The following is a 55,124-nucleotide window of genomic DNA, read 5'->3' on the forward strand; positions in this document are numbered from 1 at the left end:
GCACAACCGCCGTCGGGAAGGTCCAACCAGTGGTGCTCGGTCACACCCAGCACACCGAGCGCCGCCTCCAGCTCGCCCGTCCGCCGGGCGGCCAGGTCGGCCCGTTCGTCCGCGCCGGCACCGGGGTCGGCGGCCTCACCACGGGTCGCCGTCACGCAGACGGCTCGCTGGCCCGAGTCGGTCACCGATGCGAGCAGCGCACCGGCCAGGTATGCCTCGTCGTCGGGGTGCGCCCACACGGACAGCACGGTGCCGAGCCGAGCGACGTCCTCGCTCGACACCGGCGGCGGTGTGATCTCGGCGTGCCTCATGACGGGAGCGTGCGGGCGCCGGCTGTCACGCACCTGTCACCGGTACCTCCTCAACCCGTCGCCTGATGACAGGCAAGTGCCAGACAGCCCCCTGAGGCTGGCGTCACGACGGCGCCCGACCGGGTGCCGACCGACGAAAGGAATCACCCATGGCCACCACCCTGACCGAGTCCACGGACCAGCTGTCCGGCGAGCCCGACCTCGCGATCCTGGAGGGCTTCGCGACCCGGGTCGCACTCGACCGGGCGGCCGCCTACAACGGCGTGCTCGTCTACCTGGGCGACCGGCTCGGGATCTGGCGTGAGCTCGCCTCCGGCGGCCGGTTCACCTCGTCCCAGCTGGCTGAGCGCTGCGGTCTCGCCGAGCGCTACGTCCGCGAGTGGCTGTCCACGCAGGCGGCCGGCGGGTACGTGGAGTACGACGCCGCGGACCGCACCTTCTCGTTGCCCCTCGAGCACGGGCTCGTCCTCGCCGACGAGGACAACCCGGCGTCGGGCATTGCCGGCTTCGAGGTCATCTCAGCCGTCTGGGCGGCTGCCGACCAGCTCGCACACGCGTACGTGACGGGCGAGGGCGTCGGGTGGCACGAGCACGACTCGCGGCTCTACTCGGGTGTCGACCGGTTCTTCGCGACCCAGTACCGCTCGTCACTGGTCCAGGAGTGGATCCCTGCCGTCGAAGGGCTCGACGAGCAGCTCGAGTCGGGCATCCGGGTCCTCGACGTGGGCTGTGGGCTGGGCTCGGCCGGCATCCTGATGGCCGAGGCCTACCCCCGGTCGACGTTCAAGGGCGTGGACTACCACGACGAGTCGATCCGTCGAGCCATCGCTGCCGCCGAAGAGGCTGGAGTGGGCGACCGGGTCGAATTCGAGCGCGACGACGCGAAGTCCTATGACGGGACCTTCGACCTGATCTGCTTCTTCGACGCGGTGCACGACCTGGGAGACCCGGTGGGTGCACTCACCCACGCCCGCGAGCACCTCGCGCCGGGCGGTCGCGTGTTCGCCGTCGAACCGTACGCCGAGGACGCCTTGGAGGCGGGCGTCGGGAGCCCCGTGGCGCTGATGTACTACGCCGCCAGCTCGTGCCTGTGCGTGCCGAACAGCATCTCCCAGGGCGGAGAGGCACTGGGCGCGCAGGCCGGCCCCGCGAAGCTGCTCGCTGCGTTCAGGGACGCTGGCTTCTCCCACGCCGAGGTGGCGGCGCAGACGCCGTACAACCTGCTCATCGAGGCACGGGCCTGACCCGAGCGCGCCTCCCACTGCGCGGCAGCGCGGCGGGAGGCGTGCTGCGTTTCTACAGGTACTGACCGGTGTTGGAGACGGTGTCGATCGAGCGGCCCGGCTCGGTGCCCTGCTTGCCGGTGATGAGCGTGCGGATGAAGACGATCCGCTCGCCCTTCTTGCCGGAGATCCGCGCCCAGTCGTCCGGGTTGGTCGTGTTGGGCAGGTCCTCGTTCTCCTTGAACTCGTCGACGCACGCCTGGAGCAGGTGCGAGATCCGCAGCCCCTTCTGGTCGTGGTCGAGGAAGTCCTTGATCGCCATCTTCTTGGCGCGGTCGACGATGTTCTGGATCATCGCGCCCGAGTTGAAGTCCTTGAAGTAAAGGACCTCCTTGTCGCCGTTGGCGTAGGTCACCTCGAGGAAGCGGTTCTCCTCGGTCTCGGAGTACATCCGCTCGACCGCGGCCCGGATCATTCCGTTGACGGCGGCCTGCGGGTCGCCTCCGAACTCGGAGAGGTCGTCGGCGTGGAGCGGCAGCGTCGGCGTGAGGTACTTCGTGAAGATGTCGCGCGCCGACTCGGCGTCGGGCCGCTCGATCTTGATCTTCACGTCGAGCCGGCCCGGGCGCAGGATCGCGGGGTCGATCATGTCCTCACGGTTGGAGGCGCCGATGACCAGCACGTTCTCCAGCAGCTCGACGCCGTCGATCTCGCTGAGGAGCTGCGGGACGATGGTGTTCTCGACGTCGGAGGAGACGCCGGAGCCACGGGTGCGGAACAGCGAGTCCATCTCGTCGAAGAACACGATGACCGGCGTGCCGGCACTCGCCTTCTCCCGTGCGCGCTGGAACACCAGCCGGATGTGCCGCTCGGTCTCGCCGACGTACTTGTTGAGCAGCTCGGGGCCCTTGATGTTGAGGAAGTACGACTTCCCCTCGGCGCCGGTCTTGGCCGCGACCTTCTTGGCCAGCGAGTTGGCGACCGCCTTGGCGATGAGCGTCTTGCCGCAGCCCGGCGGGCCGTAGAGAAGGATGCCCTTCGGCGGCTTCAGCTCGTGCTCGGCGAACAGCTCGGGGTAGAGGTAGGGCAGCTCCACGGCGTCCTGGATCATCTCGATCTGGTTGCCGAGGCCGCCGATGGTCTCGTAGGTGATGTCCGGGACCTCTTCGAGGACCAGCTCCTCGACCTCCGACTTCGGCACCCGCTCGTAGACGTAGCCGGCACGCGCGTCGAGCAGCAGAGAGTCACCTGCCCGGAGGGTCTCGCCCAGCAGCGGCTCGGCCAGCCGGACGACCCGCTCCTCGTCGGCGTTGGCGATCACCAGCACCCGGTCGCCGTCGGCGAGCAGCTCCTTGAACATCACCACCTCGCCGACCGTCTCGTAGTCGAAGGCAGCGACGACGTTGAGTGCCTCGTTGAGCATGACCTCCTGGCCACGCCGCAGCTGGTCGAGGTCGACGTTGGGGCTGACGCTGACCCGCAGCTTGCGGCCGCCGGTGTGGACGTCGACGGAGTCGTCCTCGTTGCGCTGCAGGAAGGTGCCGAACCCGGCCGGCGGCTGGGCGAGCCGGTCGACCTCCTCCTTCAGCTTCAGGATCTGGTCGCGGGCCTCCCGCAGGGTGCCGGCCAGCCGCTCGTTCTGCGCGGTCACCGCCGCGAGCGAACGCTGGGCGTCGGCGAGCCGGAGCTCCATGGAGCGGGACGTCCCGCCCGGCACCTCCGTCAGACGGTGGCGCAGGTCGTGGATCTCGGCCTCGAGGTAGCGGACCTGCTCCTCGAGCTCCTCGCGGCTCTGTCGACGCCCATCGGACCCCATGCTCGACATCGGCACACCTCCTTCACGTCTGTACCCGACCCTACTCGGCAAGTTGTTGCACGGAAGGGCATCCACGCGGGGCGTCGGTCACGATTGGATTGCGTCAGCGTGACGGCACCGGGCGGCGAAGTTGCGGAGGATGGTCATCGGGTGGGTCACGGTCACCGCCGCGGCCGCGGCGCTGAGCGCCTCCTGCTCGGACGGGTCGAAGTACCCGTGGTGGGCGTAGACCGCGATCCGCGTGAGGATGCCGTCGAGATCGAGCTCGGGGTGGAACTGCGTCGCGTAGACCTGCTTGCCGACCCGGAACGCCTGGACCGGAGCAGCCTCGGAGGTCGCCAAGGCGACGGCGTGCTCGGGCAGCCGGCTGATCGCCTCCTTGTGGCCTCCGTACGCCCGGAACTCGCGCGGCATCCCGGCGAACAACGGGTCGGCCAGCCCCTCGTCGGTCAGCTCGACGCTGACCGGGCCGACCCCCTCGGGGAAGCTTCGGTCGACGACCGCGCCCTGGTGCAGTCCGATGCTGCCGATGCCGTAGCAGGCACCGAGGAACGGATAGTCCCGGGCGGTCACGTCGTCGAGCAGGCGGCCGAGATCACGCTCGGCCAGCAGCTGGGCCGGGGACTTGCTCTCCTCTGGGTCGGAGGCGTTGAACGCTCCACCGCCGAGGATGATCCCGGCCCAGTCGTCCAGGTCGATCGAGGGCAGCGGCGCGGTGCCGAGCTCGATCCGGTGCAGCTCGTCCGCGGCGATCCCGAGGAACCGGGAGAAGGCAGCGTGCTCCTCGAGGGCCGCCCGCTCCTCCGTGCGGATCGAGAGCAGCAGGAACGGCTTGGCGGCTGGGTCGGAAGCCATCACTCCTCCGGCAGGGCATCCGCGGCGTCGGCCGACCGCGGGCCGGTGTAGTCCGGACCGTACGCGCCGGGAGCCGGCCGGCGGGTCTTGCGCGGGGCGCGCTCCCCCGGTGCCATCCGTCGAGCGGTGACGAGGAACGCGGTGTGGCCGATCATCTTGTGCCCCGGTCGTACGGCGAGCCCCTCGACGTGCCAGTCGCGCACCAGCGACTCCCACGCGGTCGGCTCGGTGAATCCCCCGTGCACTCGTACGGTCTCGACGAACCGCGACATCTGGGTGGTGGTCGCGACGTAGGCGCAGACGATCCCGCCCGGCCGCAGGGCGTCGGCCGCGGCGTCGAGGCAGTCCCACGGAGCCAGCATGTCGAGGATGATCCGGTCGCACTTCTCGCCGGACGCGGGCAGCTCCTCGGCGAGGTCGCCGATCGTCAGCCGCCAGGCGGGATGGGACTCGCCCTCGGCCACGCCGAAGAACTGGCTCACGTTGCGGCGAGCGACGTCGGCGAACTCCTCACGCCGCTCGTAGGACGAGACCCGTCCGTGCGGACCGACTGCACGCAGCAGCGAGCAGGTCAGGGCACCCGAGCCGACCCCCGCCTCGACCACGTGTGCGCCCGGGAAGATGTCGACCATCGCCACGATCTGGGCGGCGTCCTTCGGGTAGACCACCGCCGCGCCGCGGGGCATGGAGACGACGAACTCCGACAGCAGCGGCCGGAACACCAGGTACTCGCCGCCCGCTGAGGAGGTCACGGTGAAGCCCTCCTCCCGCCCGATCAGCTCGTCGTGGTCGAGGTGACCGCGGTTGGAGAAGAAGCGCTTGCCCGGCTCCAGGCAGAAGTTGTGCTTGCGGCCCTTGCCGTCGACCAGGCGCACCCACTCCCCGGCGCGCAGCGGTCCGCGATGCACGCCGGACCACGCTTCGGCGGCGACGTCACCGAGGTCGCCCGCATCGGGTTGGCTCACGGTCGGCGAGCCTAACCGGCCCGGACCACACGCTCCACGTCGGCAGTGGCCAGGACTCCGTAGACGGAGCCGTCCGGCTCGACCAGCAGGTACTCGCTGGCGGGCGTCCGCCGGATCGCGTGCAGCAGGTCCGCGCCGGTGATCGTCACCGGCAGCCGCAGGCCCTCCTCGAGGCTCCGGGTCACCGCCGAGACCGCGACCCACGGCCGTCGGTCCTCGGGCATCGCGCGCAGGGCGGACTCGTCGACCACGCCCAGGGGGCTGCCGGCGGCCGAGACGGTGACGATGCTGCCCGCGTTGGCCTCCCGTGCGCGCCGGATCGCCTCGGCCAGCGGCAGGTCGTCGGGCACCGCGAGGGTACGGCGCGCGAGGTCGCGCGCCACCACCTCGCCGAGCCGGGTCCGGATCCGCGCCGCGGCGATCGCCTGCGACGCTCCGGTCCACAGGAACATCGCGATCACGAACGCCAGCACCATGTCGAGGAGGGTCGTGTCGAGGCCCGTCACCCGCTCCTGGAACAGCGGCCACGACAGGACCGCGACGGCAGTAACCCGTCCGCCCCAGCCTGCGGCGATGACGCCGGTCTCGACCCGGCCGGTCACCCGCCACACCGCCGCCTTGAGCACCCGGCCGCCGTCGAGCGGAAGGCCCGGGACGAGGTTGAGCACGCCGATCAGGAGGTTGGCGCCGGCGAGCCCCTCGACGGTGAGCAGCAGCACGCCGTCGGGCGTCACGAACCACAGCGCGACCGCGGCGCCGCCGACCGCCAACGACGTGATCGGACCGACCACCGCGATCCAGAACTCCTGGCGCGGGGTGCGCGCCTCGCCCTCGATCGCGGTCACACCGCCGAGGAAGTGCAGCGTGATCGAGTGCACCTCGAACCCGTAGCGGCGCGCGGCCACGGCGTGCGCCGCCTCGTGCAGCAGCACGGCCAGGTAGAGGACGATCGCGAAGACCACGCCGACGACGTACTTCCACCCGCCGAGGCCCGGCTGCATCTCCTCGACCCGCGGCTCCATCACGAACGCGATCAGCGCCGCGACCAGGAACCAGGACGACGACACCAGGACGTCGCTGCCGGCGATGCTGCCGATCCGGAAGGTCCCCGGCGGACGCGGCGCACGGGGCGCGCGCGGCTGCGGCGGCGAGCCAGGTTCCGGGTCGGAGGAGGACACACCTCGAGGCTATCCAAAGGGTGCGCTTCGGCCGGTGTCGGCGAGGTGTCCGGCACAACCTGTCTCGGTTGTCGGCGGTGTGTCCTACCGTCAGAACATGAGCACACCGACCGTCCCGACCGGCGTCGCGCCGGTCGACCCCGCCGAGCGGGTCGGCACCCGCGTCGACGGCGTCGAGGTGCTCGGCGCGCTCTCGCCGTCGCGGGCCGGGGACTTCCTGTCCTGCCCGCTGCTCTACCGCTTCCGCACGATCGACCGGCTCCCCGAGCCGCCCTCGGTCGACGCCGTCCGCGGCACCGTCGTGCACAAGGTGCTGGAGGACCTGTTCGACCTGCCGGCGTCCGAGCGGACCCCCGACCGGGCCGCCGAGATGGTGTTCCCCGCCTGGGAGGCGGTGCTCGAGGCGGAGCCCGCGTTGGCCACGCTCTTCCCTGACCAGGACGAGGGTGCGGCGATCGGGGCGTGGCTGGCGTCCTGCCGATCGGTGCTCGAGCGCTACTTCCTCCTCGAGGACCCGCGTCGGCTCGAGCCGGCCGATCGCGAGCTCTATGTCGAGACGCTGACCGATACCCGGCTGCTGCTCCGGGGCGTCATCGATCGCGTCGACGTGGCGACCGACGGCGCCATCAGGCTGGTGGACTACAAGAGCAGCCGATCCCCTGCCGCCGAGTACGAAGGCAAGGCGCTCTTCCAGCTCAAGTTCTACGCGCTGGTGATCTGGCGGATGCGCGGGGTGATCCCCAAGCGGCTGCAGCTGATCTACCTCGCCAACGCGGAGACCCTGAGCTACGACCCCGACGAGCAGGACCTGCTCGCGACCGAGCGCAAGGTCCAGGCGATCTGGGAGGCCGTCCGGCGCGCGAAGGAGTCCGGCGACTGGCAGCCGAGCCCGGGGCCGCTGTGCCGCTGGTGCTCCCACCAGGCGCTGTGTCCGGCGTACGGCGGCACTCCCCCGCCGCTGCCCGATCCCGTCAGCCGGGAAGAGCTGCCAGCTCCGCCGGCGTGACTCCCACCAACGTGTCGAGGAAGGTACGGCGCTCCCCCGCCGGGACGGGCACGTGGTTGGGGACGACGAGCACCTGGCAGCCGGCGGCCGCGGCCGACGTCGCGCCGGTGGGTGAGTCCTCGATCGCAATGCAGTCCTCGGGCTCGACACCGAGCGCCGCGGCGGCGGTCAGGTACGGCTCGGGATGGGGCTTGCCCTGGTCGACCTGGTCGCCGGTGACGACCACCCGGAACGTCTCCGGCGGCAGGTGCTCGAGGATCGGGGCGACGAACCGCTGGTAGGACATCGTCACCAGCCCGCACGGCACTCCCGCGTCCTTCAGCGCGAGCAGCAGCTCGCGAGCTCCGGGGCACCACGGCACCGCGTGCTGGACCTGCGCGACGACGCCGTCCAGCAGTCGCTCGACGATCTCCTCGGCGCTCAGCGGAATCCCGGTGCGCTCGCGGATGTAGTGCCCCGACGAGATCAGGCTGTTGCCGACCAGGTGCTGGGCGTCCGCGGTCGACCAGGTGGCGCCGTACTCCTCGGCGAGGGCGACCTCGGTGGCCATCCAGTAGGGCTCGGTGTCGACCAGGGTGCCGTCCATGTCCCAGAGGACAGCTCGCACGTCAGTCCTCCGGGTCGTAGCCGAGGTTGGGCGAGAGCCACCGCTCGGTCTCGGCGAGGGTCCAGCCCTTGCGCTCGGCGTAGTCGGCGATCTGGTCGCGTCCGAGCCGGCCCACGACGAAGTACTGCGACTGCGGGTGGCTGTAGTAGACACCGGAGACCGCGGCTCCCGGCCACATCGCCATCGACTCGGTGAGCTCGATGCCGGCGTTGCGCTCGACGTCGAGCAGCTCCCAGATCGTCTGCTTCTCGGTGTGGTCGGGGCACGCCGGGTAGCCGGGCGCGGGGCGGATCCCGGTGTACTTCTCGGCGATCAGGTCCTCGTTGCTGAGCTGCTCCTCGGACACGTGCGCCCAGAACTCCGTGCGCACCCGCTGGTGGAGCCGCTCGGCGAACGCCTCGGCCAACCGATCGGCCAGGGCCTCGATCATGATCGCCGAGTAGTCGTCGAGCGCGTCCCGGAACGCCTTGACGCGTTCGGGCAGCCCGATGCCGGCCGTGACCGCGAACGCGCCGACGTGGTCGGGAAGACCCGAGTCGAAGGGGGCGACGAAGTCCGCGAGCGACCGGTTGGGGATGCCCTCGCGGTGCTGGCCCTGCTGGCGCAGCTGGTGCAGGGTCGCCTTGACCTCGGCCCGGCTGTCGTCCGCGTACACGAGGACGTCCTCGCCCGTGCTGACGGCAGGGAAGAGACCGTAGACGCCGTTCGCGGTCACCCACTTCTCGGCGATCATCCGGTCGAGCATGGCCTGCGCGTCGTCGTAGAGCTTGCGGGCGGCGTCGCCGGTCGTCGGGTTGTTGAGGATGTCGGGGAACTTCCCCTTCATCTCCCACGCGTTGAAGAACGGCTGCCAGTCGATGTAGTCCCGCAGCTCGGCGAGGTCGTAGTCGGCCAGCACGTGCACGCCCGGAGTAACCGGCTGCGGCGGCCGGTACCCCTCCCAGTCGATCGGCGTCGCGTTGGCCTTCGCGTCGGCGAAGGCCAGCTGCGGGCGCTCCGACTTCTGGGAGTGGCGCGTCCGCAGTGCGTCGTAGTCGGCCTTGATCTCGGCGAGCAGCGGCGCGCGGCGATCGGCGTGCAGCAGCGCGGCCGCCGTCGGCACCGAGCGGGAGGCGTCCTTAACCCAGACGACCGGGCCGTCGTACTTCCGGTCGACCTTGACCGCCGTGTGGGCGCGGGACGTGGTGGCACCACCGATGAGCAACGGGATCTCCAACCCCAGCCGCTGCATCTCCGATGCCATGTTGACCATCTCGTCGAGGGACGGGGTGATCAGGCCGGAGAGGCCGATGATGTCGGCGTTGTGCTCCTTGGCCGCGTCGAGGATCTTCTGGGCAGGGACCATCACTCCGAGGTCGATGACCTCGAAGTTGTTGCACTGGAGCACGACGCCCACGATGTTCTTGCCGATGTCGTGGACGTCGCCCTTGACGGTGGCCATGACGATCGTGCCGTTGGTCTCCTTCGCCGTTGCCAGCTCCGGGTTGTCGAGCTTCTCCTGCTCGATGAACGGGATCAGGTAGGCGACCGCCTTCTTCATCACCCGTGCCGACTTCACGACCTGCGGCAGGAACATCTTGCCCGCGCCGAACAGGTCGCCGACGACGTCCATCCCGGACATCAACGGACCCTCGATCACCTCGATCGGGCGGCCGCCGCGCGCCGCGATCTCCTGGCGCAGCTCCTCGGTGTCGGCCTCGACGTGGGCGTCGAGACCCTTCACGAGGGCGTGGGTGATCCGCTCGCCGACCGGAAGCTCGCGCCACTCCTCGGTCGCGGCCTCGACCACCTCACCGCTCCCCCGGTGCTGCTCGGCGAGACCGAGGAGACGCTCGGTGGCCGCCAGCGAGTCGTCGGTGCGGTTGAGCACGACGTCCTCGATCGCGTCCCGGAGCTCCGGGTCGATCTCGCTGTACGGCACCAGCGCGCCGGCGTTCACGATGCCCATGTCGAGGCCGGCCTCGATCGCGTGGAAGAGGAAGACCGCGTGGATCGCCTCGCGAACCGGGTTGTTGCCGCGGAAGCTGAAGCTGACGTTGGAGATGCCGCCCGAGACCTTCGCGCCGGGGAGGTTCTGCTTGATCCAGCGGGTGGCCTCGATGAAGTCCACTCCGTAGGTCGCGTGCTCCTCGATGCCCGTCGCCACGGCGAACACGTTGGGGTCGAAGATGATGTCCTCGGGCGGGAAGTCCACCTGGTCGACCAGGATCCGGTAGGCCCGCTCGCAGATCTGCTTGCGGCGCTCGAGGTTGTCGGCCTGGCCGTCCTCGTCGAACGCCATCACCACGGCGGCTGCGCCGTACTTCTTGCACAGCCTGGCCTGCTCGATGAACTTCTCCTCCCCTTCCTTCATGGAGATGGAGTTGACGATCGGCTTGCCCTGGACGTTCTTCAGGCCGGCCTCGATGACCTCCCACTTGGAGGAGTCGACCATGATCGGCACCCGGCTGATGTCGGGCTCGGACGCGACCAGCTTAAGGAACCGGTCCATCGCCGCGACGCCGTCGATCATGCCCTCGTCCATGTTGACGTCGATGACCTGCGCGCCGCTCTCGACCTGCTGCGCGGCGACCGACAGGGCGGTGTCGTAGTCACCGTCCTTGATCAGGTTGCGGAACTTCGCGGAGCCGGTGATGTTCGTGCGCTCCCCGACGTTCACGAAGAGGCTGTCCTCGGCGATCGTGAACGGCTCGAGGCCGGACAGCCGCAGCGCGGGTACGGCGACCGCGGGCTCGCGACGCTCCAGGCCGTCGACGGCCTCAGCGATCGCGGCGATGTGGGCCGGCGTCGTGCCGCAGCAGCCGCCGAGGAGGTTGACGAAGCCCGCCTCGGCGAACTCCCTGACGATCCCGGCGGTGTCCTCCGGGGTCTCGTCGTACTCGCCGAACGCGTTGGGCAGGCCCGCGTTGGGGTAGGCCGACACGAACGAGTCCGCGAGCCTCGACAGCTCGGCGATGTAGGGACGCATCTCCTTGGCGCCCAGCGCGCAGTTGAGGCCGACCGCGAGCGGCTCGGCGTGGCGGACGGAGTCCCAGAACGCCTCGGTGACCTGACCCGACAGGGTGCGGCCGGACGCGTCGGTGATGGTGCCCGAGACCACGACCGGCCAGCGACGGCCGGTCTCCTCGAACAGCGTCTGCACGGCGAAGATCGCGGCCTTGGCGTTGAGGGTGTCGAAGATGGTCTCGATGAACAGCAGGTCGGACCCGCCGTCGACGAGCGCGCGGGCCGCGGTGAGGTAGGCGTCGACGAGCTGGTCCCATGACACGTTGCGGGTGGCCGGGTCGTTGACGTCCGGGCTGATCGACGCGGTGCGGGTGGTCGGGCCGAGGGCACCGGCGACGTAGCGCGCCTTGCCGGACGCGGCCGCCACGTCGTCGCACGCCGCGCGGGCCAGCCGGGCGGCCTCGTAGTTGAGCTCGTAGGCGAGCTCCTCCATGCCGTAGTCGGCGAGCGAGATCGCGTTGGAGTTGAACGTGTTGGTCTCGATGATGTCGGCGCCGGCCTCGAGGTACTCGCGGTGGATGCCGGAGATGATGCCGGGCTGGGTGATCGACAGCAGGTCGTTGTTGCCCACCAGGTCGGACGGCCAGTCGGCGAACCGCTCACCCCGGTAGCCGGCCTCGTCCGGACGGTCCCGCTGGATGGCAGTGCCCATGGCGCCGTCGAGGATCACGATCCGCTCGCGCAGCAGCGCCGTGAGCTCGTCGGTCGCGTCCGGTCGCCAGTCGTGGGAACCCGATGCCATGTCACACCCTTCCGTTACGGAAGGCGCCCTTGGGAACTGACTCGCCGAGCGTGGCGGGCGCCTCTGCTCATCCCGGGCCCGTTGCAACGCCTCTCGGCACCCCCGATCTTAACGGTCCGGACCGACCCGCCCACGATTTCCCGCATGCTGAATGGTGGGCGGACCGGGCTAGTGCCGCATTTGCCGACGTTCGCCCTGGCGAGCGACGTCCAGGGCGTGCGATGGCAAGGCGCCGATGCGAAGCCAGACTGGACGTCTTTCGAGCGTCGGCAACGCCGCCAGCGTGCGTCCTGGGCGTCGCGCAGCGGGCGAACGTTGGTGGACGCGGTACTAGGCTCGGCGGGGTGATGGAGATCGAGGACACGCCGGCACTCGTCCGGCCGGTGGTGATCGCGGCGTTCGAGGGCTGGAACGACGCTGCGGAGGCGGCCTCGGCGGTCGTCGACCACCTGATGACCGTGTGGAACGCGCGGGTGGTGGCGGCCATCGATCCCGAGGACTACTACGACTTCCAGGTCAACCGGCCGACGGTCGGCGTCGACGAGAACGGCTTCCGCAAGCTCACCTGGCCCAGCACCCACGTCGCCATCGCCTCGCCTCCGGAGCTCGACCACGACGTCATCCTGATCCGCGGCATCGAGCCGAGCATGCGGTGGCGGGGGTTCTGCGCCGAGCTGCTCGCGTGCATCGACGACCTGGGCGGCCAGCTGGTGGTCACCCTCGGCGCGCTGCTCGCGGACACCCCGCACACCCGCCCGATCCCGGTCACCGGCACGGCGACCGAGCCCGAGCTCGTCGACCGGATGAAGCTCGAGCAGTCCACCTACGAAGGACCCACCGGCATCGTCGGCGTGCTGCAGGACGCCTGCGTGAAGCTCGACATCCCCGCGGCGTCGTACTGGGCCGCCGTGCCGCACTACGTCGCGCAGCCGCCGTGCCCCAAGGCCACGCTGGCCCTGCTCGGGCAGATCGAGGACCTGCTCGAGGTGAGCGTCCCGCTCGGCGACCTGCCCGAGGACTCGCGGGCGTGGGAGCGCGGCGTCGACGAGCTCGCCGAGGAGGACGAGGACATCGCCGACTACGTCCGGGCGCTGGAGGAGACGCGCGACACCGCCGAGCTGCCGGAGGCCTCGGGAGAGGCGATCGCACGCGAGTTCGAGCGCTACCTCAAGCGACGCGGCGAGTCCGACTAGCCCTGATCAGCGCCTCTCGTGCCAGACGGCCAGGGCGGTGCGCGAGGTCAGGCCGAGCTTGAGCAGGATCCGGCTCACGTGGTTCTCGACAGTTCGTTCCGACAAGGTGAGCCGCCGCGCGATCGCGGCGTTGGTCAGCCCCTCGGCCACCAGAGCCGTCACGTCGGACTCCCTCGGGGTGAGCAGGGGGTCGCCCTCGCGTGGCCCGAGCAGCGCCTCGACCTGGTCGACCAGGGGCGCCATGCCGAGCCGTCGTGCCACCTCGAGCGCGGCGTCGGCGTGCTCGCGGCGAGCGCGTGAGCGGACCGGCTCGACGGCTGCGAGCTCGGCGAGCAGGTAGGCCTTGGCCGGCAGGGCGTGGAGCTCCTCGGCAGCCGCCAGCGCCGACCGCAGATGCTCGCCTGCCGCGGTGAGGTCCCCGAGCACCCGCGCCAGGCGACCCAGAGCCAGGCCGACGGGACCTTGGTACGGCGCGTGGGCGTGGGGGATGACGTGCTGCCGCTCGTAGGGCAGCAGGTTCTCGTACAGCGACGCCGCATGGGTGTCGTCGGCCAGCCAGGCGCAGACGTCCGCGGCCTCGGCGAGCACCATCAGGAATTCCGGTGCCTCGACGGGCACAGCGATCACGTAGGGCGCAAGGGCACGCCACTCGTCAGCGGCCTCCGCGCGCAGTCCGGCACTCATGAGCGCTACGCACAGCCACAAGCGCGCGACGAACGGCAGGTGCTCGACCTGCAGCCGTACCGCTTCGAGCAGCGGTTTGACGGTGCCCTGGTGGCGCGCGGCCTCGAACGCGAACGACAGCTGGAGGAACTCCGCATCGCTGTGCGGCCCACCGATCGCGGCGGCTTGCTCAGCGAGGCGTAGGGCGTCGTCGAACCGGCCGTCCAGCAGCGCCTGCGAGGCCCGCACCAGCAGCACCCGCGACTGCCAGGCGGGACCCAGCTGCTCGGCGAGGACGGTCAGCGCGGACAGGTCTCCGAGCAGCTCCGCCCGCCGCCCGTTGCCGGCGTGGACGTCCATCGACCACAGCCGGCCCCACGCCTGCATCTCCCGGTCGCCCACGGCGAGGCCGGTCGCGACCGCGCGGCGGGCCAGCGCCAGACGGTCGTCGGCGCGCAGCGGGTCCTGGAGCGCTGCGACACGCGCCTGGATGTCGACGAACTCGACCTCGGCGTCGGCCCGCTCCTCGATCTCGACCGCAGGGTCCTCGCGGAAGACGTCGCGGGTCGCCTCGACCTGGGCCTCCACCCGCACGGCCGCCTGCTCCCCGGTCGGTCCGGCGCGGCGCAACAGGGCGAGCGCCTCGCTGGCGAGCGCGTGCACCCGCGCGCGCAGCAGCGGGTCGACCGGCCGCCGCACCAACGTCGCCGCGGCCGCCACCAGTGACGGGTCGGTGTCGTCGGTGCATCCCTCGACCACCGTCACGCAGCTGTGCACGGCGTCGGCCACCGCGCCCGCGGCGTACTGCGCGCGAGCCCGGTCGAGCGTCTCGAGGAGTGCGTCCTGCACGCGCCCACCGTAGAGCGCGCGAAGCCGACCCGTCCCCCGTGTTGAGTGCCCAGTTGAGTGCCCAGTTGAGTGCCCAGTTGAGTGGTCCCCCTCATGTGCACCCGGGGCTGGTCTTCCTAGCGTCGACGACATGCGAAGCACTCTTGGCCCAGGCCTGCTCATCATCATCGCCGGGGCCGTGCAGGGCGACGGCGCGCTCATCACCACGGCTTACCGCGGCGCGTCGCCGGTCTCCGATGAGCAGCTCTCCTACCCGTGGGCGGACGCGACCGCCATCACCACGTCGCTCGTGTGGGGCGCTACGCAGGCGATGATCGTGGTCGGCCTGGTGGCGTTCGCGCGCAGCGGTGCGGCGCCCTCCAAGGCGGGCCAGGTCGGCGGGCGGCTCGCCGTGGCGGGCTCCTTGCTCTTCGTGGTCGCCCACGCGATCTCGCTGGTCGCGCACGACGCCGCTCTCGACGACCCGATCGCCATCGCCGTGTTGTCCTGCTTCGGTGTCGGCACGCTGCTCACCGCGGTTGGCCTGATCATGGCCGGAACGACGGCACTACGGTCAGGGGTCTGGTCGAGCTGGCGGCGGTACACGCCGCTCGCCCTCGGAGCCTGGATGGTTGCGATGGCGCCGCTCCAGCTCACGCCGGCACTGCCCGTCGCGGTCGGGGTCTACGCCGTCGCGACCATTGCGCTCGGTCTGTCGATGATCATCGAGGGCCTGGTGCGAGCCCCAGCGGTGACCAGGACGCTCACATGATCGAGCTGGAGACGAGTGTCGAGATCGCGCGACCGGCGCGGGAGGTGTTCGCCTTCGTCGCCGACCAGACCAACGCGCCGCGGTGGCAGACCGACCTTCACGAGGTTCGGCGACTCACTGACGGCCCGCTCGGAGTCGGGAGCGAGCACGAGTTCGTCCGGACGTTCGCAGGGCGACGATTCGCCTCACGGAACCGTTTCGTGGCGTTCGAGCCTGACCGGTACGTGAGGTTCGAGATTCCGTCCGGGTGGATCTCGGGCACTGCGTCCTACCGGACCGAGGCCAGTCGCTCCGGGGCAACGGTGCTCATCAGTCGGATGGAGTTTCGGGTTCGAGGGCCGCTCTCGCTGCTGAAGCCCGTCCTCTCCCGGCTCTTGGCCAGGGACTCGCGACGCGACGAGCAGCGGCTCAAGAGTCTTCTGGAGCATGGCGACTCCAAGGTGTGAGCCTTCAGAGCGACAGGCCGAGCGCCGCGTCCAGCACGGGCAGCAGCGTCGCCGCTGCGTCGGGGTCGCTGGTGTCGGCCAGGCCGTCGGTGCCGAGCGTCGCTGCCACCCAGGCGTCGATCGCCGCGGTCGCGCGCGGGGCGTCGAGGTCGTCGGCCAGCGCGGACAGCACCTCGGTCACGACCGGCCCGGCCGGCGCGCCCGCACCGAGGGCGACCGCCCGGCGCCACCGGGCGAGGTCGTCGACGGCGACCCACAACACGTCGTCGGTCCACTCCCAGTCCTCGCGGTAGTGGTGGCGCAGCAGCGCGAGCCGGATCGCCATCGGGTCGATGTCGCTGTTGCGGAGTGCCGAGACGAAGACCAGGTTGCCGCGGGACTTCGACATCTTCTCGCCGTCGTAGCCGACCATGCCTGCGTGCACGTAGGCGCGGGCGAACGGCGCTCCGGTCGCGACCTGCGCGTGACCCGCGCACATCTCGTGGTGCGGGAAGACCAGGTCGGTACCGCCCGCCTGCACGTCGACCGTGGTCCCGAGGTGCTCGAGGGCGATCGCCGCGCACTCGATGTGCCACCCCGGGCGGCCGCGGCCGAACGGGCTGTCCCAGGAGGGCTCGCCCGGCCGCTCGCCGCGCCAGACGACACAGTCGAGGGGGTCCTTCTTGCCCTCGCGCTCGGGATCGCCGCCGCGCTCGCCGAAGAGCTTCAGCATGGTCTCGCGGTCGTAGCCCGACTCGTCCCCGAACGCGGGATCGGCGGTCACGGAGTAGTAGAGGTCGTCCTCGACCCGGTAGATCGCGCCGGCAGCCTGCAGCCGCTCGATGAGCGCGACCGCGAGCGGGATCGACTCGACCGCTCCGACGTACGCGTCCGGCGGCAGCACCCGCAGCGCCTGCATGTCCTGCCGGAACAGCTCCGTCTCCCGCTCGGCCAGCTCGACCCAGTCGACGCCGACCTTGGCCGCGCGCTCGAGCAGGGGGTCGTCGACGTCGGTGACGTTCTGCACGTAGCTGACCTGGTGGCCGGCCGCCTGCCAGGCCCGGTTGAGGAGGTCGAACGCGATGTAGGTGTTGGCGTGACCGAGGTGCGTCGCGTCGTACGGCGTGATCCCGCAGACGTAGAGCGTCGCCGCGCCGTCGGGCACGGTGGTGACGCGACCTCCACTGGCGGTGTCGTGGATCGCCACGGGAGGCCCGACCTCGGACAGGGTCGGCACCTCGGGAGCGGTCCAGGCGCGCATGCGGCGATGCTATCCGCCGGCGTCACGGCCTCAGAACGGTGGCCAGGGGATGGCGGGCCACCCGTGGTGCGGGCCCGGGAGCTCGCCCCGCGCGAGCAGTCGCTCCGAGCGCTGGGCGAGGGCCCGGATCTCGAGCTCGGTGAGGTGCTCGCGGAGCTGCTCCCCCAGGTCCCCCCGCACGGCGGCGAGCACGGCGCCCACGCCGACCCGCTCCTCGTCGGTGAGCGGGCTCCCCGCCCACCCCCAGAGCACGGTGCGGAGCTTGGGCTCGTGGTGGAACGTGACGCCGTGGTCGACGCCGTACCGGTGTCCGTCCGGCATCGGGAGCACGTGACCGCCCTTTCGGTCGGCGTTGTTGACGAGGACGTCGAACACCGCCATCCGCCGGAGCGCGGGGGTGTCCTCGTGGACGAGGGTGACGTCGCGATCCCGGTCGTCGACCCCGTCGAAGACGGCGAACCAGCCGTCCGGCACCTCCCCCGACCGCACCAGGGTCACCGCGTCCTGCTCCGGATCGACGGTCTGCCAGTCCTGGAGCATGCCCGGCCCGTGCGGACCCTCGCCGCACCAGGTGCGCGGCACCACGTCCCAGCCGAGCGCCTCGCTCACCAGGTAGGCGGCCACCTCGCGGCCGGCGAGAGTGCCCTCGGGGAAATCCCACAGGGGCCGTTCGCCGGCGATCGGCTTGTAGACGACCTCCCGGCCGTCGAGCTCGGCGAGGAACGTCGCGTTCGACGCCGGCATGATCCGTCCGCGCAGGTGCGGTCGACTGTAAGCAGCGTCAGTCACTGCCTGCTACTCCTGCTCGGGACGGCGCTTGAAGCCGTTGGCCCGCACGCAGAGATGCCCGTCGGGATCGATCGGATGCCCGCAGAACGGACAGTCGGGGCGGCCGGCTCCCAGCACCCGCTCGGCCCGCTGGACGAACGCGCGCGCGTGGCCGGCGTCGATCCGCACGACGAACACCTCGGTCGGCTCGGTCTCGTCGAGCAGGATCTCCTCGACGTCGTCGGCGTCGGCGAGGCCGACCAGCTCCTCGCCGACCGGGAAGACCTCGATCACGACCCGCTCCGCCTGCGGGTCCCACGACAGCGTCATCGTGCCCGCGCGGAACTCCTCGGCGATCGGCAGGTCCAGCGGGTCCTCGTCGGCGAGGCCGACCGGCGCGACGGCAGGGATCACCGCCGTGGTGCGCGCCTCGTTCATCACCTCGTCGAGCAGCTCGTCGACCCGCTCCGCGAGCGCCGCGACCTGCTGCTTCTCCAGCGCGACGCTGACCACGCGGGCGCCGTCCCGCGCCTGGAGGAAGAACGTGCGCGCGCCCGGCTCGCCGACGGTGCCGGCGACGAAGCGCTCCGGCGGGTCGAATCCGTGGACGATCGGTGGCATGGATCCCAGCCTACGAGGGGGTGCTAGGAGCCCTCGGTGACTGGGTCCGGGCCGGCGCCGCCTCCGAGCGTCGCCCCGGTCTTGCGGGTCCGCTTGCCGGCCGGTCGCGCCAGCCAGGCCAGGTCGCCGGCGTGGGTGTTGGAGGCCAGCACGTAGGGCCGGTCCGGCGTGTACTGCACGATCGAGACCGAGGCGGGGTCGACGTTGATCCGCTGGAACAGGTCGAGGTGCATCCCCAGCGCGTCGGCGAGCACGGCCTTGATGATGTCGCCGTGGCTCACCGCGACCCACACCGCGCCCGGCCCGTGCTCGGCCTCCACGGCGGCGTCGTGGCGTCGTACCGCCTCGACGGCGCGGTGCCGCATCGCGACCATCGACTCACCGCCGGGAAACGTCGCTGCCGACGGGTTGCGCTGGACCGTCGCCCAGAGCTTCTCCTTCGCGAGCTCCCGGATCTTGCGACCCTGCCACTCGCCGTAGTCGCACTCCGCCAGCCCGCGCTCGGTGACTGGCCTGGGACTGTCCTGGCGTGCTGAGGCGATCGCCTTCGCCGTCTGCCGGCACCGCTCCTGCGGGCTGGTCACCAGCGCCACGACCGGCACCACGGCGATCCGCTCGGCCGCGGTCCGCGCCTGCTGCTCGCCGGTCTCGTCGAGCCGCACTCCCGCGAGTCGACCCGCGAGCACGCCCGACGTGTTGGCGGTGGTGCGTCCGTGCCGCACCAGGAGAACCGTGGCCACGGCAGCGAGCGTAGCCACTACCGTTGCCCCGTGATCGTCGACAGCGCTGTCTACCGGCAGGGCGAGCGCCTGCCCGTCGACTGCAACGTCCACGACTACGACGCGCTCCGGGCCGCCGCCGAGGGCGGCGAGCACGACTTCGTCTGGGTGGGTCTCTTCGAGCCGGACGAGCACGAGCTGGACGACATCGCGACCGCCTTCGGCCTGCACCCGCTCGCGGTCGAGGACGCCGTGCACGCCCACCAGCGACCGAAGCTCGAGCTCTACGAGGGCAACCTGTTCATGACCATCAAGACCCTCTGGTACGTCGACGAGGACGATGCCGTCGAGACCGGCGAGATCAACCTCTTCATCGGGGAGGACTTCGTGATCACCGTCCGCCACGGCCACGGCTCCGAGCTGAAGCAGGCCCGGCACGAGCTCGAGGCCCGCCAGGCCGTGCTCAGCCACGGTCCCTCGGCGGTCGTCTACGCCGTGTGCGACACCGTGGTGGACGCCTACCTCGAGGTGCTCGAAGAGCTCCAGATCGACGTCGACCAGGTCGAGGAGTCGGTCTTCTCGGAGAAGCGGACCAACGACTCCGCGCGGATCTACACCCTCAAGCGCGAGCTCGCAGAGGTACGGCGCGCGGTGCTGCCGCTCCGGGAGCCGATGCGACGGTTCACCGTGGGAGCGGTCCCCGGGATACCGGTCGAGGCAGGCCCGTTCTTCCGCGACGTCGGAGACCACCTCGCCGTCGCCGCGGAGTCGATCGAGACCCTCGACTCGCTGCTGTCGAGCGCGTTCGAGGCACACGTGGCCGGGATCCAGGTGCAGCAGAACAACGACATGCGCAAGATCTCCGCCGGCGCCGCGCTCCTGCTGCTGCCAACGCTGATCGCCGGGGTCTACGGCATGAACTTCGACCACATGCCCGAGCTGCGCTGGCAGCTCGGCTACCTGTGGGCGCTGTTCCTGATGGTCGGCAGCTCGGTGGCGCTGTGGGCGTGGTTCAAGAAGTCCGGCTGGATGTAGCCGTCAGGCCGGATCAGGCACTGAGCACACCCGCTGCCAGAAGGGCGAGCACGCCCGCCCCGAGGAGCACCCGGTAGACGACGAACGGCGCGAGGGTGTGGTGGCTGACGTAGCGCAGCAGCCAGGCGATCGCGGCGTACCCCACGACGAAGGACACGACGGTGGCGAAGATCGTCGGTCCCCAGCCGTACATGTTGTCGCCGTTCGGAATCTCGTTCAGCTGGAAGATGCCGGCGCCCACCACCGCCGGGATCGCGAGCAGGAACGCGAACCGGGTGACGGCCGCCCGCTCGTAGCCGAGGCACCGGCCCATCGAGAGGGTCGCCCCCGAGCGCGAGACCCCGGGGATGAGGGCGGCCGCCTGCGCGGCGCCCATGAGGACCGAGTCGCGGATGGTCATCTGCTTGACCCGCTTCTCGTTGCCGCCGAGCTTGTCGGCGAGGCCGAGCACCAGGCCCATGACGATCAGCATCACGGCGATCAGCCACAGGTTGCGGAAGTTGGACTCGATCGTCTCCTTGAGGAAGATGCCGAGCACGACGATCGGCAGCGAGCCGATGATGACGAACCACCCCATGCGGGCGTCGAGATGGCCGCGGTACTCGGGCTTGAAGAGCGACAGCGTCCAGGTCTTGGCGATCTGCCAGATGTCGTGGCGGAAGTAGACCAGCACTGCGAGCTCGGTCCCGATCTGGATGACCGCGGTGAAGGCGGCGCCGGGGTCACCCCACCCGAAGAGCTCGGGGAAGATCCGCAGGTGAGCGCTGCTCGAGATCGGCAGGAACTCCGTCAGGCCCTGCAGGGTGCCGAGGAACAGGGCTTGCAGGAAGTCCTCCACGGTGACGGATCCTACGGACGCCGCTGGGCGAGCCATCATCCGCCCTGGTGGGGCGAGGGACTACCTTGGCCCCCATGCAGCAGCGGTACGTCGGCAGCAGTGGTCTCCGGGTGTCGCGGCTGGGTCTTGGCACGATGACCTGGGGCAAGGACACCGACGAGCACGAGGCCCGCGACCAGCTGGTCGCGTTCTGCGAGGCCGGCGGGACCCTGGTCGACACCGCTGCGGGCTACACCGACGGCCGGTCCGAGGAGCTGCTCGGCACCCTCATCGGCGACGTCGTACGACGCGAGGAGGTGGTGCTCGCGACCAAGGCCGGCATCTGGCGGCGCGGCGGGGAGCGCTCGACGGACACCTCGCGGCGGGCGCTGCTCGGCGGGCTCGACACGTCGCTCGAGCGGCTCGGCACCGACCACGTCGACCTCTGGCAGGTGCACATCTGGACCGACGAGGTGCCGCTCGACGAGACGCTGACCGCGCTCGACCAGGCGGTGTCGTCCGGCCGGGCCACCTACGTCGGCATCTCCAACTACACGGGCTGGCAGACTGCCCAGGCCGCGACCTGGCAGCGCGCCGCGCCCGGCCGGGCTCCGATCGTGTCCACCCAGGTCGAGTACTCCCTCGTCAACCGCGACATCGAGCGGGAGGTGGTGCCCGCGAGCGCCGCGCTGGGGCTCGGCATCCTGCCGTGGTCGCCGCTGGGTCGCGGCGTGTTGACCGGCAAGTACCGCACCGGTGTCCCGGGTGACTCGCGCGCCGCCTCGCCCGTGTTCGCCTCGTTCGTCGAGCGCTACCTCGACGAACGCAGCCGCGGCATCATCGAGGCGGTGATCCGCGCGGCCGACGGCCTCGACTGGACCCCGCTGGAGGTTGCCCTGGCCTGGGTCCGCGACCGGCCCGGCGTCGCTGCGCCGATCGTCGGCGCCCGCACCGCCGCGCAGCTGAAGGGTGCCCTCGGTGTCGAGGACAAGGAGCTTCCGCCCGAGATCCGGGGTGCACTCGACGACGTCTCGGAGCCGGCCTGATGAGCAGCGGCGCGGTCGAGTGGCAGTTCGAGAAGGTCACGTTCACGCCGGAGTACTCCCGCAACGTGGTCACCCGGCTGCTCGTCGACCGCGCCGAGAAGGGCGGCTGGGAGCTGGTCCGGGTCCGGATGACGCCCGACGGCACCCGGCGGGTGGTCCTGCGGCGCAAGATCATCCGCGCCGTGCGCACGGCGTGAGGCCCTCGCTCAGACCTGGTCGAGGAAGCGGTCCATCACCCGCGCTCCGAACTTCAGCGCGTCGACCGGGACCCGCTCATCCACCCCGTGGAACAGCGCGGTGAAGTCCAGGTCCTCGGGCAGCCGCAGCGGCGTGAAGCCGTACGTGCGCATGCCGAGGCCGAGGAAGTGCTTCGCGTCGGTGCCGCCACTCATCAGGTACGGCGCGACCAGCGCATCGGGGTCCTCCGCGACCAGGGACCGGGTCATGGCGTCGACCAGCGCGCCGTCGTACGGCGTCTCCCAGGGTGGCTGGTTCGATACGTAGTCGATGCTGATGTCGTCGCCGCACAGCTCGGCGAGGGTCCGGAAGAACTCGTCCTCGTAGCCGGGCAGGGTGCGGCCGTCGACGTGGGCGGTGGCCTCGGTCGGGATCACGTTCACCTTGTAGCCCGCCCCGAGCATGGTCGGGTTGGTCGTGTTGCTCAGCACCGCGCCGAGCATCCGGGTGGCCCCGCCGAACTCCTCGACCAGGTCGCGCGCGTTCTCCGGGGTGGCTTCAGTGCCGGCGAGTTCGCCGACCGTGGCCAGCAGGGTCCGCATCGTCGGGGTCAGCCGGACCGGCCACTCGTGGGCGCCGATCCGGGCCACCGCGGTCGCGATCCGGGTGACGGCGTTGTCGGGGTTGATCATCGAGCCGTGACCGGCCCGGCCGCGGGCGGTGAGCCGCATCCACGCCATGCCCTTCTCGGCGGCCTCGATGAGGTAGAGCCGACGGCCGCGGACGGTCGTGCTCCACCCCCCGACCTCCCCGACGGCCTCGGTGCAGCCCTCGAACTCCTCGCGATGGTCGCGCACCATCACCTCGGCGCCGAGGTGGCCACCAGCCTCCTCGTCGGCGGTGAAGCACATGACGATCGGCCGGGTGGGGATCCGGCCAGCGCGCTGGCGCTCGCGGACGACCGCGAGCAGCATCGCGTCGAAGTCCTTCATGTCGACGGCGCCGCGACCCCAGACGTAGCCGTCCTGCACCTCACCGCTGAACGGGTGGACCTGCCAGTCCTCTGCCGCGGCCGGTACCACGTCGAGGTGGCCGTGCAGGAGCAGCGCGTCGGACCGGGAGCCGTCTCCTCCCCACCGCGCGAACACGGAGGCCCGGCCCGGTGTGCTCTCGTAGAGCCGGGTCTCGATGCCGACCTCCTCGAGCAGGCCGGCGACGTGCTCGGCCGCCTTGCGCTCCCCTGGCCCGTCGTCCGACCCGTAGTTCGTCGTGTCGATGCGGATCAGGTCGCGGCAGATCTCGACGACCTCGTCCATCCCTTCCATCGCGCCATCCTCGCACCTACCCGAGGGTCGGTACCTTCGACCCGTGGTCGAGACAGTGACATCGGACGACGAAGATGCCCTGGCCGCCGTCAGCGTGCTGATGCGCGACTTCAACGAGGAGTACGACGAGCCGTCCCCCGAGCCCGAGGTGCTGGCCGAGATCCTGCGCAGGCGGATCGCCGACGGCAACGCGACGGTGCTGCTCGGCCGGGACGAGTCGGGCGGCCCGGTCGGGGTCGCCGTCGTACGTCTGCAGCCGTCGCTGTGGGGCGAGGCGCTGGAGGCCTACCTGGCCGAGCTGTACGTCGTACCCGCTCGGCGTGGGCAGGGCTTCGGCCGCGAGCTGCTGACCGCGGTGCTCGACACCTCCCGGGAGGCGGGCGCCGACTACGCGTACCTGATCACCAGCGAGGACGACCGCCTCGCCCAGCGCGCCTACGAAGCCGCCGGCTTCCGCCGCAACGAGGGCGAGGACGGGCCGATCATGTGGGCCTACGAGCAGGACCTCTGACGCCGCCGGCCCCGAGCTCTGACGTGCAGAGATCGGGGCCGATCTGTGTCCGAGGGGGGACTTGAACCCCCACGCCCTAATACGGGCACTAGCACCTCAAGCTAGCGCGTCTGCCAATTCCGCCACCCGGACGAGTGCGGGGAGACATTAGCAAAGGAAGACCCTCGAGCCCGCATCGGGAGGGCGCCCCAGGGCCCCACTTGAACCATCCGGATCGGCCTGCAACGGTGGAGGTTGCCCTGCACTCAACTCAGAAAGCATTTCATGCTCACCCTGACCGAGAACGCATGCAGCATCGTGAAGCGCTACACCGACCACCCGGAGACTCCCGACGACGCGGGTCTGCGCATCACCAGCACCCCTGAGGCTCAGCTCGCCGTGACCGCCGCGGACGAACCGGTGGCGGGAGACCACCTCGTCGAGCAGGACGGCGCCCGGGTCTACCTCGACCCCGTCGCGGCCCAGCAGCTCGACGACAAGGTGCTCGACGCCGGCGTCGACGAGACCGGCAACATCCAGTTCGGGCTGCTGGCCCAGGCCTGACTCAGGGGCGGACGCCCCAGTCGGCGAGCGCGGCCTCGGGGTCGATCGGCTCTCCGTCGACGCGCACCTCGAGGTGGAGGTGCGGGCCGGTGGAGTTGCCGGTCGACCCGAGGGCGCCGATGACGTCCCCGGCGGCCACCCGCTCGCCGACGGCGACGGCCTGGCTGGACTGGTGGCAGTACCAGAGCTCAGTGCCGTCCTCGAGGGTGACGACGGTCTTGTTGCCGTAGGAGCCGTCGTAGCCGACCTCGGACACGACGCCGGCGCCAACGGCCACCAGGGGCGTCCCCTCCGGCGCGGCGAAGTCCAGGCCGGTGTGGTCGCTGGACCAGAGCGAGCCGGCGTCACCGAAGGTGGCGGTCAGGCGGTAGCCCTGCAGCGGCAGCACGTGGGCGTCCGGCTCGGGCCGGACGACGAGGCCGGGGACGATCCGGACCGGCTGGGTGGGAACCGCAGCGGCGGTGACCAGCCGGGCCGGCGCCGGCGACGGGCCGGTAGCGGTCGCGTCCGGCAGGAGTCCGGAGCACGCGATCGCACCGATCAGTGCCGGCGCGGTGACGGCCTGACGGACCCGGCGGACGGTGGACTTGCTCACAACGCTTCCTCTGGTTTGCGAATGCTTGCTTTTGCAAGCACGGCGCACCAGTGAGCCAAAGTCGCGTCGCGAAAGACAACTCGAGCGAGCCGCCGTTGTGGCGCCGCTCACGAGAACGTGTTCCCGTTACCGCTCAGCGACCCCCGATTCGGCGACCGAGATCACACGGGCTAGGGGTGGGGCACCTCAGCCGGCCGCGCGGCGCCGTACGTCGGTCACACCGATGTCCGGCAGCTGCCAGAACAGCCGGTGGTCCAGCCACCCGCTGAGGTACCCGACGCCGGTCGTGTGCCCCGACCCGCGGGCCTCGCCGAGCATCCGGGACGCCAGCGTGACGTGGGTCGACTTCCATCGGCGGTGACTGTCCTCGAGCGTGCGCAGCAGCCCGGCGATGGTCGCCAGCTCCGCGGAGTGCCGTCCGGTCGCGCACGCATCGCGGTAGGCGTCGGTCATCGAGTCCTGGCCGCCGCTGACCTCCGCGAGGACGTCGGGCACGCTCTCGAACGCCGGCGACGCCAGCCGGTCCGCGGGCGGCAGGCCGCACAACCCCTCGAACCGCTTGTACTGCTCGGACTGGATGGCGCTCGCACCGTCGGTGGACTCGCGGAAGGTGTGGAACGCCTCGTAGCGCATCGTGGCGACGATCCGGAACAGGGAAGCGTTGCGGTCCATGAACGCGACGACCTGGTCCAGCAGCCTGATGGCCGTGTCGAAGTCGTGGGCCCGGATCGCGGCGACGGCGTCCCGCGTGCGCCAGTTCATGCCGGCGAACGACATTTCGTGAGCCTGCAGGACCCGCATGAAGAAGTACTCGTCGTGGACCGTCGAGGTGGGTTGGACGGTCAGCTCGAGCCACTCCCCCGCGATCGGTGGGGTCGGCAGCTCCAGCAGGAGCGCCGGGAGGTCCGCCTCGGGCTCCCGCGCGATGGCCGCGAGCAGTCCCTCGGAGTCCTCACTGCCCAGGTGCGACGCCATGAACCTCAAGGAGTGGCGCAGTCGGGTTCGCAGCGTCCGCGGATCGGGCCGCCCCAGGTCCGACACCTCGGTACGGCGGTGCGCCGCGCACAGCTCGTAACGGATGATGTCGGCCGCCAGCAGCGCGGCCAGGCCCGACGGCATCAGCTGGTGCTCTGCCAGGACGACCTCCAGCACCGGCAGCGACAAGTAGGTGCGGTTCCAGAACCGTCCCTCGTGCTTGTCGAGGATGCACGCGAGGAACGCGTCCAGGTAGGGGTCGCGGCCGTGGTGCCGGTCGCGGACGGCGGCGAGGCGGTCGAGCCGGTCGGCCGGCAGGAAGTGCTTCCCGACCCACCTGACCTCGTGGGTGACGAGCCGCGCGAGGACCAGGCCGTCCTGTGCGCCCGGCGGCACCGAAGGATCGAGCCAGCGGTCGAGCTCGCGCGAGAGCGCCTCCGCCGCGACGTTCCTGGCCAGCTGGACCGCGCAGCTGGCGTCGACCGCCGCCAGGAGGGTCTGCTCGGTCGTCTCGGGCTGGGTGGTCGTCATCGCCGGTGACCCCAGGCGGTGACCTCGATCCGGGTCGGCACCCACGGGTCGAACCGCAGGCGCATGCCGGCCTCCGGCGGGGTGCGGTTGCCCTTCCGGCTGTTGCACCGACCACAGGCCGCGACCGTGTTGAGCCAGGTCCAGGTGCCGCCGCGTGATCGCGGCACCAGGTGGTCGATCGTGTTCGCGTGGGCACCGCAGTAGGCGCAGCGGTGCTGGTCTCGCCGCAGGACCGCCTCCCGCCCGTAGGCCGCCGGCCGGTACATCCAGGACGCGACGACGTACCGGACCAGGCGCAGCACCTTCGGCCACGGGTGCGGGCCGATCGTCCGGTCCTCCTCCGCCTCGTGCACCACCGCGACGCCGCGGAAGAGCATGCGCACCGCGTGCGGGAAGGAGACGACGTCGTGCGGCTCGTAGGAGGCGTTGAGCAGGACGACGGGACCGTAGGCTGCCACGGCGATCGCCTCCTTCCGATGCCGCAGCCTAAACACGGCCCACGGCGCAGCAAACAGGGTTTCCCCGATGTTCCCCAATAATCTGGCGTTGTGCACCGGCTCCGCATCGCCTTCGTCCCTGGCGTGACCCCCGACAAGTGGGCGCGGGTGTGGCGCGAGCGGCACCCCGACATCCGGCTCGAGCTGCTCCCCGTCGAAGAGGCGGAGCAGCGGGCCGTACTCGACGACGGGACTGCGGACATGGCGCTGGCCCGGCTCCCCGTCGATCGGGAGCGGCCTACAGCTCTGCACTGCGTGACGCTCTACGAGGAGGAACCGGTGGTGGTCGTGGCGGCCGACCACTTCGTGGCCGCTGCGGACGAGGTGACGACCGACGACCTGACGGACGAGCAGCTCGTGCTCCCGGAGCGGTCCGGGTGGCGGCCGACGGTCGCCCAGCTCGCCTTCCCGCCGATGACCGCCAAGGAGGCGGTCGAGGTCGCGGCCGCGGGGACCGGCGTCGTCGTGCTGCCGATGGCCGTGGCCCGCCTCTACCGCCGCAAGGACGTGGTGCACCGGCCCGTCGCCGACCTGCCACCCACCCGGATCGGGCTGGTGTGGCGGGTCGAGGACGACGGACCGGTGCACCAGGACTTCGTCGGGGTCACCCGCGGCCGCCGCGCGAGCAGCGGCCGCGGTTAGTCCGGTCGGCCCGTCCCCTGCCATCTCAGATGGCGTAGAAGTTGTTGCAGCCGTAGAACTCGTCGCCGGGGTCGGTGGTGTCGTAGTAGACGGTGTCGTTGCCCGGTCCGCACTGGATGAGGTCGGCGTTGCCGTCTCCGTAGACGTAGACGACGTCGTCGCCGTAGCCGGCCCGCACCTCGTCGGTTCCGAAGCCCGGGACCAGGGTGTCGTGGCCGGCGTTGCCGTACAGGACGTCGCCGTGGGCGCCGCCCGCGATGTAGTCGCCGTCGCCGCCGCCGCGCAGGGTGTCCCTGCCGTCCGCGCCGGTCAGGTAGTCGTAGCCGGGCCCGCCGTAGATGGCGTCGGCGCCGGCGTAGCCGTAGAGCGAGTCGTGGCCCTCGAAACCGTAGATCGTGTCGGCGTACGACGTGCCGTAGAGGTAGTCGTCGAGGTGGCTGCCACTGATGTTCGCGGCGGACGCGGGGCTCGCCGAGAACGCGGCGACACCAGCGGCGGCGGCCGCCGCACCAAGGGCGAGGATTCGGATGGAACGCATGGGATCTCCTTCGGTCGTGGCCCGCCGCTGCGGCCGGCCTCATCCACGGGATGCGCCCAGTCCCCCGCCCAGTTCCCGGATTCCCGGAACTTTTTCTCGAACCGGCGCCCCGAAGGCCGCTAGCCCCAGTGCCAGGTCTGCTTCGCGAGCAGGTCGCGCGCCCGCGCGATCCGCGACCGGACGGTGCCGACGGGCACGCCGAGCCGCTCCGCGATCTCGTCGTAGCCCAGCTGGTCGAACTCCCGCAGGACCAGCGCCTCTCGGTAGGGCTCCGGCACCCGGTCGAGGGCCTGGCGCACCGCCACCTCGTCGGCCACGACCGAGCTCAGGCGGCGGGCGAACGCCCACTGCTCCGGGACGTCGTCACCCGACGGCTCGCTCTTGCGCTGCTTGCGCCGCAGGACCTGGAGCGCCTCGTTGCGTGCGATGGCACGCACCCACGTCTGGAACCGCGACCGTCCCTCGAACTGGTCGATCTTCTCCATGACGGCGATGAGCGTCAGCTGCGCGGCGTCCTCGATGTCGGCGGGATCGACCAGGAGCGAGGTGATCGCCGGCTGGGCGACCCGGTAGCGGTGGACCAGCTCGAGCAGCAGCTCGGTCGCCGGCACCGCACCGCCCGCGCCGTGGACGGCGAGCCCGTCGAGGATCGCGATCCGGTCGTCCGCCGCGGCGGCGCCGTACTCGGTCACGATCGTGCCGCGCGCCGCCGCGTCGCCGGCCGCGGCCGACTGCAGGAGCTCCGGATCGGTCACCGAGCACCGCCGGCGTAGTCGAGCGCCACCACGACCGCGATGCCGACCGCGACGACCGCTGCGACGAGCACCGCGAGGAGCAGCGGCCCGCCGGGGAACCAGGTGTGGCGCGCCGCCGGGACCGGCGTCGGTCGGTGGTCGGTCCCGGGCCACGGCACCGGCGCGACCGCCGGCGGTTCCACCGTCGGCGTCGCCGGCGTCGTTGCGCGGACGACGGTGGCGGGCGCCAGGCTGCTGTCGAGTGCGGTCACGAGCTCACGGGCCCAGGTGCGGGCATCCGGTTGCCGGGCGTCGCGGTCGCGCGCCATGCCTCGCTCCAGCACCGCGGCCACCCGGGGATCGCGCGGTCCAGCGGTGAGGTCGAGCAGCTCGGCGACGACGGCCGACGCGGCGTAGATGTCGGCCCGCCCGTCGAGGGGCGCGCCGATCGCCGCCTGCTCGGGAGCCATGTACGCCGGCGTGCCGACCGCGGCCGTCACCAGGCGCGTGGACTCCAGCGCCTTGGCGAGACCGAAGTCCCCCAGAACGAGGAAGTCGTCGTCGCGCAGCAGCATCCCGCCCGGGAAGCCGTCGGGTGCGTTGCCCGGCGCGGCCGGCCTGATCAGGATGTTCGACGGCTTGATGTCGCGATGGACCACGCCGCGGTCGTGGATCGCGGTGAGCGCGTCGCCGAGGGCGACGGCGACCGCCCGGACGTCGGGCACGGTGACCGTCCCGCTCCCTTTCTCGACGTCGTCGACCCGGTCACCGAGGGTGCCGCGCTCGGCGAGCTCCAGCACGAGGTACGGCCTGCCGTCGGGCAGCTGCGCCACGTCATGGACCTTGGCGGTCCGTGGCGACTCGATCCGGCGCATCAACCGGGCTTCCTTGATGAACCGGGCTCGGCCGTCGGGGTCGAAGGCGACCTGGGTGGAGAGCACCTTGAGCGCGACGAACTGCTCCAGCACAGGATCCTCGGCGCGATAGACGGCGGCATGCGCACCGACACCGAGCCGTTCGAGGACGACGAAACGACCGATGGCCTCCACGGCGCCATCCTGTCAGAGCGTCCGGGCGAGCCACTCCCCCAACGACCTCGCGCTGCGGTCGACGAGCGTCGGCCAGTCCATCGCGGACTCGTCGGCCCGGTCGGAGACGTGCTTCACGAGACGCACCGGGACGTCGAACTGCAGCGCCGCGTAGGCGACGGCGTACCCCTCCATGTCGACCAGGTCGGCCTGGGCGGCCAACCGCTCGCGGACGACCGGGTCGGTGACGAAGACGTCGCCCGTCGCCAGCACCATCGCTCCCGGCCCGCAGCGCAGCCGCTCCTGCGGGTCGTAGCCGAGCGCCCGGATCGCATCGGCGTTGACGTCGTGGTTGAGCACGACACCGGGCTCGTGCAGACCCTCGTGGTGGTCGTGCAGAGCGCCGGCGGTGCCGACGTTGACGACCTCGAGCCCGCTGAGGTCGTCGTACGACGCGAGCGCGCGGGCCACCGCTGTCGCCGCCGCGGTCTTGCCGATGCCGGTGACCAGGACGGGCAGCGAGGAGGGCACGTACGCCGCCTCGGCCCGGGTCGCCGCGACGACCAGGTGGCGGGTCACCCGGTCACCAGCCGGCGGGCAGCGGACGGCCCTCGTGGAAGCCGGCGGCGGACTGCACGCCCACCACCGCGCGCTCGTGCAGCTCGGCCAGCGTCGCCGCGCCGGCGTAGGTGCACGCCGAGCGCACACCGGCGGAGATCTGGTCGAGCAGGTCCTCCACCCCGGGCCGGGTCGGCTCGAGGTACATCCGCGACGACGAGATGCCCTCCTCGTAGAGGCCCTTGCGTGCCCGGTCGAACGCCGACTCCGAAGACGTGCGGCTGGCCACGGCCCGCGCGGACGCCATGCCGAAGGACACCTTGAACGGCCGTCCGTGGGCGTCCTCGAGCAGGTCGCCCGGCGACTCGTGGGTGCCGGCGAACCAGGAGCCGATCATCACCGACGACGCGCCCGCGGCGAGAGCCAGAGCCACGTCGCGGGGATGCCGCACTCCCCCGTCGGCCCACACGTGCGCGCCGAGGTCGTGCGCTGCTTCGGCGCACGCGAGCACCGCCGAGAACTGGGGCCGGCCGACACCGGTCATCATCCGGGTGGTGCACATGGCGCCCGGGCCCACACCGACCTTGACGATGTCGGCGCCTGCTTCGACCAGCGCGCGGGTGCCGTCGGCGTCGACGACGTTGCCGGCGACGACGGGCACGGGCGGATCCAGGGCGCGGACGGCCTGGAGCGCCTCGACCATGCGGTCCTGATGACCGTGCGCGGTGTCGACGACCAGGCAGTCGACGCCGGCGTCGAGCAGGGCCCGCGCCTTGGCGCCGACGTCGCCGTTGACGCCGACCGCGGCTGCTATGCGGAGCGACCCGGTGTCGTCGACGGCGGGCCGGTAGAGCGTCGCCCGGAGCGCGCCGGTGCGGGTCAGCACACCCACGAGCCGGCCGTCCCTGTCGACGCCGACCGCAAGCGTCGCCCGGGCGTCGTCGAGCGCGTCGAAGGCCTTGCGCGGCTCTGTGTCCTCGTCCACGAGCACCTCGACCGGACGCATGACCTGGTGCGCCTGCGCGAACCGGTCGACCTCGACGCAGTCGTCCTCGAGCACGACCCCGACCGGACGGTGCTGGTCGTCGACCACGACGGCGGCGCGGTGCGACCGCTTGGGGATGAGCGAGAGCACCTCGGCGACCGTCTGGTCCGGGCGGAGCTGGATCGGGGTGTCGAGCACCAGGTGCCGGGTCTTCACGAACGCGACGACGTCGGAGACCACCGATGCCGGGATGTCCTGCGGGATCACGACCAGGCCGCCGCGCCGGGCGACGGTCTCCGCCATCCGTTTGCCGGCAATGGCGGTCATGTTGGCCACCACGATGGGGATCGTGGTCCCTGTGCCGTCGTCGGTCGCCAGGTCGACGTCGTACCGGCTCCCCACGGATGATCGCCGCGGGACCATGAACACGTCGTCGTAGGTCAGGTCGTGGGAGGGCACCCGGTCGTCGAGGAATCGCACGTCCCGAATCTACCGCCGCCGGGAGCCGGAAGCGCCGCGGCGGCGGGGCGCGAGGGGCCGCCGCAGACCCGCTCCGCGATGATGGGTCGGTGAGGTCCGTGACTGCGCGTGCACCCGGCAGGGTCAACCTGATCGGCGACCACACCGACTACAACGGCGGGTTGTGCCTGCCGTTCGCGGTCCCGCTGGTCACGACGACGACCGCGCGCGTCCGCGGCGACGACCGGATCCGTGTCCGGTCCACCGCGTTCCCCGACCCGTGGACGGGTCGCCTCGCCGATCTCACGCTCGACGGGCGCGACGGGATCCCCGACTGGGTGCGGTACGTCACCGGCGTGCTCTGGGCGGCGCGCGAGGACGGCTGGCCGGTCCCTGGGCTCGACCTGGTCGTCGACAGCGAGATCCCGCTCGGGTCCGGGTTGTCGAGCTCGGCCGCGCTCGAGTGCTCGGTCGCGGTCGCCGTCGGCACCCTGACGGACCAGCCGCTGGACCCGGGCAGCCGGCTGCCGCTCGCTGAGCTGTGCCGTCGCGCCGAGACCGAGTACGTCGGTGCGCCGACGGGTGGGATGGACCAGCTGGTGTCGCTGCTCGGCACCGCGGGCCACGCGCTGCTGATCGACTTCGCGGACACCAGCGTCCGTCAGGTCCCGCTGCCGCTCCACGAGGACGGGCTCGTCGTCCTCGTCACGGACACCGGCACACCGCACCAGCTCGCCGGTACGGACAGCGGCTACGCCGACCGGCGCGCCGAGTGCGATGCCGCCGCCGCCGTACTGGGACTCCCGCGCATCGGCCTCGCCTGGCCGGACGACCTGAGCCGGCTCGACGACGACGTCCAGCGGGCGCGGGCCCGCCACGTGCTGTCGGAGAGCGCTCGAGTCGAGGACGTGCTCCGCGCCGTCGCCGGCGGTGACTGGGCGGCCGTCGGCAACATCCTCACCTCGTCCCATGCCTCGTTGCGGGGAGACTTCGCGGCGTCCACCCCCGCACTGGACCTGGCCGTCGCGACCGCCGTCGACGCCGGTGCCCTCGGTGCGCGGCTGACCGGCGGTGGGTTCGGCGGCTCCACGATCGCGCTCGTGGAGGAGGAGCTGGCGGACACCGTGCGCGAGGCCGTCGACGCCGCCTTCGCCGACGCCGAGCTCCCGGCGCCGACCCACGTGGCGGTGCTGCCGGCGGACGGCGCGTCCGTCACTCGGAACGGCTAGTTGCGGGCCGGCTCGGCGACCAGGCAGTAGGAACCGTCGGAGAACCCCGACGGGCGCACGGCCAGGGCCTGGTTGAGCCGGGCCCGCTGGTTCTCCCACGCGACCTCCGCCGCGAGCTCGGCGATCTGCGACCGGGCGAAGCGCGCCTCGAGCCGGCTGCGGAGGTCGTCGGACACGAGCGCGGGCGAGGCCGAGACCGCCGCCGCGAACTCGACCACCAGCTTCTCGTCGTCGGAGAGCACCGGGCTGTCGGCGTAGGTCAGGAGGGCCTGCAGCTTCTCGTCGGGGATCCCCTCGGTGCGGGCGATCTCGGCGCCGATGTCGAGGCAGAACTCGCAGTTGACGACCATCGCGGCCTTCGCGACGGCGAGCGTCTTGAGCTCGGCGGGCATCCGCCCCATGAGGATCAGCAGCGACTCGTAGGTGCCCTGCGCGACGAGCAGCTGGGGTCGCCGTACGAGCCAGCCCAGCAGGTCGCCTCGGTTGCGGCGCGCCTTGCGGAGGACCTTCAGATGAACCCGGATGCGGTTGAGGACTCCCATTCTCATGCCCCGTCTTCGTCAGGAGCGCGGGAGGCGTCACGTCGGTCCCACCACCAGGCGAGGGCGAGCAGGATGCCGAGGACGCCCTCGATGGCGTGCAGGGCGAAGCCGGCGGCGAAGACGCCGATCTCGGTGAAGCCGTGCAGCCCGAACCCGATCGCGATCGGGGTGCAGGTCAGCACGGAGACGGTGCTCCACCTCCGGCTCACCGCGGCGGCGGCCGCGCAGACACCGAGCGCGATCAACGCCAGGCCGCCCTCCCGGAACGGGTGCGGGGCGTAGGGCTCGCCCAGGTTGTCGGCGATCCACTCGCCGGTCGCAAGCCCGCCGACGCCGTGGACGACGAAAGCGAGCGCGAGCACCGCGGCGACGGTGCTGAGGAGCCGCCCTGGGCGGTCGCTGAGTGTCGCCGCCGCCGTCGACGTGACCGTCATCTGCTCTCGGATCCGCGCGAGGAGGGCAGGAGGCGCCGCCGGCCGGGCCGTCGCCGCGAGCCAGAGGACGGTCGGGTCGGTCGCCGTCCCGCCGCGGCCGGCCAGCACGTCGTCGATCTGCGCCTCGCTGCGCTCCGGGTCCTCACTCATCGCTCATCACCTCCCGCAGCCGGCCGATCGCGCGGTGCACGAGCATCCGTGCCGCGCTCGGGGAGACGCCGAGCACGGCCGCCACCTCGGCCGAGGTGAGCTCGCCACCGAAGCGCAGGGCCACGGCTTCCCGCTCGCGCGCGGTGAGCACGCCGAGCCGTCGTCGTACGTCGTCGGCACCGAGGCGCCGCAGGGCGTCGCCTTCGGGATCGTCCTCCGCAGATTCCTCGATCCGGTCGCCGAGGTTGTCGAACGGGAGCTCGCGGCCGTGCTTGCGCCACCAGTCCGCGACCGCGTGTCGCGCGATCCCGACCAGCCAGCCACCCACCGTGCCGCGCGCGGTGTCGTACGACGACCACGACCTCAGCGCCTTCTCGAACACCTGGCTGGTCACGTCCTCCGCGTCGCTGTCCGAGGGCACGCGCAGCCGCACGTAGCGCCAGACGGGCGTCACGTGCTCGCGGTAGATGTCCTCGAACCGCATCTCACCTCTTACGGGAGTCCTTCGCGCCGACGGCCCGTTCCGTCACGCCGGATAGTGGCACTGCTGCCAGACTTCCGCCATGCGGTTGCCCGACCCCGCGCTGGTCGTCCTCGTCGGTGCGTCCGGATCGGGGAAGTCGACCTGGGCCGCCGAGCGCTACCGCCCGCAGGAGGTGGTCTCCTCCGATGCGCTCCGGGGCGTCGTCGGCAGTGGCAACCACGACCTCGACGCGTCGGTCGACGCGTTCGCCATCCTCGAGCAGGTCGTCGCCGCCCGGGTCGGGCGCGGCCTCTGCACGGTGGTCGACACCCTCGGCCTCGACGCTGGCCGGCGGACGAGCTGGCTCGCGCTCGCGCGGCAGGCCGGCCTGCCGGCGGTAGCGGTGGTGCTGGCGACGCCCGAGGCGGACTGCCGGAGGCGCAACGCCGCCCGCGACGTGCCCGTGCCGGCACCTGCTCTCGCCGGCCAGCTCCGTCGGATGCGGACGGTCGCGGAGGAGCTGGCCACCGAGGGGTGGGAGGTCGTGGTCACCACGGAGGGTGCCGCATCGCAGGGCGCGGCCGCCGAGGAGCAGGTCGTTGCCCGCCCGGCTCCGGTCGCGGACACGCGGGACCGTCGTACGTCGGCGGGCGTCGAGGTGGTGCTCCAGGTGTCCCGGTTCCCGTGGGGCGAGGACCCGGCCGGCTGGCTCACCGGCATCGCGCTGGAGGCGGACCGCCTCGGCTTCGCCGGCATCGCGCTGATGGACCACCTGGTGCAGATCCCCCAGGTCGGCCGGGCGTGGGAGCCGATCCCGGAGCCCTACGTCACGCTCGGGCTGCTCGCCGGGCTCGACACGCGCCTGCGGCTCGGCACCCTGGTCACGCCGATGACGCTGCGACCGGCCGGTGTCGTGGCCAAGGCCGTCGCCACCCTCGACGCGCTCAGCGGCGGCCGGGCGTTCGTGGGAGTGGGTGCGGGGTGGTGGGAGCGTGAGCATGCCGGCTTCGGCGTACCGTTCCCCGGCGCCCGGGAGCGCCTCGACCTCCTGGAGGACGGCATCGAGACCATGCGCGCGCTCTGGTCGCCGGGCACGAAGGCGTGGCACGGCACCCGGGCTGCACTGCCCGAGACCACCTGCTACCCGCGGCCGGTCGGTCCGGTACCGGTGATCGTCGGCGGCTCCGGCGAGCGGCGGACGCTGCGGATCGCGGCCCGGCTCGGCGACGCGTGCAACCTGCCATCGGATCCCGCGGTGCTGGCGGCCAAGACCGCGGTCCTGCACGCCCACTGCTCCGACGTCGGCCGCGACCCCGCCGAAGTCGCGGTCACGGTGTTGGACCTGCCGGTCGTCGGACACGACCGCGGCGACGCCTGGCGGCGGGTCGAGCGACTGCGCGGCCGCACCGCCGCGGCGTCGTACGCCGCCCGGCACCACGCCGCGCCCGCGCCCGCCCACGCCGAGCGGTACGCCGCGCTCGCCGAGCAGCACGGCGTGAGCACCGTGTTCCTCGGGCTACCGGACCTCGACAGCGCCGACGACCTCGAGCGGGTGGCTCCCCTGCTCGCCTGAGCCCCGCGAATCGGCCCACCCTGCCCGTCCAGTCGGCCCGGTTCGACCGGCAGACTCCCCCGATTCGACGGGCAGACTCCCCCGATTCGACGTGCAAGCTGGGCGGATTCGAAGGGCGGACTGGCCCGATTCGCGGTGGGCTACTTCAGCTCGGCGCTCGAGAGGCCGAGGATCCGGCGGGCGACGATCAGCTGCTGGATCTGCTGCGTGCCCTCGAAGATGTCGAGGATCTTGGAGTCGCGGCTCCACTTCTCGAGCAGCTCGGCCTCGCTGTAGCCGATCGACGAGCACAGCTCGACGCAGCTGAGCGTGACGTCGGAGCCGACCCGGCCGGCCTTCGCCTTGGCCATCGAGGCTTCGAGCGAGTTGGGCTTGCGGTTGTCGGCCATCCACGCCGCCTGCAGGGTGAGCAGGCGCGCTCCCTCCCAGTCGGCCTCGAGCTGCAGGAAGCGGGCCGCGGCCGCGGACTGGAGGTTGGCCGGCTTGTCGTAGTCGACCTCGACGCCGGCCTGCTTGAGCAGGTCGCGGGTCAGGTCGAGCGACGCCTGGGCGCAGCCGACCGCCATCGCGGCCACCAGCGGCCGGGTGTTGTCGAAGGTCGCCATCGCCCCGGCGAAGCCCTGCTCGACATTGACCTCGGGAGAACCCATGAGGTTCTCCTTGGGCACGCGGCAGTCGGTGAAGGTGATCACGGCGGTGTCGGACGCCCGGATGCCGAGCTTCTCCTCGAGCCGCTCGACCTTCATGCCGGGCGTGCCCTTCTCCACGACGAACGACTTGATCGCGGCGCGCCCGAGTGACTTGTCGAGGGTCGCCCAGACGACGACGCAGTCGGACCGCTCACCGGAGGTGACGAAGATCTTCTCCCCGTTGATGACGTACTCATCGCCGTCGAGGACCGCTGTCGTCGACACGGCGGCCGAGTCCGAGCCGAACGCCGGCTCGGTGATCGCCATCGACGCCCACTTGCCCTTGAACCGGGCCAGCTGCTCGTCGTTGGCGACCGACGCGATCGCGGAGTTGCCGAGGCCCTGCCGAGGGAACGACAACATCAGCCCGACGTCGCCCCAGCACATCTCGGCGATCGAGGTCACCGAGGCCATGTTGGCGCCGTTCTTGACGGTGGCGTCCTCGACGATGCCGTCGCGGCGGACTCCGGCAGCACCGGCACCCTCGCTGGCGCCGGACTCCTCCAGGCCGTCGATCATCGCGGCAAGGATGTCGAGCTCCTTGGGGTACTCGTGCTCGGCGATGTCGTACTTGCGGGAGATCGGCCGCAGCATGTTCATCGCGACCTGGTGAGCCTGATCGATCAGCGCGCGGTGCTTCTTGGGGATTTCCAGGTTGATCGTCATCAGACGAGCACCGTCCCTTCCATGATGCCGATGGCACGCAGGTCGCGGTACCACCGCTCGACCGGGTGCTCCTTGACGTAGCCGTGACCGCCGAGCAGCTGCACGCCGTCGTTGCCGATCTGCATGCCCTTGTCGGCGCAGAGCTTGCGGGCGAGCGCGACCTGCTTGCTGAAGTTCTTGCCCGCGGCCGCACGCGCGGCGGCGCGGTAGGTCAGCAGCCGCATCGCCTGCAGCTCGATGGCGATGTTCGCGACCATGAAGGCCACCGACTGCCGGTGGGCGATCGGCTCGCCGAACGCCTCACGCTCCTTGACGTACGGCGTGACGTAATCGAGCACCGCCTGCGCGGTGCCGACCGCGAGCGCACACCAGGCCAGGCGGGACAGCCGCACGCACTCGGCGTACGTCGACCCGTCGGTCTCCCCGAGGACTGCTTCCGCGGGGACCTTGACGTCCTTCAGCTCGAGCTTGGTCATGGATGCCGCGCGGACACCCATCGCGGGATCGCCCTCGATGGCGAGACCCTCGGTGGAGGACTCCACGAGGAACAGGACGGGCTTGCCGTCCAGGTTGGCGCCGACGACGAACAGCTCGGCCTGGTCGCCGCGGGCGACGAGGCTCTTGGTGCCGTTGAGGACGTAACCGCCGCCGGACCTCGTGGCGGTCGTCGACGGGTCGAGCACATCGAAGAGGACCGTCGGCTCGTTGAGTGCGAGCGCCGCGGCGGGCACCTCGTTGCCGGTGAACGCGGGGAGGTAGGTCTGCTGCTGCTCGTCGGTGCCCCAGAGGCCGATCGCGGTCGCAACGGACCCGGGTGCGAGGGTGGCGACGGCGAGGCCCATGTCGCCCTTGGCGAGGGCTTCGGCGACCAGCGTGCCGGCCATCGCCGATCGCTCCTCGGAGATGCCGCCCAGGGCTTCCGGCACGCCGAGGATCGGCAGGCCGATTTCGAGGCTGGACTTGAGCAGCTCGTCGGGGGCGGCGCACGCGGCGTCGGCGGCGGATGCCGCCGGGCGGACGACCTCCGCGGCGAACTCGGAGACGAGGTCGACCAGCATCTGCTCGTCCTCGGTCGGGGTCAGGTCGAACGGGCCGGTGCCCGCGGTCGGGGCCGGGTGCGTGCCGGGCGCGCCCTTCTTCCCGGACCGCGCGAACGTCCGGCTCGCGTTGGTGATGGTCTTGAAACCGGTCCGGGTCACGTTGAACACGACCTGCTCGGTCTGCCTGCGCAGGCCCAGCCTGTCGATGACGTCACTCTGGGCGAGCCGGTTGAGCCCCGCGACGAGGAAGCCGATGGGATCGCGCCGCTCGCTGTCGGGGACCCCGTGCTTGCCGCCAGGCTTGAGGTTGCTGATCAGGGACATGCCAACAAATGTAACTGCGAGTTACACACAGCGCTACAGCTGGCAGCCAATTGAGGGGCAAATGCCGCGTGCGACTCGTCACAACGCGGGCCCTAGGATCGCTGGCCATGTCAGCCAAGGGGTCCGACGAGCACGTGCACGCGCCGTACGGCCCGCTCCCCCGGGGCGGGACCGTCCGCCCGATCGCCCGCTGGGGCACGCCGGTGATGCACCGACCACAGCAGGCGGTGACCGCTGACCAGTTCGGCGGCGACGAGCTGCGCAACCTCGCCGCCGACATGGTCGCCACCATGTACGCCGCCGACGGGGTCGGCCTGGCGGCCTGCCAGATCGGGGTCGACCTCGCCGTCTTCGTCTTCGACTGCCCCGACGAGTCCGGTGACCGTTACGTCGGCGTGGTCTGCAACCCGACGGTCACCGTGCCCGAGGACCGCGGGCGCAAGCTCGACGACGGCGACGAGGGGTGCCTCTCCTTCCCCGGCGCCTTCTGTCCCTGCGCCCGCCCGGACTTCGCGACCGTCGACGGCTTCGGCCTGGACGGTGAGCCGGTGCGGTTCGAGGGCGACGGCCTGCTCGCGCGCTGCCTCCAGCACGAGACCGACCACACCTTGGGCACCGTGTTCGGGGATCGGTTGTCGGCCCGGGCCCGCAAGAAGCTCCAGAAGCTTCACGACGCAGCCGCCGCCGACTACCCCGCGGACTGGCCGACCTGACCTTGGCCCGGTCGCAAGCTCCTCACTCGTCGTTCCGCGGCGGGGGCACCGAGCCCGGCTCGTCGTCGAGCATGTCGCGCCAGCGGTCGTCTTTCGGCTGCGGCTTGCGGGGACCGCGCCGACCGGGCCTCCGGTCGTTGTCGAAGCGCACCTTCTGGCTCTTCAACTTGTACTTCACTGGCACCTCGTCGCCCTGGACGGGGTCGAAGGAGGAGGTCTTGCAGGTCGCGCGGAACCGCGGGCTGCCGTCGGGAGGGCGTACGTCGAGAATGAACTCGAACCTCCGCACCTTCGTGGCTCGGCCCTCACCGCCAGTGGAGGTGTAGAACTCCTTGAGCAGGCGACGGGCGACGACCGTCGCCGTTCCCTCGTCCCAACCGAATCCGAACACGGCGCCTCCTCTCGGTCTGGAATGCCGGCCTCATCCTGGCACCGCTCAGCGCCGCGCGGTGACGTAACACGCGACCGCGGAGGCGGCCGCGACGTTGAGCGAGTCGATCTCGGCGGCCATCGGGATGATCGCGCGACGGTCGGCGGCCTGCTCCCAGCGCGCGGACAGGCCGTGGCCCTCCGAGCCGAGCACGAGCGCGACCTTGTCGAGGCCGGCGACGGCCTCCTCGATCGGCGCGGAGTCGTCGGCGAGGGTGAGCGCGACGGTGGTGAAGCCCGCGGCGGACAGCGCCGGAAGCGCGTCGCGCCATTCGGTCAGCCGTGTCCACGGCAGGCTGAACACGGCGCCCATCGCGACCTTGACCGAGCGCCGGTAGAGCGGGTCGGCGCAGCGCGGGGCCAGCAACGCGGCATCGAACCCGAGTGCTGCTGCGCTGCGGAAGATCGCACCGACGTTGGTGTGGTCGACGATCTCCTCGAGCACCACCACCGACCGCGCGCCGTCGAGCACGTCGGCGACCGACGGCAGCGGTCGTCGTACCAGCGATGCGAGCGCGCCCCGGTGCACGTGGAAGCCGGTGACCTCCTCGGCCAGCGCCTCCGAGACCACGTAGCAAGGGGCGTCCGTGGTGGCGAGCACGTCGGCGAGGCCGTCGAGCCACCGGGGGGCCATCAGGAAGGAACGGACCGGGAAGCCCCCTTCGATCGCGCGGCGGACGACCTTCGCGCCCTCGGCGAGGAAGAGGCCGTGCTCGGCCTCGAGGTGCTTGCGCAGCTGGACGTCGCGCAGGTCGCGGTAGTCGGCCAGCCGGGGGTCGTCGGCCGCCGCGATCTCGACCAGCTCAGCCATCGGCGGCGGGGGCGGGGAATGCCTCGGGGAACGCCACCCGGACCACCTCGCCGACCACGATGATCGCCGGCGGCTGGACCCTCTCGTCCGCGATGGAGGCGCCGAGCGTGCCGAGCGTCGCGAGGACGGTGCGCTGCGTGGGCATCGTCCCGTCGCACACGACCGCCACCGGCGTGCCGGGCTTGCGGCCGCCGGTCACCAGCGCCTCCGCGATGCTCGCGGCGTTCTCGACTGCCATCATCAGGACCACGGTGCCCCGCATCTGCGCGAGCGCACTGTAGTCGACCAGCGATTCGGGGTGGCCGGGCGGCAGGTGGCCGGAGACGATCGTGAACTCGTGGGTGACACCCCGGTGGGTGACGGGAATGCCGGCGATGGCCGGTACGGCGACCGGGCTGGTCAGGCCCGGGATCACGGTCACCGGCACGCCTGCCTCGCGGCACGCGATGACCTCCTCGTAGCCACGGCCGAACACGAAATTGTCGCCGCCCTTGAACCGGACGACCCGCTTGCCGGCGAGTGCGCGCTCGACGATCACCCGGTTGATCTCGGCCTGCTGGGCGCTCCGCCCGCGCGGCAGCTTGGCGACGTCGATCAGCTCGACGTCGTCGGGCAGCTCGCCGAGCAGCTCCCGCGGCGCGAGCCGGTCCGCGACCACGACGTCAGCCTCCATCACCGCCCTCCGGCCGGCGATCGAGATCAGCTCAGGGTCGCCCGGTCCGCCACCGACGAGGGTCACCCCGGGTGACCGCTCGCGGTGGTGCGGCGCCGCGATCCGTCCCTCACGCAGCGCTTCGAGGATCTCGTCGCGGAGGGCGACCGACCGGCGCGGCTCCCGGTTGCCGAGCACGGCGACGGTGACGCCGGCGTGCCGGCCGACCGCGGGTGTCCAGGCACTCCCCCGGGTCGCGTCGTCGGAGCGCACGCAGAAGATCCGCTGCCGCTCCGCGAGCTCGCCGACGCGCTCGTTCACCGCCGGGTCGTCCGTGACGGCGATGACGTACCAGGCCCCATCGAGATCCGCGTCCTCGAACCCCCGCTGGTGCCACGTGATCTCGCCGGATCCCACCAGTCCCTCGATCGCCGGCGTGACCTCCGGCGAGACGACATGCACGTCCGCGCCGACCGCGATCAGCTGCGGGACCCTCCGCTGCGCCACGCTGCCACCGCCGACGACCACGACCCGCCGCCCGGCGAGCCGAAGTCCCGAGGGGTAGGTGGGGAAATCCATGTGTCCATCATCGACGCGCAGCGCCTCACCCCTGTCAACGACCCACCAGCCGGACTAGATTCACGGGGGTTCGATGCCTGTGCTGACGCATTCTCGAAGGAGCATCCATGTCCTTGGAACGACCGGTCACGCCCGATCCCTACGAGCTGCTGCCCGCCGTACCGTCGTTCGGCGTGACCAGCGCCGACGTCACCGACGGTCAGCCCCTCAAGGAGGACCAGGTGCAGGCCGCCGGCAACACCTCGCCGCAGCTGTCCTGGGAGCCCGGCCCGGAGGGCACCCAGAGCTACGTCGTCACCTGCTTCGACCCCGACGCACCGATCGTGAGCGGCTTCTGGCACTGGGTGGCCGTCGACATCCCTGCCGACGTCACCAGTCTCGACACCGGCGCGGGTGCGAGCGACGACTCGTTGCCGGGCGGCGCCTTCCACGTCCGCAACGACTTCGGCGAGCGCGCGTTCGGGGGTGCGGCGCCGCCGGAGGGCGACCAGGTGCACCGCTACTACTTCGTCGTGCACGCGGTGAAGGAGCCGGCGCTGGGCGTCGACGGCAGCGCGAGTCCCGCCGTTGTCGGCTTCAACCTCGCGTTCAAGACGCTGGCGCGCGGCATGGTGGTCGGCACCTACCAGCACTGAGTCGTAGCCTGACCGGGTGAGGGTCGTCCTCGGTCGGATCGCACTGCTCCTCGGCGTCCTGGTCGTCGCAGCGATGGCGTGGTATGGCGCCACCGCGCTGTTCGGCGACGAGGGCTCCTCCGAGGACACCGACGACGAGGCACCGGCGCAGCGTGCGTGTCCCGCGGCGTCCAAACGCGAAGCCCGTGCTGCCCAGCGCACGTTCGTGGAGAAGTACGGCCGCGCCCCGTGGTTCAGTGGGATCGGTGTCAGCGACACCCGCTTGGTCGAGGAGATCGCCGCCAACGCACCACCCGTCATCGGCGTCGAGGTGCCGGCGATCCAGGGCGAGGGGGCCATCCTCCTGGTCTCGACCGTCGCCGATGCGGAGGTTCCAGAACTGCCCGGTTGCCTCCAGCGGGTCCCGGTCGTCTACATGGCCAACGGCCCGTTCCAGGGCGACTGACGCATCCGTTCGTCGTCGCCTCTTGTGGTCAAGGGCGCATCGGAGTTACGTAGGCCCATGGCCGACAAAAACCTCCGAAAGGCCAGTGACCAGGACCTTGCGGCGCCCGGGCCCGACCGGATCCGCAACGTCGTGCTGGTCGGGCCCACCCAGTCAGGCAAGACCGCCCTGATCGAGGCACTCGCGAAGGTGTCCCTCGGTCAGCACCGGTCCGTCTCCCTCTCCGTCGCACCCGTGGTGCTCGAGGGCACCAAGGTCAACCTCATCGACACCCCCGGCTACGCCGACTTCGTCGGCGAGGTGCGCGCGGGTCTCCGCGCCGCGGACTGCGCGCTGTTCGTCATCGCCGCCAACGAGGGCATCGACGACGGCACGCGCGAGCTGTGGCGCGAGTGTGCCGCTGTGGGCATGCCCCGTGCCGTTGTCGTCACGAAGCTCGACCACGCGCGCGCCGACCACGACGGCGTCGTCCGCGCCGCCCAGGCCGCCTTCGGCGAGAAGGTGCTGCCCGTCCACGTCCTCCGCGACGGCGCCGTCGAGAGCCTGATCGGCTCCGAGACCGACGACCCCCGCCGCGGCGAGCTGATCGAGGCGATCATCGAGGAGTCCGAGGACGAGACGCTGATGGACCGCTACCTCGGCGGGGAGCAGATCGACGAGAAGCTGCTGATCGAGGACCTCGAGACGGCGATCGCCCGCGCCGGCTTCTTCCCCGTGGTGCCGGTGTGCGCGCAGTCCGGCACCGGCCTCACCGAGCTGCTCGACCTCTGCGTGCGCGCGTTCCCTTCACCTCCGGAGCACGCCCCGCCGGAGGTCTTCACACCGGAAGGTCGGTCGGCGGCGGCGGTCACCTGTGACCCGGCCGGACCTCTGGTCGCCGAGGTGGTGAAGACGACGAGCGACCCCTACCTCGGCCGGGTGAGCCTGGTCCGCGTCTTCTCCGGCACGCTCAACCCGGACGCCTCGGTCCACGTGTCCGGACACTTCGCGAGCTTCGGCACCGAGGGCCACGAGGACCACGACGAGGACGAGCGGATCGGCGCCCTGGCGTTCCCCTCGGGCAGCCAGCAGGTGCTCGCACCGACGGTGCTCGCCGGCGACATCGCGATCGTCGGGCGGCTGTCCCGGGCCGAGACCGGAGACACCCTGTCCTCCCCGGACCAGCCGCGGGTGCTCCGCCCCTGGTCACTGCCCGACCCGCTGCTCCCGATCGCGATCGAGGCCGCGACCCGGTCCGACGAGGACAAGCTGTCCGCGGCCCTCTCCCGCCTCGCGGCGGAGGATCCCAGCCTCCGGGTCCACAACAACGCCGAGACCGGGCAGCTCGTGATCTGGGTGATGGGCGAGGCGCACGCCGAGGTCGCCCTCGAGCGGCTGCGGGAGCGCTACGGCGTCACGGTCGAGCAGCGTGAGCTCGTGATCCCCCTCCGCGAGTGCTTCACCGGGCCCGCGAAGGGCCACGGCCGGCACGTCAAGCAGTCCGGCGGCCACGGCCAGTACGCCGTCTGCGACATCGAGGTGGAGCCGCTGCCCGAGGGCTCCGGCTTCGAGTTCGTCGACAAGGTGGTGGGCGGCTCCGTGCCGCGGCAGTTCATCCCCTCGGTCGAGAAGGGCGTGCGGGCGCAGATGCAGCGCGGCGTCCGGCTCGGCTATCCGGTGGTCGACCTCCGGGTCACCCTCACCGACGGCAAGGCGCACAGCGTCGACTCCTCCGACATGGCGTTCCAGACCGCGGGCGGGCTCGCGCTGCGCGACGCCGCCGAGCAGGCCGGCATCGCCCTCCTGGAGCCGTACGACGAGGTCTCGGTGATGGTCGCCGACGACCTGGTCGGCGGTGTGATGAGCGACCTGTCCGCCCGACGGGGGCGGCTGCTCGGCACCGACCAGGTCGGCGACCGGGCGCTGGTCAAGGCGCACGTCCCCCAGCGGGAGCTGGTCCGCTACGCCATCGACCTGCGCGCCTCGTCGCACGGCGCCGGCACGTTCAGCAGGAAGTTCGCGCACTACGAGCCGATGCCCGAGGAGCTGACGGCCAAGGTCACCGCCCGGGAACACCCGTCAGCGCACTGAGTCGCCGCCCGCCTCGCGCAGTAGCTGCTCGAACGGCGTGACCGTCGCCCGCCGAGCAGGGCGGGGCGCCGGGTCGACGTCCGCCGTCGACGTGCTGCCTCCGCCCGCGACGAGCGCTGCGAGCTCCCCGGCCGCACGCTCGACCCGCTTCTCGAGCGCGCCGTCGGTGCCGCCGAAGTCCTCCGTCGCGGCGAAGACACCGGTGGGGACGACGACGGCATGGAGGTAGGAGAACAACGGGCGGAGCGCGTGCTCGAGCACCAGCGAGTGCCGGGCCGTGCCCGCGGTCGCGGCCACGAGGACCGGCTTGCCGTCGAGCGCGTCCTGGTCCAGGACGTCGAAGAACGTCTTGAACAACCCCGAGTACGACGCCGCGAACACCGGAGTGACGACCACGAGGCCGTCGGCGCGGTGGACGTGGTCGATCGCGGTCGCCAGGTCGCCGCTCGGGAAGCCGGTCAGCAGGTGGTCCGCCAGCGCGTGCGCGAGCGGCCGGAGCTCGACGACCTCCACCTCGACATCGGCACCGCGTGCCTCGACCGACCGCTCGACGGCGCCGCCGAGGAGGTCTGCCAGCAGCCGGGTCGACGACGGCACGCTCAGGCCCGCCGCGACGACGACGATCCGCTTCATGCGGGCACCTCCGCCTTCTGGGCGATGAGCGAGGCGTGGGTCGGCGCCTCCGGGATGTGCTCCGGGCGACCCTCGGCGAAGCCCTTGCGCAGGTCGGGCAGGATCTCGCCGAGCAGGTCGAGCTGCTCCAGGACGGTCTTGAGCGGCAGGCCGGCGTGGTCGACGAGGAACAGCTGGCGCTGGTAGTGGCCGGCGTACTCCTTGAAGGTCAGCGTGCGCTCGAGCACCTGCTGCGGTGACCCGACGGTCAGCGGCGTCTCCTCCATGAAGTCCTCGAGCGACGGGCCGTGGCCGTAGACCGGGGCGTTGTCGAAGTAGGGCCGGAACTCGTTGATCGCGTCCTGGCTGTTCTTGCGCATGAAGATCTGACCACCGAGGCCGACGATCGCGGTGTCCGCCGGACCGTGTTCGTAGTGCTCGAAGCGCTCCCGGTAGAGCGAGACCAGCTGGGCGGTGTGCGACGGCGGCCAGAAGATGTGGTTGTGGAAGAAGCCGTCGCCGTAGTAGGCGGCCTGCTCCGCGATCTCGGGGCTGCGGATGGATCCGTGCCAGACGAACGGCGGCGTGCCGTCGAGCGGCCTCGGGGTCGACGTGAAGCCGTGCAGCGGGGTCCGGAACCGACCCTCCCAGTCGACGACGTCCTCGCGCCAGAGCCGGTGCAGCAGCGCGTAGTTCTCGATCGCGAGGTTGATGCCCTGCCGGATGTCCTTGCCGAACCAGGGGTAGACCGGACCGGTGTTGCCGCGCCCCATCATCAGGTCGACGCGACCGTCGGTGAGGTGCTGGAGCTTGGCGTAGTCCTCCGCGATGAGCACCGGGTCGTCGGTCGTGATCAGCGTGGTCGCGGTCGAGAGGATGATCCTCTCGGTCTGGGCCCCGATGTAGGCCAACGTCGTCGTGGGAGCAGACGCGATGAACGGCGGGTTGTGGTGCTCGCCGGTGGCGAAGACGTCAAGCCCGACCTCCTCGGCCTTCTTCGCGATCGCCACGGTCGCCTTGATCCGTTCGTTCTCCGTCGGCGTCCGCCCCGTGGTGGGGTCGGTCGTGACATCGCCGACGGTGAAGATGCCGATCTGCATGGGTCCACTCTCCTCGGTCCTGGTTGACATGGCAACTACTCGTCCCAACCCAGGGCCGCCCAGCGCTATTCCCTGGCGAGCACGAGGAGCGCGCGGTCGTCGTCACCCCGGTCGACCTGCTCCATGATCCGGGCCGGCACGGCGCGCATGCCCTCGTCGCCGACGGCCTCGCGCGCTGCCGCCCGGAGCCAGTCGATACCGGCGTCGATGTCGGAGGTCGGGCGCTCGACGACCCCGTCGGTGTAGAAGAGCAGCGCCTCGCCCGGCGCGAGCACGCCTTCGCTCACCGGGAACTCCGGCTCGTCCACGACGCCGAGTGCGGTCCCCCGGGCGTTGTCGACCACCCACTCCTCGGCGTCGGCCCGCCAGTGGAGGACCGGCGGATGGCCCGCGCTGCGGATCGCGTAGCGCCCGGTGCCGAGGTCGACGACCACCTGGACCGCGGTCGCGATGCTCTCGTCGGACGGTTGCCGCAGGAGAAAGGCGTTGGCGGCGTCCAACAGCTCTTCGCCGGGAACGGCCACCAGGAGGCCGCGGAGGGCACCGGCGAACTGGACGGCACCAGGGAGAGCGGTGGCGCCCTTGCCGCACACGTCGACGAGCACCATCGCCAGACCGGCGGCCGCGTCCTCAGTCTCCACGAGGTCGGAGACGAAGAAGTCGCCGCCGTACTCGAAACCCTGCGCGGACAACATCGCCGAAGCCCAGAACCAGTCCTCCGGCAGGTCAGGCACCCGGCACTGCTCCTGGAGCAGGTCGCGCAACCCGCTCAGGAAGGCCTCGTCCACCTGTGCACCCTAGTCAACAGCTGGTGTCTCGTTGCGGAAGCCCAGCACCGCGCGCGTCATCTGGTTGCGGGTGTCGAGCAGGTCGTCCAGCGCTGAATCGAGGTCGTCGGCGGTCGCCCGCAGCGGTACGCCCTCGGCCTGCTGGTCGCGGTCCGACGCGACGACGGCTGCCCGCCGGAGCAGCTCCTTGAGGAACGACGCGGTCACGCCGTCGGTTCGGTCGAGGACCGTTTCGAGGCGTCCGAGGTCGATCTCGAGCGACCCGCGGTACAGCTCGATGAGCCGGCGGCGCGAGTCGCGGTCGGGCACGTCGATGTGCACGGCCTGGTCGACGCGGCCGGGTCGTGCCGCAAGCGCGGGCTCGAGCAGGTCAGCGCGGTTGGTCGTCAGCAGGAAGACGACATCGGAGTCGTCGTCGAGCCCGTCCATCTCGTTGAGGAGCGTGAAGAGGAGTGGTGTCTCGCCGCCGTGGTGACTGCGCTCCTCTGCGATCAGGTCGACGTCCTCGACCACGATCATCGAGGGCTGGAGTGACCGGGCGACCGAGCAGGCTTCCCGGATCCCGTGCAGGGTCTCGCCCGTCAGCTCGACGACCGTGGTGCCGACGAGCTCGCTGATGAGGTACCGCACCGAATGCGTCTTGCCCACGCCCGGGGGGCCGTAGAGGAGGAGGCCGCGCTTGAGGTGCTGCCCCGCGGCGCGGAGCCGAGCGCTGTTGCGGGCAACACCGACGACCTGGCGACGCAGGTCCTCGAACGTGGTGTCCGGAAGGATCAGCTCGTCAGCCGCCATGGTGGGGCGCTCGCGGATGCGCAGCAACGAGCCGCGCTCGCCGAACATGCTGCGGCCGAAGGACACCACCTGCCCGCGGTAGACGTTCAGCTCGAGAGCAAGCTCGCGCAGCCGCCGTGCGAGTTGCTCCGCCGCCGCCGGGCGTGTCGAGATGATCTCGACGCTGACCGCCATCGATCCGCTCTCGGGATCGGGAGCGCAGAAGAGGAGCGCGGTCCGATCGTCGCCGTCGGTCACCAGGACCACCGCGACCCGAAGGCACTCGCGGGTCTCACCGCGAGGTCCGCTGGGGAGACTCGTCCTCGTCACGTTCCCGGGCCGCGGACCGTGCATGGAGTAGCGAGGATCCTCGCCGAGGAGGTCGGCGATGCCGAACGGGCCATGGTGACGATGGCCGGCCACACCGATGACCTGGGCCCCGTCGCCATGCTCGGACAGCACCACGTCGAGGGCGCCCTGCACGTTGACGTGCTCGTAGGCGGGCCACTGCTCAGCCACGACAGGAAGGTCGTGGGTCTCCACCCCGAGGTGCGCGCTGATCAGCGACCGGAAGGTCGGCTGGTCGACAGCCCGAGCCTTCGAGACGAACCGACGCACCACGAAGCGTCCGTACCGGCGGAGATCGGCGAGCTGGGGCGCGTGGTCGTCGGAAGGCAGAGCAGCGGAGACCTCGAAGACCGGCATCCGGGGAGAGTAGCGGCACGGTGTCGAACCGACCGACCGGATTTCCCCGCAGCGGGTCCCGACACGGCTCCGGGATCCTGCACTGGTGCACACTTTCCTCATGACCGATGAGATCGTCGCGCCCCCGGTCGCCGCGGAGTCGAAGACCGACGTCCTCGGGCACCCGTGGCAGGCCGAGACGATCACCCTGCCTCCCGACGCCGAGGGCGAGGTGGTCGCGACCCTGGTCAGCCGCCGGGCGGAGGCGCCCACCGAGCGGGCGGTGCTGCACGTGCACGGGTTCGCGGACTACTTCTTCCAGACCGAGTACGGCGAGTGGTGGCTCGAGCGCGAGCACGACATGTACGCCCTGGACCTGCGCAAGTACGGCCGCTCGATCCGGGAGCACCAGACACCGACCTACGTGGCCGACCTGGAGGAGTACTTCGCCGAGCTCGACCGCGCGTGGCAGCGGATCACCGAGCGCGACGGTCACACGAAGGTCGTGCTGTCGGGCCACTCGACCGGCGGGCTGGTGGTCGCGCTCTGGGCCGACGCGCGCCAGCCGGAGGAGCTCGCGGGGATCGTGCTCAACTCACCCTGGCTCGACCTCCAGGGCAAGGCATGGATGCGGACGCCGCCGGCCAACGCGGTCCTCGACCGGGTCGGCCGACTGCAGCCGATGCGGGTCTTCCCGCGCGTGGTCAGCGGCGTCTACGGCATGAGCCTGCACCGCGACCACGCGGGCGAGTGGGACTTCGACCTCACGTGGAAGCCGCTCGAGTCGTTCCCCGTCCGGTTCGGGTGGCTCCGGGCGATCCGCGCCGGCCACGCCAGGGTGCAGGCCGGCCTCGACATCCGGCGGCCGGTGCTGGTCCTCTCCTCGGACCGCACCACGTTCACCGCGGTGCTCGACGAGCGCGCCCACACCACCGACATCGTCCTCGACGTCACCCAGATCCGTCGTTGGGCCGGTTCTCTCGGCAGCAACGTCACCTCGATCGCCATCCCGGGCGCCGTCCACGACGTCGTGCTGTCGCGCCCGGAGGCCCGGGAGCGCGCGTACGCCGAGATCCAACGCTGGCTGAGCACCTACGTCGTCTAGTCGACTGAGTCGTCTAGTCTCGCCGCCATGGACCCTGTGCTCGGCCTCTCCCTCGGCCGCATCGTCATCGGCATCGGCTCGATCGCCTCGCCCTCGCTCACCGCGAGGATGTTCGGCCTGTCGCCCGCCGACAACCCGCAGATGAGCTATTTCACCCGGATGTTCGGCGTCCGGGAGATCGCGCTCGGCAGCCTCACCCTGCTGGCCAAGGGCGACGCGCGGCGGACCATGGTGCTCGCGGGCATGGCCGTCGACGGCGCCGACGCCGCGACGGGTGTGATGGCAATCGCCAAGAAGGAGGTCCCGCTGCCGACGGGCGGCATGTTGATCGCCGTCGCGCTCGGCGCGGTCGGCTCCGGTGCCGCTGCGCTGGCGCAGGCGGGTCAGTCGCAGACGTAGGTGCCGTTGTTGTCGTAGTAGCAGTCGGTGGTGGTGTCGGCCCAGATGCCGAGGCTGACGAACAGGATCGTCCCGATCACAGCGAGGCCGAACGACGCCCAGCCGACGATGATGCCGGCGAGCGCCATGCCGTCGCCGGCCTGGTCCTGCTCGCGGATCTGCTTGCGCGCGACGTGGCCCATGATGGCGCCGGCGACGCCGGGGAACCCGCAGCAGAACGCGATGCTGACGATGCTGACGACCAGCGACGCGATCGCCAACCCGTTGGTCTGCTTCGGGACCGGGTAGCCGCCGTACGGCGACGGCGGCGCGCCGTACGGCTGGTACGGCGACACCGGCTGCTGCTGGTGCCCGTAGGGGTTCGGGGGCGGAGGCGGCGGTGGCGGAGTCGGCTCGGCGGGCTCCTCGCCCCACGGCGGCGTGCTCATCGGCTCCCTGTCATGGCGCGCATTGTGTCAGGTCGAGGAGGTGGTCAGGTGAGGAGGATCGCGACGACCGCGACCAGGCCGACGACGACGATCACGCCTCGGAGCACGCCCGGCGGCAGCCGGCGGCCGACGGACGCGCCGAGGAACCCGCCGGCGACCGCGCCGAGCCCGAGGACGAGCACGATCAGCCAGTCGATCTCGGCGTGGATGCCCCCCAGCCAGTCGTCGGGTGCGAGCTCCACGACGAGCACGAACACCAGACCGGCGACGCCGTTCACGCAGGCGGCCAGGACGTTCTTCACCCCGTTGAGGCGCTGGAGGGTCTCGCTGATCCCGATGCCGAGCACTGCCATCAGCAGCACGCCCTGGGCGGCTCCGAAGTAGCCGCCGTAGATGCCCGTCAGCAGCACCGCCGGCCAGACCCACCAGGCGCCGTCACGCGCGGGCGCCGCACCGGCCGCCTCGCGGGCCTCGGCCCGGGCGGCGACCGCCTTGGACAGCCGCGGCTGCAGGACGACCAGCACCACGCCGAGCAGGATCAGCGCAGGGACGACCGCCTCGAACGCATCGGGCGGCAGCACCAGGAGCAGCCCCGCACCGATCAGGCCGCCGGTGACCGACGCCAGGAGCAGGCGGATGACCCGGGTGCGCTGTCCCTCGAGCTCGCGCCGGTAGCCGACCGCGCCCGCGACCGAGCCCGGCACCAGACCGATGTTGTTGCTGATGTTGGCCGTCACCGGGGGCACGCCGATGGCCAGCAGCGTGGGGAACGTGATCAGGGTCCCCGATCCGACGACGGTGTTGATCGTGCCTGCCCAGACGCCGGCCAGCAGGACGGCGACGATCTCGAGCGCGGTCATCCGCTAACCGCGATGGAGCCGTCGCCGGGCGGCGAAGCGGCCGTCGTGGTGCTCGAGCACCAACGGCATGCCGAAGGTCGCCGACAGCGTCTCGGGGGTCAGCGCGGCCTCGATCGGTCCCTGCGCGACCACGCGGCCCTCACGCAGCATCAGCACGTGGGTGAAGCCGGGCGGGATCTCCTCGACGTGGTGGGACACCAGCACCGTGGCCGGCGAGGACGGGTCGTAGGCGAGCACCGACAGCGTCGACACCAGGTCCTCGCGACCACCGAGGTCGAGCCCGGCAGCCGGCTCGTCGAGCAGCAGCAGCTCCGGGTCGGTCATCAGCGCACGTGCGATCTGGACCCGCTTGCGCTCACCTTCGCTGAGGGTGCCGAACGTGCGGTCGGCGAGCTTGTCGGCACGCACCTCGCGGAGCAGCGACCGGGCCCGGTCGTGGTCGAGGTCGTCGTACTGCTCGCGCCAGCGGCCGACCACGGCGTACGACGCCGACACCACGACGTCGCTCACCTTCTCCCCGCGCGGGATGCGCTCGGCCAGGGCCGCGCTGGTCAGCCCGATCCGGGGTCGCAGGTCGAAGACGTCGACGGTGCCGATCAGCTCACCGAGCACGCCGACCGCTCCCGACGTCGGATACAGCTGGGCGGCGGCGACCTGGAGGAGCGTCGTCTTTCCGGCGCCGTTGGAGCCCAGCACCACCCACCGCTCACCCGGTTTGACGACCCAGGTCACCCGATCCAGCAGGACCGCGTCACCCCGGCGGATGGTGACGTCGGCGAGCTCCAGGACGGCGGACATGCGGGCCACCCTATCGAGGGCCCACACGGCGCCTGATGCCGATATCGTCGCGCGTCGTGGCGTTCGAGATGCCGGCTGCGGGCCGGGTGGCGTGGTGGGGCACGGCGTTCCTCCGCGGGCTCGTGAGCCCCGACGAGTACGTCGACGCAGTGCTCGCCGACGACGCCGCCCACGTCTTCGGCGGCACCGCGGGCCCGAGGTCCCTCCTCGAGGCGACGGCGGCGGTCCGGCAGGCCGGTGCGACGGCGCTCGGCGCGGCCTTCCCGGCGCCCGGTGATCCGTGGGGACTGGCCGGTCCGCCGCCGTTCTCGGCGGCCTCGACCGAGGCCGGCGAAGCCGTGATCGCGCTCGGCGTCCGGACCGAACCCGGCGTCGGGTGGGTCCCGGAGCGGGTCGGCCGCGCCGTCGAGTGGACGTCGTACGACGCCCGCCGGCGGATGCCGCTCGACCTCGGCGACGCCGACCGGACGCTGCGCCGCACCCTGCTCGACGCCGCCAACAGGCTCGCCGAGCTCGACGTGGCGCGGTGGCGGCCCGAGGTCGCCGATGCGTTGCACGACCTGCGGGCCGGCGATCCGGTCATCGCCCCGCCGGGCGTCCCGACCCGGGCGGCCGACCTCGCCCGGCGAGCCCTGCACCTCCAGGAGGTCGTCGAACTCGCGCTCGACGACGAGGGCGCCGCGGTCAGCGCCGGTGAGATCGCCGCGCGTCGCTCCGCAATCCTGCCTCTCGGCAGCGCCGCCCGGCACGCGCTGACCGCGGCGTGTTCGCCGGACGGCTGGCCGGACCCATGAGCGGAGCGACTAGCCTCGGGGCCGACATGACGACACCTGCCGACACGCTGCTGATCACGCTCACGGGCAAGGACCGGCCCGGGGTCACGTCGGCGATCTTCGGAGCGCTCGCCCATGCCGGGGTCAACGTGGTCGACCTCGAGCAGATCCTGTTGCGGCGCCGGTTGATCCTCGGTGTGCTCGTCACCGCTCCGCGCGACGACAAGCGCCTCCGCCAGTCCATCGAGGAGGTGGCGGCCGACCTCGGCATGACCGTCGACATCGAGAAGGGCATCGGCGACAACCGGGCCCGCCGCGAGGGTCGCTCCCACGTCACGGTCATCGGCGCGCCGCTCAAGGCGTCCGCGATGGCAGCGATCGCCGGTCGGATCGCCGATCTCGGCGGCAACATCGACCGGATCGAGCGGATGGCGCGCTACCCGGTCACGGCGATCGAGCTGGACGTGTCCGGCGCCGAGCCGGCGTCCCTCCGCAGCCAGTTGGCGCGGGAGGCGGCCTCGCTCGCGGTCGATGTCGCGGTCCAGCCGGCGTCGCTGCTCCGCCACGCGGTGCGCCTGATCGTGATGGACGTCGACTCGACGCTGATCCAGGGCGAGGTCATCGAGATGCTCGCGGCGCACGCGGGCTTCGAGGCCGAGGTGGCAGCGGTCACCGAGGCGGCGATGCGCGGCGAGCTCGACTTCGAGGCATCGCTGCGCGAGCGGGTGCGGCTGCTCGCCGGCCTCGACGCGTCGGTCATCGACTCCGTCTACGACTCCATCGTCGTCAACCCCGGCGCCCGGACGCTGGTGCGGACGCTGCGGCGGCTGGGCTACCGGTTCGCCATCGTCTCCGGTGGCTTCAGCCAGATCACCGACCGACTCGCCGAGGACCTGGGCGTCCACCGCTCCCGCGCCAACAAGCTCGAGATCGTCGACGGCAAGCTGACCGGCGGCCTGGTCGGCGAGGTGGTCGACCGCGCCGGCAAGGCCAAGGCGCTCCGCGAGTTCGCCGCCGACCTCGGCGTCCCCGAGGCGGCGACCATCGCCATCGGCGACGGCGCCAACGACCTCGACATGCTCGAGGCCGCCGGACTGGGCATCGCCTACAACGCGCGGCCGGTCGTCCGCGAGATGGCCGACACCTCGCTGAACGTGCCCTACCTCGACGCGATCATGTACCTGCTCGGCATCAGTCGCGAGGAGATCGAGGCCGCCGACGCCGCCGACGGCATCGTCACGCCCGCTCCCCCGCTCTGAGCCGGCGGGTGCCGCACCCAACGGGTGGCCACCAGCTTCCTACCGAGACCCCACGGCGTCGAGCCGCTCGGCGATCGGCTCCAGTCGAGCGGTCAGCTCGTCGAGCTCTCTCGGTTCCAGCGCCTCGTACGGTGCTTCGGCAAGGGCA

General features: G+C 71.4%; 59 protein-coding genes and 1 tRNA gene (2 of these 60 only partly in view). 21 read left to right on the plus strand and 39 right to left on the minus strand.

Annotated elements, in window-relative coordinates:
* Positions 1-311, minus strand: the beginning of a protein-coding gene (locus SHK19_RS11455) for a PIG-L deacetylase family protein (RefSeq protein WP_322455092.1). The gene continues 454 nt to the left of window position 1, outside the view; 311 of the gene's 765 nt are visible here — the first part of the coding sequence; its start codon is at positions 309-311; its stop codon lies off the left edge, out of view.
* Positions 312-460: 149 nt separating this feature from the next.
* On the opposite strand from SHK19_RS11455, the gene SHK19_RS11460 reads away from it, so the two are divergent.
* The gene (locus tag SHK19_RS11460) at positions 461-1,555 is read left to right on the plus strand and encodes a class I SAM-dependent methyltransferase (protein WP_322936298.1); all 1,095 of its coding nucleotides are present in this window, start codon (positions 461-463) and stop codon (positions 1,553-1,555) included.
* A gap of 52 nt (positions 1,556-1,607) precedes the next feature.
* Here SHK19_RS11460 and arc read toward each other — a convergent pair whose 3' ends face one another.
* From arc to SHK19_RS11480, 4 genes are all read right to left on the minus strand, one after another.
* Positions 1,608-3,350: a proteasome ATPase gene (gene arc / locus SHK19_RS11465; RefSeq protein WP_405030496.1), complete on the minus strand. Its 1,743-nt coding sequence runs from the start codon at positions 3,348-3,350 to the stop codon at positions 1,608-1,610.
* Between the two features lie 87 nt (positions 3,351-3,437).
* Positions 3,438-4,205 (minus strand): glutamine amidotransferase, encoded by a 768-nt coding sequence (locus tag SHK19_RS11470; RefSeq protein WP_322455095.1) that lies wholly within the window; start codon positions 4,203-4,205, stop codon positions 3,438-3,440.
* Positions 4,205-5,113, minus strand: coding sequence for a tRNA (adenine-N1)-methyltransferase (locus SHK19_RS11475; protein WP_322455598.1), 909 nt, complete (start codon positions 5,111-5,113; stop codon positions 4,205-4,207). The genes SHK19_RS11470 and SHK19_RS11475 overlap by 1 nt, the downstream gene beginning before the upstream one ends.
* Positions 5,114-5,181: 68 nt before the next feature.
* Positions 5,182-6,348 (minus strand): site-2 protease family protein, encoded by a 1,167-nt coding sequence (locus SHK19_RS11480; RefSeq protein WP_322455096.1) that lies wholly within the window; start codon positions 6,346-6,348, stop codon positions 5,182-5,184.
* Between the two features lie 97 nt (positions 6,349-6,445).
* On the opposite strand from SHK19_RS11480, the gene SHK19_RS11485 reads away from it, so the two are divergent.
* The gene (locus SHK19_RS11485; protein ID WP_322936299.1) at positions 6,446-7,354 is read left to right on the plus strand and encodes a RecB family exonuclease; all 909 of its coding nucleotides are present in this window, start codon (positions 6,446-6,448) and stop codon (positions 7,352-7,354) included.
* Here the strand turns inward: SHK19_RS11485 and SHK19_RS11490 are convergent.
* Together SHK19_RS11490 and metH are read right to left on the minus strand one after the other, a co-directional pair.
* Positions 7,320-7,961, minus strand: a complete 642-nt coding sequence (locus tag SHK19_RS11490) for an HAD family hydrolase (RefSeq protein WP_322455098.1) — start codon at positions 7,959-7,961, stop codon at positions 7,320-7,322. The genes SHK19_RS11485 and SHK19_RS11490 overlap by 35 nt on opposite strands.
* 1 nt (position 7,962) lies before the next feature.
* Positions 7,963-11,709 carry a methionine synthase gene (gene metH, locus SHK19_RS11495; RefSeq protein WP_322455099.1) on the minus strand — a complete coding sequence of 1,249 codons (3,747 nt, stop codon included), beginning with the start codon at positions 11,707-11,709 and terminating at the stop codon, positions 7,963-7,965.
* Positions 11,710-12,053: 344 nt separating this feature from the next.
* On the opposite strand from metH, the gene SHK19_RS11500 reads away from it, so the two are divergent.
* The gene (locus SHK19_RS11500) at positions 12,054-12,902 is read left to right on the plus strand and encodes a PAC2 family protein (RefSeq protein WP_322455100.1); all 849 of its coding nucleotides are present in this window, start codon (positions 12,054-12,056) and stop codon (positions 12,900-12,902) included.
* Positions 12,903-12,908: 6 nt separating this feature from the next.
* Here the strand turns inward: SHK19_RS11500 and SHK19_RS11505 are convergent, their stop codons facing one another.
* Positions 12,909-14,414, minus strand: a complete 1,506-nt coding sequence (locus SHK19_RS11505) for a LuxR C-terminal-related transcriptional regulator (protein WP_322455101.1) — start codon at positions 14,412-14,414, stop codon at positions 12,909-12,911.
* Positions 14,415-14,544: 130 nt separating this feature from the next.
* On the opposite strand from SHK19_RS11505, the gene SHK19_RS11510 reads away from it, so the two are divergent.
* Positions 14,545-15,165: a hypothetical protein gene (locus SHK19_RS11510; RefSeq protein WP_322936300.1), complete on the plus strand. Its 621-nt coding sequence runs from the start codon at positions 14,545-14,547 to the stop codon at positions 15,163-15,165.
* A 44-nt stretch (positions 15,166-15,209) separates the two neighbouring features.
* Positions 15,210-15,611 carry an SRPBCC family protein gene (locus SHK19_RS11515; RefSeq protein ID WP_322455103.1) on the plus strand — a complete coding sequence of 134 codons (402 nt, stop codon included), beginning with the start codon at positions 15,210-15,212 and terminating at the stop codon, positions 15,609-15,611.
* 4 nt (positions 15,612-15,615) lie between these two features.
* Here SHK19_RS11515 and mshC read toward each other — a convergent pair whose 3' ends face one another.
* The 4 genes from mshC to SHK19_RS11535 are packed head-to-tail and all read right to left on the minus strand — an operon-like array spanning position 15,616 to position 18,980.
* Entirely contained in the window at positions 15,616-16,851 is a 1,236-nt protein-coding gene (mshC, locus tag SHK19_RS11520; RefSeq protein ID WP_322455104.1) for a cysteine--1-D-myo-inosityl 2-amino-2-deoxy-alpha-D-glucopyranoside ligase, read from the minus strand.
* A gap of 30 nt (positions 16,852-16,881) precedes the next feature.
* Positions 16,882-17,640 (minus strand): SCO1664 family protein, encoded by a 759-nt coding sequence (locus tag SHK19_RS11525; RefSeq protein ID WP_322455105.1) that lies wholly within the window; start codon positions 17,638-17,640, stop codon positions 16,882-16,884.
* Positions 17,641-17,646: 6 nt separating this feature from the next.
* Entirely contained in the window at positions 17,647-18,240 is a 594-nt protein-coding gene (locus SHK19_RS11530; protein WP_322455106.1) for a DUF3090 domain-containing protein, read from the minus strand.
* Between the two features lie 23 nt (positions 18,241-18,263).
* Complete coding sequence (locus tag SHK19_RS11535) at positions 18,264-18,980, minus strand: histidine phosphatase family protein (RefSeq protein ID WP_322936301.1); 717 nt, start codon at positions 18,978-18,980, stop codon at positions 18,264-18,266.
* Between the two features lie 30 nt (positions 18,981-19,010).
* Here SHK19_RS11535 and corA point away from each other — a divergent pair, with 30 nt between their 5' ends.
* Positions 19,011-19,994, plus strand: coding sequence for a magnesium/cobalt transporter CorA (corA, locus tag SHK19_RS11540; protein ID WP_322455108.1), 984 nt, complete (start codon positions 19,011-19,013; stop codon positions 19,992-19,994).
* A 13-nt stretch (positions 19,995-20,007) separates the two neighbouring features.
* Here corA and SHK19_RS11545 read toward each other — a convergent pair whose 3' ends face one another.
* Positions 20,008-20,832 carry an undecaprenyl-diphosphate phosphatase gene (locus tag SHK19_RS11545; RefSeq protein WP_322936302.1) on the minus strand — a complete coding sequence of 275 codons (825 nt, stop codon included), beginning with the start codon at positions 20,830-20,832 and terminating at the stop codon, positions 20,008-20,010.
* Between the two features lie 74 nt (positions 20,833-20,906).
* Here SHK19_RS11545 and SHK19_RS11550 point away from each other — a divergent pair, with 74 nt between their 5' ends.
* Positions 20,907-21,857 carry an aldo/keto reductase gene (locus SHK19_RS11550; RefSeq protein WP_322455110.1) on the plus strand — a complete coding sequence of 317 codons (951 nt, stop codon included), beginning with the start codon at positions 20,907-20,909 and terminating at the stop codon, positions 21,855-21,857.
* Positions 21,857-22,054 (plus strand): DUF5703 family protein, encoded by a 198-nt coding sequence (locus SHK19_RS11555; RefSeq protein WP_322455111.1) that lies wholly within the window; start codon positions 21,857-21,859, stop codon positions 22,052-22,054. Before SHK19_RS11550 ends, SHK19_RS11555 begins: the two co-directional genes overlap by 1 nt.
* A gap of 9 nt (positions 22,055-22,063) precedes the next feature.
* Here SHK19_RS11555 and SHK19_RS11560 read toward each other — a convergent pair whose 3' ends face one another.
* Positions 22,064-23,359 carry a M20/M25/M40 family metallo-hydrolase gene (locus tag SHK19_RS11560; RefSeq protein ID WP_322455112.1) on the minus strand — a complete coding sequence of 432 codons (1,296 nt, stop codon included), beginning with the start codon at positions 23,357-23,359 and terminating at the stop codon, positions 22,064-22,066.
* 43 nt (positions 23,360-23,402) lie between these two features.
* Here SHK19_RS11560 and SHK19_RS11565 point away from each other — a divergent pair, with 43 nt between their 5' ends.
* On the plus strand, positions 23,403-23,870 hold the full coding sequence (locus SHK19_RS11565) for a GNAT family N-acetyltransferase (protein WP_322455113.1): 468 nt from the start codon (positions 23,403-23,405) through the stop codon (positions 23,868-23,870).
* Between the two features lie 46 nt (positions 23,871-23,916).
* On the opposite strand, the gene SHK19_RS11570 is transcribed toward SHK19_RS11565, so the two are convergent.
* Positions 23,917-24,002: transfer RNA gene (locus SHK19_RS11570), tRNA-Leu, on the minus strand.
* Positions 24,003-24,134: 132 nt separating this feature from the next.
* On the opposite strand from SHK19_RS11570, the gene SHK19_RS11575 reads away from it, so the two are divergent.
* Positions 24,135-24,413 (plus strand): Fe-S cluster assembly protein HesB, encoded by a 279-nt coding sequence (locus tag SHK19_RS11575; protein ID WP_322455114.1) that lies wholly within the window; start codon positions 24,135-24,137, stop codon positions 24,411-24,413.
* Between the two features lies 1 nt (position 24,414).
* On the opposite strand, the gene SHK19_RS11580 is transcribed toward SHK19_RS11575, so the two are convergent.
* From SHK19_RS11580 to SHK19_RS11590, 3 genes are all read right to left on the minus strand, one after another.
* Positions 24,415-25,008 (minus strand): M23 family metallopeptidase, encoded by a 594-nt coding sequence (locus SHK19_RS11580; RefSeq protein ID WP_322455115.1) that lies wholly within the window; start codon positions 25,006-25,008, stop codon positions 24,415-24,417.
* Between the two features lie 186 nt (positions 25,009-25,194).
* Positions 25,195-26,514, minus strand: a complete 1,320-nt coding sequence (locus SHK19_RS11585; RefSeq protein WP_322936303.1) for a tryptophan 2,3-dioxygenase — start codon at positions 26,512-26,514, stop codon at positions 25,195-25,197.
* Positions 26,511-26,972 carry an HNH endonuclease gene (locus SHK19_RS11590; protein WP_322455117.1) on the minus strand — a complete coding sequence of 154 codons (462 nt, stop codon included), beginning with the start codon at positions 26,970-26,972 and terminating at the stop codon, positions 26,511-26,513. Before SHK19_RS11590 ends, SHK19_RS11585 begins: the two co-directional genes overlap by 4 nt.
* 90 nt (positions 26,973-27,062) lie before the next feature.
* On the opposite strand from SHK19_RS11590, the gene SHK19_RS11595 reads away from it, so the two are divergent.
* A complete protein-coding gene (locus SHK19_RS11595) occupies positions 27,063-27,653 on the plus strand; it encodes a LysR family transcriptional regulator substrate-binding protein (RefSeq protein ID WP_322455118.1) in 591 nt (196 codons plus the stop codon).
* Between the two features lie 25 nt (positions 27,654-27,678).
* Here SHK19_RS11595 and SHK19_RS11600 read toward each other — a convergent pair whose 3' ends face one another.
* The 5 genes from SHK19_RS11600 to SHK19_RS11620 all read right to left on the minus strand — a co-directional run bounded on the left by SHK19_RS11600 (position 27,679) and on the right by SHK19_RS11620 (position 31,976).
* A complete protein-coding gene (locus tag SHK19_RS11600) occupies positions 27,679-28,191 on the minus strand; it encodes a calcium-binding protein (RefSeq protein ID WP_322455119.1) in 513 nt (170 codons plus the stop codon).
* A 119-nt stretch (positions 28,192-28,310) separates the two neighbouring features.
* On the minus strand, positions 28,311-28,946 hold the full coding sequence (locus SHK19_RS11605) for a sigma-70 family RNA polymerase sigma factor (protein WP_322936304.1): 636 nt from the start codon (positions 28,944-28,946) through the stop codon (positions 28,311-28,313).
* The gene (locus SHK19_RS11610) at positions 28,943-29,974 is read right to left on the minus strand and encodes a serine/threonine-protein kinase (protein ID WP_322936305.1); all 1,032 of its coding nucleotides are present in this window, start codon (positions 29,972-29,974) and stop codon (positions 28,943-28,945) included. Before SHK19_RS11610 ends, SHK19_RS11605 begins: the two co-directional genes overlap by 4 nt.
* A gap of 12 nt (positions 29,975-29,986) precedes the next feature.
* The gene (locus SHK19_RS11615; protein ID WP_322455122.1) at positions 29,987-30,532 is read right to left on the minus strand and encodes a nucleosidase; all 546 of its coding nucleotides are present in this window, start codon (positions 30,530-30,532) and stop codon (positions 29,987-29,989) included.
* Positions 30,533-30,536: 4 nt separating this feature from the next.
* Entirely contained in the window at positions 30,537-31,976 is a 1,440-nt protein-coding gene (locus tag SHK19_RS11620) for a GuaB1 family IMP dehydrogenase-related protein (protein WP_322936306.1), read from the minus strand.
* A 98-nt stretch (positions 31,977-32,074) separates the two neighbouring features.
* On the opposite strand from SHK19_RS11620, the gene galK reads away from it, so the two are divergent.
* Positions 32,075-33,184, plus strand: coding sequence for a galactokinase (galK, locus tag SHK19_RS11625; protein WP_322936307.1), 1,110 nt, complete (start codon positions 32,075-32,077; stop codon positions 33,182-33,184).
* Here the strand turns inward: galK and SHK19_RS11630 are convergent.
* The 3 genes from SHK19_RS11630 to SHK19_RS11640 are packed head-to-tail and all read right to left on the minus strand — an operon-like array spanning position 33,181 to position 34,794.
* Positions 33,181-33,732, minus strand: coding sequence for a carboxymuconolactone decarboxylase family protein (locus SHK19_RS11630; RefSeq protein ID WP_322455125.1), 552 nt, complete (start codon positions 33,730-33,732; stop codon positions 33,181-33,183). The genes galK and SHK19_RS11630 overlap by 4 nt on opposite strands.
* Entirely contained in the window at positions 33,729-34,310 is a 582-nt protein-coding gene (locus tag SHK19_RS11635; protein ID WP_322455126.1) for a hypothetical protein, read from the minus strand. The genes SHK19_RS11630 and SHK19_RS11635 overlap by 4 nt, the downstream gene beginning before the upstream one ends.
* The gene (locus SHK19_RS11640; RefSeq protein WP_322936308.1) at positions 34,303-34,794 is read right to left on the minus strand and encodes an RNA polymerase sigma factor; all 492 of its coding nucleotides are present in this window, start codon (positions 34,792-34,794) and stop codon (positions 34,303-34,305) included. Before SHK19_RS11640 ends, SHK19_RS11635 begins: the two co-directional genes overlap by 8 nt.
* 79 nt (positions 34,795-34,873) lie before the next feature.
* Here SHK19_RS11640 and SHK19_RS11645 point away from each other — a divergent pair, with 79 nt between their 5' ends.
* A complete protein-coding gene (locus SHK19_RS11645; protein WP_322936309.1) occupies positions 34,874-36,346 on the plus strand; it encodes an LLM class flavin-dependent oxidoreductase in 1,473 nt (490 codons plus the stop codon).
* Positions 36,347-36,486: 140 nt separating this feature from the next.
* Here the strand turns inward: SHK19_RS11645 and SHK19_RS11650 are convergent, their stop codons facing one another.
* Positions 36,487-37,701 (minus strand): acyl-CoA dehydrogenase family protein, encoded by a 1,215-nt coding sequence (locus SHK19_RS11650; RefSeq protein ID WP_322455129.1) that lies wholly within the window; start codon positions 37,699-37,701, stop codon positions 36,487-36,489.
* Entirely contained in the window at positions 37,701-39,065 is a 1,365-nt protein-coding gene (locus tag SHK19_RS11655) for an acyl-CoA dehydrogenase family protein (protein ID WP_322455130.1), read from the minus strand. The genes SHK19_RS11650 and SHK19_RS11655 overlap by 1 nt, the downstream gene beginning before the upstream one ends.
* Before the next feature lie 107 nt (positions 39,066-39,172).
* On the opposite strand from SHK19_RS11655, the gene SHK19_RS11660 reads away from it, so the two are divergent.
* Entirely contained in the window at positions 39,173-39,778 is a 606-nt protein-coding gene (locus SHK19_RS11660) for a peptide deformylase (protein WP_322455131.1), read from the plus strand.
* Between the two features lie 22 nt (positions 39,779-39,800).
* Here SHK19_RS11660 and SHK19_RS11665 read toward each other — a convergent pair whose 3' ends face one another.
* Genes SHK19_RS11665 through cobA form a run of 3 tightly spaced genes read right to left on the minus strand, consistent with a single transcriptional unit; the run spans position 39,801 to position 42,249 of the window.
* Positions 39,801-40,169, minus strand: coding sequence for a hypothetical protein (locus SHK19_RS11665; RefSeq protein ID WP_322455132.1), 369 nt, complete (start codon positions 40,167-40,169; stop codon positions 39,801-39,803).
* Positions 40,170-40,214: 45 nt separating this feature from the next.
* Positions 40,215-41,018 (minus strand): TrmH family RNA methyltransferase, encoded by an 804-nt coding sequence (locus SHK19_RS11670; RefSeq protein WP_322936310.1) that lies wholly within the window; start codon positions 41,016-41,018, stop codon positions 40,215-40,217.
* On the minus strand, positions 41,011-42,249 hold the full coding sequence (cobA, locus tag SHK19_RS11675) for a uroporphyrinogen-III C-methyltransferase (protein ID WP_322936311.1): 1,239 nt from the start codon (positions 42,247-42,249) through the stop codon (positions 41,011-41,013). The genes SHK19_RS11670 and cobA overlap by 8 nt, the downstream gene beginning before the upstream one ends.
* A gap of 107 nt (positions 42,250-42,356) precedes the next feature.
* Here cobA and SHK19_RS11680 point away from each other — a divergent pair, with 107 nt between their 5' ends.
* Genes SHK19_RS11680 through SHK19_RS11690 form a run of 3 tightly spaced genes read left to right on the plus strand, consistent with a single transcriptional unit; the run spans position 42,357 to position 45,399 of the window.
* A complete protein-coding gene (locus SHK19_RS11680; protein WP_322455135.1) occupies positions 42,357-42,884 on the plus strand; it encodes a YbhB/YbcL family Raf kinase inhibitor-like protein in 528 nt (175 codons plus the stop codon).
* 16 nt (positions 42,885-42,900) lie between these two features.
* Positions 42,901-43,329 (plus strand): hypothetical protein, encoded by a 429-nt coding sequence (locus tag SHK19_RS11685; RefSeq protein ID WP_322455136.1) that lies wholly within the window; start codon positions 42,901-42,903, stop codon positions 43,327-43,329.
* A 57-nt stretch (positions 43,330-43,386) separates the two neighbouring features.
* Positions 43,387-45,399, plus strand: coding sequence for an elongation factor G (locus tag SHK19_RS11690; protein ID WP_322936313.1), 2,013 nt, complete (start codon positions 43,387-43,389; stop codon positions 45,397-45,399).
* Here the strand turns inward: SHK19_RS11690 and SHK19_RS11695 are convergent.
* The 4 genes from SHK19_RS11695 to SHK19_RS11710 form a co-directional block, all read right to left on the minus strand.
* On the minus strand, positions 45,388-46,032 hold the full coding sequence (locus SHK19_RS11695; RefSeq protein WP_322936314.1) for an FMN reductase: 645 nt from the start codon (positions 46,030-46,032) through the stop codon (positions 45,388-45,390). The genes SHK19_RS11690 and SHK19_RS11695 overlap by 12 nt on opposite strands.
* A complete protein-coding gene (locus tag SHK19_RS11700; protein WP_322936315.1) occupies positions 46,029-47,111 on the minus strand; it encodes an LLM class flavin-dependent oxidoreductase in 1,083 nt (360 codons plus the stop codon). Before SHK19_RS11700 ends, SHK19_RS11695 begins: the two co-directional genes overlap by 4 nt.
* 65 nt (positions 47,112-47,176) lie before the next feature.
* Positions 47,177-47,899 (minus strand): PP2C family protein-serine/threonine phosphatase, encoded by a 723-nt coding sequence (locus SHK19_RS11705; RefSeq protein WP_322936316.1) that lies wholly within the window; start codon positions 47,897-47,899, stop codon positions 47,177-47,179.
* Between the two features lie 9 nt (positions 47,900-47,908).
* A complete protein-coding gene (locus SHK19_RS11710; protein ID WP_322936317.1) occupies positions 47,909-49,375 on the minus strand; it encodes an ATP-binding protein in 1,467 nt (488 codons plus the stop codon).
* A gap of 100 nt (positions 49,376-49,475) precedes the next feature.
* Here SHK19_RS11710 and SHK19_RS11715 point away from each other — a divergent pair, with 100 nt between their 5' ends.
* Both SHK19_RS11715 and SHK19_RS11720 read left to right on the plus strand, forming a co-directional pair.
* A complete protein-coding gene (locus tag SHK19_RS11715) occupies positions 49,476-50,459 on the plus strand; it encodes an alpha/beta hydrolase (protein ID WP_322455142.1) in 984 nt (327 codons plus the stop codon).
* A gap of 27 nt (positions 50,460-50,486) precedes the next feature.
* On the plus strand, positions 50,487-50,858 hold the full coding sequence (locus tag SHK19_RS11720) for a DUF4267 domain-containing protein (protein WP_322455143.1): 372 nt from the start codon (positions 50,487-50,489) through the stop codon (positions 50,856-50,858).
* Here the strand turns inward: SHK19_RS11720 and SHK19_RS11725 are convergent.
* From SHK19_RS11725 to SHK19_RS11735, 3 genes are read right to left on the minus strand one after another with little or no spacing between them, the layout of a single operon-like run.
* Entirely contained in the window at positions 50,843-51,286 is a 444-nt protein-coding gene (locus tag SHK19_RS11725) for a DUF4190 domain-containing protein (RefSeq protein ID WP_322936318.1), read from the minus strand. The two genes, SHK19_RS11720 and SHK19_RS11725, sit on opposite strands and share 16 nt — an antisense overlap.
* 44 nt (positions 51,287-51,330) lie before the next feature.
* Positions 51,331-52,146, minus strand: coding sequence for a sulfite exporter TauE/SafE family protein (locus SHK19_RS11730; RefSeq protein ID WP_322455145.1), 816 nt, complete (start codon positions 52,144-52,146; stop codon positions 51,331-51,333).
* 3 nt (positions 52,147-52,149) lie between these two features.
* Positions 52,150-52,944, minus strand: coding sequence for an ABC transporter ATP-binding protein (locus tag SHK19_RS11735; protein WP_322455146.1), 795 nt, complete (start codon positions 52,942-52,944; stop codon positions 52,150-52,152).
* A 56-nt stretch (positions 52,945-53,000) separates the two neighbouring features.
* Here SHK19_RS11735 and SHK19_RS11740 point away from each other — a divergent pair, with 56 nt between their 5' ends.
* Positions 53,001-53,738, plus strand: coding sequence for a hypothetical protein (locus tag SHK19_RS11740; RefSeq protein WP_322936319.1), 738 nt, complete (start codon positions 53,001-53,003; stop codon positions 53,736-53,738).
* A 26-nt stretch (positions 53,739-53,764) separates the two neighbouring features.
* Entirely contained in the window at positions 53,765-54,976 is a 1,212-nt protein-coding gene (serB, locus tag SHK19_RS11745; RefSeq protein WP_322936320.1) for a phosphoserine phosphatase SerB, read from the plus strand.
* Between the two features lie 39 nt (positions 54,977-55,015).
* On the opposite strand, the gene SHK19_RS11750 is transcribed toward serB, so the two are convergent.
* Positions 55,016-55,124: the 3' end of an SCO6745 family protein gene (locus SHK19_RS11750; RefSeq protein WP_322936321.1), read on the minus strand. It continues 725 nt past the right edge of the window; the window shows 109 of its 834 coding nt (coding positions 726-834); its start codon lies beyond the right edge, outside the window — the gene reads right to left on this strand; it ends in the stop codon at positions 55,016-55,018.

Origin of the sequence: Nocardioides bizhenqiangii, from assembly GCF_034661235.1 — a bacterium.
In the GTDB taxonomy this organism is placed as follows: Bacteria; Actinomycetota; Actinomycetes; order Propionibacteriales; family Nocardioidaceae; genus Nocardioides; species Nocardioides bizhenqiangii.

Coding starts and splice junctions, on each gene's coding strand:
- mshC (WP_322455104.1), bottom strand. CDS start 16,851: ATGCGCGCCTGGACCGCTCCCGAGGTGCCGACCCTGTCCGAGGTCGGG.
- SHK19_RS11710 (WP_322936317.1), bottom strand. CDS start 49,375: ATGCCGGTCTTCGAGGTCTCCGCTGCTCTGCCTTCCGACGACCACGCG.
- SHK19_RS11690 (WP_322936313.1), top strand. CDS start 43,387: ATGGCCGACAAAAACCTCCGAAAGGCCAGTGACCAGGACCTTGCGGCG.
- SHK19_RS11640 (WP_322936308.1), bottom strand. CDS start 34,794: ATGCGGTTCGAGGACATCTACCGCGAGCACGTGACGCCCGTCTGGCGC.
- SHK19_RS11485 (WP_322936299.1), top strand. CDS start 6,446: ATGAGCACACCGACCGTCCCGACCGGCGTCGCGCCGGTCGACCCCGCC.
- SHK19_RS11725 (WP_322936318.1), bottom strand. CDS start 51,286: ATGAGCACGCCGCCGTGGGGCGAGGAGCCCGCCGAGCCGACTCCGCCA.
- SHK19_RS11655 (WP_322455130.1), bottom strand. CDS start 39,065: ATGTCCCTGATCAGCAACCTCAAGCCTGGCGGCAAGCACGGGGTCCCC.
- SHK19_RS11650 (WP_322455129.1), bottom strand. CDS start 37,701: ATGACGATCAACCTGGAAATCCCCAAGAAGCACCGCGCGCTGATCGAT.
- SHK19_RS11575 (WP_322455114.1), top strand. CDS start 24,135: ATGCTCACCCTGACCGAGAACGCATGCAGCATCGTGAAGCGCTACACC.
- SHK19_RS11560 (WP_322455112.1), bottom strand. CDS start 23,359: ATGGAAGGGATGGACGAGGTCGTCGAGATCTGCCGCGACCTGATCCGC.
- SHK19_RS11460 (WP_322936298.1), top strand. CDS start 461: ATGGCCACCACCCTGACCGAGTCCACGGACCAGCTGTCCGGCGAGCCC.
- serB (WP_322936320.1), top strand. CDS start 53,765: ATGACGACACCTGCCGACACGCTGCTGATCACGCTCACGGGCAAGGAC.
- SHK19_RS11530 (WP_322455106.1), bottom strand. CDS start 18,240: ATGCCACCGATCGTCCACGGATTCGACCCGCCGGAGCGCTTCGTCGCC.
- SHK19_RS11680 (WP_322455135.1), top strand. CDS start 42,357: ATGTCCTTGGAACGACCGGTCACGCCCGATCCCTACGAGCTGCTGCCC.
- SHK19_RS11715 (WP_322455142.1), top strand. CDS start 49,476: ATGACCGATGAGATCGTCGCGCCCCCGGTCGCCGCGGAGTCGAAGACC.
- metH (WP_322455099.1), bottom strand. CDS start 11,709: ATGGCATCGGGTTCCCACGACTGGCGACCGGACGCGACCGACGAGCTC.
- SHK19_RS11700 (WP_322936315.1), bottom strand. CDS start 47,111: ATGCAGATCGGCATCTTCACCGTCGGCGATGTCACGACCGACCCCACC.
- SHK19_RS11660 (WP_322455131.1), top strand. CDS start 39,173: ATGTCAGCCAAGGGGTCCGACGAGCACGTGCACGCGCCGTACGGCCCG.
- SHK19_RS11695 (WP_322936314.1), bottom strand. CDS start 46,032: ATGAAGCGGATCGTCGTCGTCGCGGCGGGCCTGAGCGTGCCGTCGTCG.
- cobA (WP_322936311.1), bottom strand. CDS start 42,249: ATGGATTTCCCCACCTACCCCTCGGGACTTCGGCTCGCCGGGCGGCGG.
- SHK19_RS11720 (WP_322455143.1), top strand. CDS start 50,487: ATGGACCCTGTGCTCGGCCTCTCCCTCGGCCGCATCGTCATCGGCATC.
- arc (WP_405030496.1), bottom strand. CDS start 3,350: ATGGGGTCCGATGGGCGTCGACAGAGCCGCGAGGAGCTCGAGGAGCAG.
- SHK19_RS11555 (WP_322455111.1), top strand. CDS start 21,857: ATGAGCAGCGGCGCGGTCGAGTGGCAGTTCGAGAAGGTCACGTTCACG.
- SHK19_RS11550 (WP_322455110.1), top strand. CDS start 20,907: ATGCAGCAGCGGTACGTCGGCAGCAGTGGTCTCCGGGTGTCGCGGCTG.
- SHK19_RS11645 (WP_322936309.1), top strand. CDS start 34,874: ATGCGGTTGCCCGACCCCGCGCTGGTCGTCCTCGTCGGTGCGTCCGGA.
- SHK19_RS11635 (WP_322455126.1), bottom strand. CDS start 34,310: ATGAGTGAGGACCCGGAGCGCAGCGAGGCGCAGATCGACGACGTGCTG.
- SHK19_RS11735 (WP_322455146.1), bottom strand. CDS start 52,944: ATGTCCGCCGTCCTGGAGCTCGCCGACGTCACCATCCGCCGGGGTGAC.
- SHK19_RS11510 (WP_322936300.1), top strand. CDS start 14,545: ATGCGAAGCACTCTTGGCCCAGGCCTGCTCATCATCATCGCCGGGGCC.
- SHK19_RS11670 (WP_322936310.1), bottom strand. CDS start 41,018: ATGGCTGAGCTGGTCGAGATCGCGGCGGCCGACGACCCCCGGCTGGCC.
- SHK19_RS11470 (WP_322455095.1), bottom strand. CDS start 4,205: ATGGCTTCCGACCCAGCCGCCAAGCCGTTCCTGCTGCTCTCGATCCGC.
- SHK19_RS11585 (WP_322936303.1), bottom strand. CDS start 26,514: ATGACGACCACCCAGCCCGAGACGACCGAGCAGACCCTCCTGGCGGCG.
- SHK19_RS11600 (WP_322455119.1), bottom strand. CDS start 28,191: ATGCGTTCCATCCGAATCCTCGCCCTTGGTGCGGCGGCCGCCGCCGCT.
- SHK19_RS11730 (WP_322455145.1), bottom strand. CDS start 52,146: ATGACCGCGCTCGAGATCGTCGCCGTCCTGCTGGCCGGCGTCTGGGCA.
- SHK19_RS11630 (WP_322455125.1), bottom strand. CDS start 33,732: ATGAGAATGGGAGTCCTCAACCGCATCCGGGTTCATCTGAAGGTCCTC.